The 57,671-nt window shown below is 35.7% G+C and carries 43 protein-coding genes and 5 pseudogenes; 13 read left to right on the plus strand and 35 right to left on the minus strand.

Annotation, left to right across the window (positions count from 1 at the left end; genetic code table 11):
- The 14 genes and pseudogenes from J4P91_RS09395 to J4P91_RS09460 all read right to left on the minus strand — a co-directional run.
- A pseudogene (locus J4P91_RS09395) lies at nt 1-710 on the minus strand (hypothetical protein); the annotation flags it as partial.
- A gap of 196 nt (nt 711-906) precedes the next feature.
- Nucleotides 907-1,446, minus strand: coding sequence for a DUF3967 domain-containing protein (locus J4P91_RS09400; RefSeq protein WP_207993813.1), 540 nt, complete (start codon nt 1,444-1,446; stop codon nt 907-909).
- Between the two features lie 244 nt (nt 1,447-1,690).
- A complete protein-coding gene (locus J4P91_RS09405) occupies nt 1,691-2,071 on the minus strand; it encodes an OsmC family protein (RefSeq protein ID WP_207993814.1) in 381 nt (126 codons plus the stop codon).
- Nucleotides 2,049-3,473: an amino acid permease gene (locus J4P91_RS09410; protein WP_207993815.1), complete on the minus strand. Its 1,425-nt coding sequence runs from the start codon at nt 3,471-3,473 to the stop codon at nt 2,049-2,051. Before J4P91_RS09410 ends, J4P91_RS09405 begins: the two co-directional genes overlap by 23 nt.
- 233 nt (nt 3,474-3,706) lie before the next feature.
- On the minus strand, nt 3,707-4,351 hold the full coding sequence (locus J4P91_RS09415; protein WP_017149961.1) for an amino acid ABC transporter permease: 645 nt from the start codon (nt 4,349-4,351) through the stop codon (nt 3,707-3,709).
- Nucleotides 4,352-5,008: an amino acid ABC transporter permease gene (locus tag J4P91_RS09420; RefSeq protein ID WP_207993817.1), complete on the minus strand. Its 657-nt coding sequence runs from the start codon at nt 5,006-5,008 to the stop codon at nt 4,352-4,354. It lies immediately after the preceding gene.
- A gap of 66 nt (nt 5,009-5,074) precedes the next feature.
- Entirely contained in the window at nt 5,075-5,911 is an 837-nt protein-coding gene (locus J4P91_RS09425) for a glutamate ABC transporter substrate-binding protein (RefSeq protein WP_207993820.1), read from the minus strand.
- Nucleotides 5,912-5,923: 12 nt separating this feature from the next.
- Entirely contained in the window at nt 5,924-6,652 is a 729-nt protein-coding gene (locus tag J4P91_RS09430; RefSeq protein WP_207993822.1) for an amino acid ABC transporter ATP-binding protein, read from the minus strand.
- A 169-nt stretch (nt 6,653-6,821) separates the two neighbouring features.
- A complete protein-coding gene (locus tag J4P91_RS09435; RefSeq protein ID WP_207993824.1) occupies nt 6,822-8,282 on the minus strand; it encodes an alanine/glycine:cation symporter family protein in 1,461 nt (486 codons plus the stop codon).
- A 164-nt stretch (nt 8,283-8,446) separates the two neighbouring features.
- Complete coding sequence (locus J4P91_RS09440) at nt 8,447-9,418, minus strand: phosphotransferase enzyme family protein (RefSeq protein WP_207993826.1); 972 nt, start codon at nt 9,416-9,418, stop codon at nt 8,447-8,449.
- A 253-nt stretch (nt 9,419-9,671) separates the two neighbouring features.
- Entirely contained in the window at nt 9,672-10,271 is a 600-nt protein-coding gene (locus J4P91_RS09445; RefSeq protein ID WP_207993828.1) for a TasA family protein, read from the minus strand.
- Between the two features lie 283 nt (nt 10,272-10,554).
- On the minus strand, nt 10,555-14,796 hold the full coding sequence (locus J4P91_RS09450) for a S8 family serine peptidase (protein WP_207993831.1): 4,242 nt from the start codon (nt 14,794-14,796) through the stop codon (nt 10,555-10,557).
- A 394-nt stretch (nt 14,797-15,190) separates the two neighbouring features.
- Nucleotides 15,191-15,832, minus strand: a complete 642-nt coding sequence (locus J4P91_RS09455) for a response regulator (RefSeq protein WP_207993833.1) — start codon at nt 15,830-15,832, stop codon at nt 15,191-15,193.
- A gap of 1 nt (nt 15,833) precedes the next feature.
- Nucleotides 15,834-17,666, minus strand: a pseudogene (locus J4P91_RS09460) (GAF domain-containing sensor histidine kinase).
- A gap of 473 nt (nt 17,667-18,139) precedes the next feature.
- Here J4P91_RS09460 and gerKA point away from each other — a divergent pair.
- The 3 genes and pseudogenes from gerKA to J4P91_RS09475 all read left to right on the plus strand — a co-directional run bounded on the left by gerKA (nt 18,140) and on the right by J4P91_RS09475 (nt 21,841).
- Nucleotides 18,140-19,648 (plus strand): spore germination protein GerKA, encoded by a 1,509-nt coding sequence (gene gerKA / locus J4P91_RS09465; protein WP_207993835.1) that lies wholly within the window; start codon nt 18,140-18,142, stop codon nt 19,646-19,648.
- A pseudogene (locus tag J4P91_RS09470) lies at nt 19,629-20,732 on the plus strand (GerAB/ArcD/ProY family transporter). Before gerKA ends, J4P91_RS09470 begins: the two are co-directional and overlap by 20 nt.
- Complete coding sequence (locus J4P91_RS09475; RefSeq protein WP_207993836.1) at nt 20,717-21,841, plus strand: Ger(x)C family spore germination protein; 1,125 nt, start codon at nt 20,717-20,719, stop codon at nt 21,839-21,841. Before J4P91_RS09470 ends, J4P91_RS09475 begins: the two are co-directional and overlap by 16 nt.
- Before the next feature lie 37 nt (nt 21,842-21,878).
- Here the strand turns inward: J4P91_RS09475 and treC are convergent, their stop codons facing one another.
- The 3 genes from treC to treR all read right to left on the minus strand — a co-directional run bounded on the left by treC (nt 21,879) and on the right by treR (nt 25,840).
- On the minus strand, nt 21,879-23,540 hold the full coding sequence (gene treC / locus J4P91_RS09480; RefSeq protein ID WP_207993837.1) for an alpha,alpha-phosphotrehalase: 1,662 nt from the start codon (nt 23,538-23,540) through the stop codon (nt 21,879-21,881).
- Nucleotides 23,541-23,553: 13 nt separating this feature from the next.
- Entirely contained in the window at nt 23,554-24,981 is a 1,428-nt protein-coding gene (treP, locus tag J4P91_RS09485; RefSeq protein WP_207993840.1) for a PTS system trehalose-specific EIIBC component, read from the minus strand.
- Between the two features lie 148 nt (nt 24,982-25,129).
- Entirely contained in the window at nt 25,130-25,840 is a 711-nt protein-coding gene (gene treR / locus J4P91_RS09490; protein WP_207993842.1) for a trehalose operon repressor, read from the minus strand.
- 625 nt (nt 25,841-26,465) lie between these two features.
- On the opposite strand from treR, the gene J4P91_RS09495 reads away from it, so the two are divergent.
- Complete coding sequence (locus J4P91_RS09495) at nt 26,466-27,884, plus strand: amino acid permease (RefSeq protein ID WP_207993844.1); 1,419 nt, start codon at nt 26,466-26,468, stop codon at nt 27,882-27,884.
- Between the two features lie 70 nt (nt 27,885-27,954).
- On the opposite strand, the gene J4P91_RS09500 is transcribed toward J4P91_RS09495, so the two are convergent.
- Nucleotides 27,955-29,157, minus strand: a complete 1,203-nt coding sequence (locus J4P91_RS09500) for an MFS transporter (RefSeq protein ID WP_207993846.1) — start codon at nt 29,155-29,157, stop codon at nt 27,955-27,957.
- Between the two features lie 120 nt (nt 29,158-29,277).
- On the opposite strand from J4P91_RS09500, the gene J4P91_RS09505 reads away from it, so the two are divergent.
- Nucleotides 29,278-30,165, plus strand: a complete 888-nt coding sequence (locus J4P91_RS09505; protein ID WP_207993847.1) for a LysR family transcriptional regulator — start codon at nt 29,278-29,280, stop codon at nt 30,163-30,165.
- A gap of 17 nt (nt 30,166-30,182) precedes the next feature.
- On the opposite strand, the gene J4P91_RS09510 is transcribed toward J4P91_RS09505, so the two are convergent.
- Entirely contained in the window at nt 30,183-30,944 is a 762-nt protein-coding gene (locus tag J4P91_RS09510; protein ID WP_207993850.1) for a C39 family peptidase, read from the minus strand.
- A gap of 157 nt (nt 30,945-31,101) precedes the next feature.
- Nucleotides 31,102-31,395: a hypothetical protein gene (locus tag J4P91_RS09515; protein WP_207993852.1), complete on the minus strand. Its 294-nt coding sequence runs from the start codon at nt 31,393-31,395 to the stop codon at nt 31,102-31,104.
- A 278-nt stretch (nt 31,396-31,673) separates the two neighbouring features.
- Here J4P91_RS09515 and J4P91_RS09520 point away from each other — a divergent pair, with 278 nt between their 5' ends.
- The 3 genes from J4P91_RS09520 (at nt 31,674) to J4P91_RS09530 (ending at nt 36,146) form a co-directional block, all read left to right on the plus strand.
- Nucleotides 31,674-33,203 carry a cardiolipin synthase gene (locus J4P91_RS09520; protein WP_207993855.1) on the plus strand — a complete coding sequence of 510 codons (1,530 nt, stop codon included), beginning with the start codon at nt 31,674-31,676 and terminating at the stop codon, nt 33,201-33,203.
- Nucleotides 33,204-33,365: 162 nt separating this feature from the next.
- On the plus strand, nt 33,366-34,259 hold the full coding sequence (locus tag J4P91_RS09525; protein WP_017149939.1) for an ATP-binding protein: 894 nt from the start codon (nt 33,366-33,368) through the stop codon (nt 34,257-34,259).
- 3 nt (nt 34,260-34,262) lie between these two features.
- Nucleotides 34,263-36,146, plus strand: coding sequence for a vWA domain-containing protein (locus J4P91_RS09530; protein ID WP_207993857.1), 1,884 nt, complete (start codon nt 34,263-34,265; stop codon nt 36,144-36,146).
- Between the two features lie 109 nt (nt 36,147-36,255).
- Here the strand turns inward: J4P91_RS09530 and J4P91_RS09535 are convergent, their stop codons facing one another.
- Entirely contained in the window at nt 36,256-36,678 is a 423-nt protein-coding gene (locus J4P91_RS09535) for an NUDIX hydrolase (RefSeq protein ID WP_207993859.1), read from the minus strand.
- 207 nt (nt 36,679-36,885) lie between these two features.
- Here J4P91_RS09535 and J4P91_RS09540 point away from each other — a divergent pair, with 207 nt between their 5' ends.
- Nucleotides 36,886-37,164 (plus strand): hypothetical protein, encoded by a 279-nt coding sequence (locus tag J4P91_RS09540; protein ID WP_207993861.1) that lies wholly within the window; start codon nt 36,886-36,888, stop codon nt 37,162-37,164.
- A gap of 89 nt (nt 37,165-37,253) precedes the next feature.
- On the opposite strand, the gene J4P91_RS09545 is transcribed toward J4P91_RS09540, so the two are convergent.
- Together J4P91_RS09545 and J4P91_RS09550 are read right to left on the minus strand one after the other, a co-directional pair.
- Nucleotides 37,254-38,219 carry an L-threonine 3-dehydrogenase gene (locus tag J4P91_RS09545; RefSeq protein ID WP_207993862.1) on the minus strand — a complete coding sequence of 322 codons (966 nt, stop codon included), beginning with the start codon at nt 38,217-38,219 and terminating at the stop codon, nt 37,254-37,256.
- A 44-nt stretch (nt 38,220-38,263) separates the two neighbouring features.
- The gene (locus tag J4P91_RS09550) at nt 38,264-39,454 is read right to left on the minus strand and encodes a glycine C-acetyltransferase (protein ID WP_207993864.1); all 1,191 of its coding nucleotides are present in this window, start codon (nt 39,452-39,454) and stop codon (nt 38,264-38,266) included.
- 214 nt (nt 39,455-39,668) lie between these two features.
- Here J4P91_RS09550 and J4P91_RS09555 point away from each other — a divergent pair.
- Nucleotides 39,669-39,878, plus strand: a pseudogene (locus J4P91_RS09555) (SAM-dependent methyltransferase); the annotation flags it as partial.
- Nucleotides 39,879-40,210: 332 nt separating this feature from the next.
- Here the strand turns inward: J4P91_RS09555 and J4P91_RS09560 are convergent.
- From J4P91_RS09560 to J4P91_RS09570, 3 genes are read right to left on the minus strand one after another with little or no spacing between them, the layout of a single operon-like run.
- On the minus strand, nt 40,211-41,038 hold the full coding sequence (locus J4P91_RS09560; protein ID WP_207993865.1) for an ABC transporter ATP-binding protein: 828 nt from the start codon (nt 41,036-41,038) through the stop codon (nt 40,211-40,213).
- Between the two features lie 54 nt (nt 41,039-41,092).
- Nucleotides 41,093-42,151: a FecCD family ABC transporter permease gene (locus tag J4P91_RS09565; RefSeq protein ID WP_207993867.1), complete on the minus strand. Its 1,059-nt coding sequence runs from the start codon at nt 42,149-42,151 to the stop codon at nt 41,093-41,095.
- On the minus strand, nt 42,148-43,152 hold the full coding sequence (locus tag J4P91_RS09570; RefSeq protein ID WP_207993868.1) for a FecCD family ABC transporter permease: 1,005 nt from the start codon (nt 43,150-43,152) through the stop codon (nt 42,148-42,150). Before J4P91_RS09570 ends, J4P91_RS09565 begins: the two co-directional genes overlap by 4 nt.
- A gap of 195 nt (nt 43,153-43,347) precedes the next feature.
- Between J4P91_RS09570 and J4P91_RS09575 the strand changes: the two genes are divergently transcribed.
- Nucleotides 43,348-44,313, plus strand: a complete 966-nt coding sequence (locus tag J4P91_RS09575) for an ABC transporter substrate-binding protein (protein ID WP_207993869.1) — start codon at nt 43,348-43,350, stop codon at nt 44,311-44,313.
- Nucleotides 44,314-44,693: 380 nt separating this feature from the next.
- Entirely contained in the window at nt 44,694-46,085 is a 1,392-nt protein-coding gene (locus J4P91_RS09580) for a peptide MFS transporter (protein ID WP_207993870.1), read from the plus strand.
- 45 nt (nt 46,086-46,130) lie between these two features.
- Here the strand turns inward: J4P91_RS09580 and J4P91_RS09585 are convergent, their stop codons facing one another.
- From J4P91_RS09585 to J4P91_RS09610, 6 genes and pseudogenes are all read right to left on the minus strand, one after another.
- Nucleotides 46,131-46,997 carry a carbon-nitrogen hydrolase gene (locus tag J4P91_RS09585; RefSeq protein WP_207993871.1) on the minus strand — a complete coding sequence of 289 codons (867 nt, stop codon included), beginning with the start codon at nt 46,995-46,997 and terminating at the stop codon, nt 46,131-46,133.
- Between the two features lie 19 nt (nt 46,998-47,016).
- On the minus strand, nt 47,017-48,633 hold the full coding sequence (locus tag J4P91_RS09590) for an amidohydrolase (protein WP_207993873.1): 1,617 nt from the start codon (nt 48,631-48,633) through the stop codon (nt 47,017-47,019).
- Between the two features lie 10 nt (nt 48,634-48,643).
- Nucleotides 48,644-49,999 (minus strand): APC family permease, encoded by a 1,356-nt coding sequence (locus J4P91_RS09595; RefSeq protein ID WP_243763786.1) that lies wholly within the window; start codon nt 49,997-49,999, stop codon nt 48,644-48,646.
- Nucleotides 50,000-50,231: 232 nt separating this feature from the next.
- Nucleotides 50,232-50,411 (minus strand): acid-soluble spore protein H, encoded by a 180-nt coding sequence (locus J4P91_RS09600; RefSeq protein ID WP_207993877.1) that lies wholly within the window; start codon nt 50,409-50,411, stop codon nt 50,232-50,234.
- 116 nt (nt 50,412-50,527) lie between these two features.
- The gene (locus J4P91_RS09605) at nt 50,528-50,815 is read right to left on the minus strand and encodes an ArsR/SmtB family transcription factor (RefSeq protein ID WP_003195107.1); all 288 of its coding nucleotides are present in this window, start codon (nt 50,813-50,815) and stop codon (nt 50,528-50,530) included.
- A 629-nt stretch (nt 50,816-51,444) separates the two neighbouring features.
- Nucleotides 51,445-52,062, minus strand: a pseudogene (locus J4P91_RS09610) (IS200/IS605 family accessory protein TnpB-related protein); the annotation flags it as partial.
- 285 nt (nt 52,063-52,347) lie between these two features.
- On the opposite strand from J4P91_RS09610, the gene J4P91_RS09615 reads away from it, so the two are divergent.
- Complete coding sequence (locus tag J4P91_RS09615) at nt 52,348-53,970, plus strand: lactate permease LctP family transporter (protein WP_207993879.1); 1,623 nt, start codon at nt 52,348-52,350, stop codon at nt 53,968-53,970.
- Between the two features lie 115 nt (nt 53,971-54,085).
- Here J4P91_RS09615 and aspA read toward each other — a convergent pair whose 3' ends face one another.
- From aspA to gloA2, 3 genes are all read right to left on the minus strand, one after another.
- The gene (aspA, locus tag J4P91_RS09620; RefSeq protein WP_207993881.1) at nt 54,086-55,519 is read right to left on the minus strand and encodes an aspartate ammonia-lyase; all 1,434 of its coding nucleotides are present in this window, start codon (nt 55,517-55,519) and stop codon (nt 54,086-54,088) included.
- Between the two features lie 221 nt (nt 55,520-55,740).
- Nucleotides 55,741-57,036 (minus strand): hemolysin family protein, encoded by a 1,296-nt coding sequence (locus J4P91_RS09625; RefSeq protein ID WP_374192029.1) that lies wholly within the window; start codon nt 57,034-57,036, stop codon nt 55,741-55,743.
- A 182-nt stretch (nt 57,037-57,218) separates the two neighbouring features.
- Nucleotides 57,219-57,605 (minus strand): SMU1112c/YaeR family gloxylase I-like metalloprotein, encoded by a 387-nt coding sequence (gene gloA2 / locus J4P91_RS09630; RefSeq protein WP_207993882.1) that lies wholly within the window; start codon nt 57,603-57,605, stop codon nt 57,219-57,221.
- Nucleotides 57,606-57,671 lie beyond the last annotated feature (66 nt).

The following is a 57,671-nucleotide window of genomic DNA, read 5'->3' on the forward strand; positions in this document are numbered from 1 at the left end:
TCCTCTTGCTTTCTAGCTTCGGTCTGCTTTTCGGCTTCCTCTTGCTTTCTAGCTTCGGTCTGCTTTTCGGCTTCCTCTTGCTTTCTAGCTTCGGTCTGCTTTTCGGCTTCCTCTTGCTTTCTAGCTTCGGTCTGCTTTTCGGCTTCCTCTTGCTTTCTAGCTTCGGTCTGCTTTTCGGCTTCCTCCTGCTTTCTAGCTTCGGTCTGCTTTTCGGCTTCCTCTTGCTTTCTAGCTTCGGTCTGCTTTTCTTTTTCGTATGCCTCACTAACTTGTACTGGTTGTATTAAATTATTCATGTTGTTTAAAGTGTGATCATTGTCGCTGTCCTTTTTTCCTAACTTAACGAAAGTAGCTTCCTTGTGTACTTCGGTAGAAAAAATTTTTTCACTTGAATCTCTATAATTCTTATTTTGAGGTAAATCACTAGCGTGATCTATCTCAATTGATTGTTTCGAAATATTACCTTCATCTTCTGAATTCGAAAGCTTCTCTTTTAGTGATTGATCAGAAACATTATTTGTAACTTTTACGTTGGAAAAATCGCTCTTACTGGATTTTTCAGAATTTTTATCCTCACGTACATCCGCTACATGATTATTAGACTTATTCGAATTTGTTTTCTTGTTTTGAAAACTAACGCATATGAATACTGCAACCAGCACAACAGTTAGCAAGAATATTAAGCGTTTTTGTTGTTTATTTTCTGTCATAAACTACTCCCAACGCTCAAATTTGAGCTTTCCTTTTTGTGCACAATATTTACCTTAATAAAATCGTCAAAAAAAGTCTAGCATTTTCAAAAAGAAAGGAAACATACGTGATTCCACTAAAAATAAAGTGAAACTTTAATCAGTCGAGGTCTTACTGTCCGCGAATAGCGAGATAAATATGTATATAAATGTGATTTCAGTTCTTTTCAAAAAAGAAAGCTTTCCACCAAGGTTTCTTTTTTGATTTCGCTATTTCTCTTTTTACATTTTGCATCTCTCTAAGTAACTGTGTTAATGTACGATCTCTTTCTTCTATTGCGATACGCTCTTTTTGTTCTAAATGCTCATTTAATTTTTGATGTAGCTTACTTATCTCTTTACTTTGCTCCCGAATCATTTTCATAAGATTTTGATGAACATTATTTTCTTTTTCTAAATGTTTATGTATTCCTAATAATAGAGGGTCCTCATTACATGTACTCTCTTTGACTACCATCGCCGTGGAATTGCTACAAACTTTGTTCAAAATCTCTTTAATTTCTTCTTTATTCTTTCCTTGTTTATAGCATTGTCTAACCTCTTCTAGTGTAGAAATACATGTTTCATGAAATATATAAACGCCTTCTTCGTTACGCATATTTAAATATGACTGATAATCTTCTACATAGCGCTTTACCGTTTGAATAGGTATAGATGTATTTCGAGAAACTTCTCGAAGTGTAAACCATTTCCCCATGCCTTCTCACCTTTTCAATTAATTTATTACACTAAGATAAAAATAGATTATATCATTTATTCCTAATGTTAGTAATAAACTAATGAAGGTGTTGTAAAACTATATATACAAGTTAAAAAAACGTAAACGTCAAGTAACTCCAAAATATACAATAAAGGTTGATTTTAGAGTTACTTGACGTTTACTTCACTTTATACGATCTTATTCTCGATTTCTTCTGACTTTACATACCACTCACAAAAGTTCATTCACCCATTAACTCAACTGTTTCCGTAATTTTTATACTATCCTTCACAGATTGCGCAATCGTACAATTCTTCACGGCAAGTTCTAACGCTTTTTCTAACTGTACTTGCGTAATCCTCTCTGCCTTTATTTTATAGTGTAAATGAAGACTTTCTACCCGCCTCGGTAAAACTTCACTTCTTCCAATTTCAGTTTCAATTGTAAACGTATCATATGTAATACGCTTCTTTTCTAAAATTGTCCGAAATACAATTGCACTGCATCCTGCAATAGAAGAAACCAATAATTCTAACGGTGTATGTCCACTTTCTTTTCCAATAGACAATTGACCATTTGAAAATTCTGCTTTAATATCATCATGCTTGATTGTTAGTTTCATATGTTGATCCCATCTCCACTGTCGTAATTTGCTGCCGTTTCTTATTTATATAATAATACACGTAGCAGAAAATGATAAATGGAATGCCACAATATAGTGCCATACGCTGTTCCGGAATGAACGCTAAACTAATCACAACAATACTATTTGTAATTAACGCTAAAATTGGAACAATTGGATATAGCGGTGTTTTATATTTTAAGTCTTCTAATTTCCCGCCACCCTTTATATACTGGCTTCTAAAGCGAAGTTGTGACAATGCAATGATAATCCAACTTGAGACAGCTGATAAGCCAGCGATAGATAATAAGTACATATATACTGTATCTTCCGCCAAAAAGCTTGTTAGTAACGATAATGCCGCTACTGCAATTGTTACAATTAATGCTGTAATCGGAATACCACGTTTGTTTACCTTTTTGAAAGAAGCCGGTGCCATTCCTTCATTGGAAAGCGACCATAGTATACGTGTCGCTGCATATAATCCTGAATTTGCTACAGATAATAGCGCAGTAATAATAACGAAATTCATAATATCCGCTGCATATGGAATACCGATTTTATCAAATACAACAACGAATGGACTTTCAATAACTCCTGCGTCTTTCCAAGAAATTAAACCTACTAAAATCGTCATTGTTAAAATAAAGAACAACATGATACGCCATACTGTATTACGAATTGCACGTGGGATTGTTTTCTCCGGCTCTTGGCTCTCCCCCGCTGCAATCCCGATTAACTCTGTACCTTGGAATGAGAAGTTAACTGTAATCATTGTGAGAAGTACAGCAGCAAGTCCATTCGGGAACAAACCTCCATCGCTTACAAAATTAGAAAAAAGAGGTGCTGCTTCTTTTCCGTCATATGGTAAAAATCCTAATAACGCACTACCACCAAGAACAACAAATGCAATAATCGTAAGCACTTTAATACTAGAGAACCAAAACTCTAATTCTGCGTAACTCTTGACTGAGATAGCATTTGACATGTATAAAATAAAACCAAATACAAGACACCACACCCAAACATCAACAGATGGAAACCACCTTTTCATCATTAAACCGATAGACGTTAACTCTAAACCAACTGTAACTGCCCAGCCAAGCCAATACAGCCAGCCGATCATAAACCCTGTTCCAGGGCCAATAAACTTCGTCGCATATTTTTGGAAAGAACCCGAAACCGGCATCGCAACCGTTAGCTCACCAAGGCAAAGCATTGTTAAATACATAATAAATCCGCCCACTAAATAAGAAAGAATTGCTCCTCCTGGTCCCGCTTGGTTAATTGTATAGCCTGATCCAAGAAAAAATCCTGTTCCGATTACACCTCCAAGTGCAATCATAAATAAATGTCTACTCTTCATCGTACGATGTAATTTATCATTCGTTGTTTGCTGCATTGTAATCCTCCCCTATAAAAAACCCTCTATCTCTTTTTAAAATTTTCTGATAATAAAAATATACACGAAAGCGGTTACAATTTCTATATAAAATTAAAACTTTTCTGATAAAATATCATATTTTTTTATCCACCTTACAGTTACACTACTGAAAAGTAAATATCTTCAAAATCACATTTTCCATACTATGTAAAAAACATAAAAAAACTCTTACATCTTATTTTATGTAAGAGTTAACGGCTTTCTAATTTCCTAGACACAAGAGATAAACTATAGTTAACAACAAAATACATGCAAGCAACAAGTAGTAATGTAGGAATCATATAGTTTACATTTTGCCCATTAATAATTTGAGCGTTATGCATTAATTCTGGTAAGGAAATAACAACTGCTAGTGACGTATCTTTTAATAAAGAAATAAACTGGCTAACGAGCGGGGGTACCATGCGTCTCAATGCTTGCGGTAAAACAATATGCCAAAGTGTTTGTACGTATGATAATCCAGAAGCGCGTGCTGCTTCAATTTGTCCTTTTTCAATCGATAATAAACCACTGCGAACAATTTCTGATATCATTGCTGCTTCAAATATCGTTAAAGCAACAATGGCTGCTGTTGTAATTTCTAATTTCAGTCCGGCTTCTGGAAGTGCAAAATACGTAAAGAAAATAATTAAAAGTAGCGGTAAATTACGAATGATTTCAACGATAAAGGCTAGTAACTGTGATACGACTGGTATTTTTGTATATCGCAAAGTGCCGACTACACTACCAATAATAAAACTAAGCAAAATTGCTATAACGGCTATTTCTAACGTAACAAGTAGTCCTTTTAATAAAAATAAGATATGATCGCCTGTATAAGCACCTCGAAAATCCATTTACACCGCTCCTTTCGCTAAGCGTTTCTCAAAGTAACGCACAAGCATACTAAGCGGTACAGTTAAAAGTAAATAAAACATACCAACAAATATATACACATCAAATGTCACAAATGTTCTTGTTGAAATTAAATCCCCTTGATACATCAAATCTGCCCCAGCAATAATGCCAAGTATAGATGAGTTTTTTACTAAATTAAGAAATTGATTACCTAATGGTGGAATTACTATTTTAATAGCTTGTGGTAAAACGACATAATACATGGCTTGCACGTACGTTAAGCCAGAAGAACGCGCAGCTTCCATCTGTCCTTTCGGAACTGACAAAATTCCAGCTCGAATTGCTTCTGCAATAAATGCCGCTGTATAAACTGTAAGTGCAGCCGTACCAGCAACAAATCCATTTAATGTAACACCCATTACCGGAAAAGCAAAGTAAAATACAAATGCAATTAAAACGAGTGGAATATTCCTAACAAACTCTACATAAGCCGCGCCAAACCAATTCAAAACTCGAATGGGTGCAATTCGCATCACTGCCATAATAATGCCAAGAATGAAACTCCCAATCAGTGCGACAATACTGGACATCACTGTATATTTAAACCCTTCCAAATACAGATCAAGATTATTTGTAAGAATAGAAAAATCAGGCAAATGCTCCCCCCTCTTTCTTTACAAGAAGAGGATGAGTATCTCTCATCCTCTTACTCTTCCTATACTTTACTTCTCTGGTTTTTCACCAATCCATTTTTCATATAATTTATCGTACTCTCCATTTGCTTTCATTTCTTTTAATAAATCATTAATTGTCTTTGTTAAATCTGTTGCTCCTTTTTGAACGGCAATTCCATACGGCTCATCTGTAAAGATTTTTCCAACAACTTGATAATTTGCATCTTGTTTTGCCATCCCATATAAAATGGCATTATCTGTTGTAAGTACATCACCTTTTCCTGCTTTTAATGCTGTAAATGCTTCGCTATAATTTTCGAATTCTAGTACCGTTGCTTCTGGTGATTTTTTACGAACATTCTGTGTAGAAGTTGACCCTTTTACCGCCAATACTTTCACACCACTTTTCACATCATCAATACTCTTAATCTTGCTGCCTTTTTTCACAAGTAACGACTGCCCCGCTTTAAAATATACATCTGAAAAATCAACTTCTTTTTTACGCTCTTCTGTAATTGTCATCGTTGCGATAATCGCATCAATATCGCCGTTTTTCAACATTGGAATACGCGTTTTTGAAGTCACTTCTTTTAATTCTAATTTACTCTCATCACCTAGAATTTTTTTCGCAAGTGCTTTTGCTACATCAACATCAAATCCTTCTACCTTCCCTGTTGCAGGGTCTTTCAATCCAAATAAATTTGTATCATTCTTAACCCCAACCACTAGTTTTCCTCGTTTTTTAATTTGCTCTACTACATTTCCACCAGAAGATTCTTTAGATACTTCTTTAGACGTCTCCTTCTTACTTCCGCAACCTGCTATGATAAGAGTAAATAAACATGAAAATACAATTAAAACAAACAGTTTTTTCATTTTCAGCATGAAATCCCTCCTCTAATGATTTAACACTCGACTTAAGAACAATCGTGCTCTTTCTTGCTCTGGATTTGCAAAGAAGTCTACTGGCTTGGTATCTTCGAGAATTTGTCCTTCATCCATGAATATGATACGATCTGCTACTTCACGTGCAAATCCCATCTCATGGGTCACGACAACCATCGTCATTCCTTCTTTCGCTAAAGTTTTCATTACATCAAGCACTTCTCCTATCATTTCCGGATCAAGTGCAGAAGTTGGTTCATCAAATAGCATAATTTCTGGTTTCATTGCTAATCCCCTTGCAATTGCTACCCGTTGTTGTTGCCCTCCAGATAATTGCTGCGGATACACATTTGCTTTCTCTGGAATTCCTACTTTCTCTAAATAGTACCTTGCTGTTTTTTCCGCTTCTTCTTTTGAGACATTACTTACTTTTATCGGTGCAAGTGTAATATTTTGAAGTACTGTTTTATGTGGATATAAATAAAAATGTTGAAATACCATTCCAATATTCCGGCGCAACCTATTCATATCTGTTTTCGGATTATGTACTTCAACATCTTGTACTACTAATTCGCCTTCTGTAATTGTTTCCAATTGGTTAATGCAGCGAAGTAATGTACTTTTTCCAGATCCAGATGGTCCCACAATTACAACTACTTCTCCTTTTTGAACTTGTAAATTAATATTTTTTAAGACTTGAAAGCTACCATAAAACTTATTCACATTACGAAACGCAATCAATCCTTTTCCCCCTTTCTGCCTTATTTTCATCGTATTTTAACTTGGCCCAATTCTTAGTAAAGTGAATCTTCCCTGATTCAAATTTTATTCGGCCATGCAAATAGAAATACCCATTATTTGAACAATAACGGACAGATATACTGCCCGTTATTGTTTTACAAATACTCTATTATGACACTTCCTCTTTCTTATCTTTTCCGTATTCATGCTCCCAGAAATCAGCGTTTTTAATTCCTAGTTCCCGAGGATCGAATACAGGATCTTTTCCTTCTTTCTTCTGCTTTTCATAGTCTTTCAATGCAAGAAGTGCTGGTTTTTGTAATAATAAAATTGCAATGATATTAACCCATGCCATAATCCCTACACCGATATCACCAAGCGCCCAAGCAGTTGCTGCTGTTTTGACACAGCCGTAGAATACAACACCTAAGAAAACAATTTTTAAAACAAGTGACATCCATGGACGGTCTTTATCACGATTTAAATAGGCAATATTCGTTTCTGCAATGTAGTAATACGCCATAATCGTTGTAAAAGCAAAGAATAATAGGGAAATCGCAACGAAACCGTTTCCAAATCCAGGGAATACAGATTCTACCGCAGCTTGTGTATATCCAGGACCAGGTTCTGCACCATTCAGTTTATTCACAATGAAATTTTTTCCGCTTGCATCAAATACGTTATACATGCCTGTAATAATCATCATAAACGCTGTTGCAGAACAAACGAATAATGTATCAATGTAAACGGAAAATGCTTGCACAAGGCCTTGCTTTGCTGGATGCGATACTTCCGCAGCTGCCGCAGCATGTGCCCCAGTTCCTTGACCAGCTTCGTTCGAATAAATACCACGTTTTACTCCCCAAGAAATTGCTAAACCAATAATCCCTCCAAAAGCAGCTTCTAATGCAAATGCACTTTTTATAATTAACATAAATGCTTCTGGTAACTTTTCAATATTCATAAACACGATTATGCAAGCAACAAGTATATATCCAACCGCCATAAATGGCACAACAACTTGTGCTACGTTAACAATACGCTTAACCCCACCAAAAATAATAAGTGCTAATACAACAACTAATATTGCTCCTGAGACAGATGTATTAATACCAAAAGCTGTTTCCAAACTTAAGGCAATACTATTTGCTTGAACACCTGGTAGTAACATACCTGTCGCAAGGATTGTAGCAGCAACAAACACAAGTGCATACCACTTAACCCCTAAGCCTTTTTCAATGTAATACGCTGGGCCACCACGGAATTGTCCTTTGTGCTTCGTTTTATATATTTGAGCAAGTGTTGATTCTACATAAGCAGATCCCGCTCCTAAAAATGCCACAGCCCACATCCAAAAAACAGCTCCCGGTCCACCAAATGCAACCGCTGTTGCTACACCAGCGATATTCCCTGTTCCAACGCGTCCTGATAGAGAAAGTGCTAACGCTTGGAAAGAAGAAACACCCGCTTCTGACTTTTCCCCTTTAAATGTAAGCCTCACCATTTCACCTGCATGCCTAACTTGTAAAAACCTCGTTCGTATTGAAAAATATAGACCTACTCCTAAACATAAATAAACAAGTGCGGGGCTCCATACAATATTATTTAGCCAAGCAACGAAAGCCTCCAATCCATTCCCCCTCCTCTTTGATTTATAAAGAATATTCAGAATATATAAAAATTATAAATGTATCTATAGTCTATGACAATATTATTTTGATAAAACAAACATATTTTTGTATAAAAAAACAAAGTATATATTCGAAATATATACTTTGTTACGTTGCATGTGTATTATATATTCACAATGGCTTCCTGCTTTATAATCCTTTCATAAATTGTGTCCGCTAGTTTTTGAAAATATGCTGGCATTTCTTTCCCCTTAAATTTTTTCTGAATCGTGCCATACAAACCGACATCACGAAGTCTAAAAAATAACGGTAGCGATTCATACCAAATTTCTGCTAATTGGTGTTCAGATTCATATCCTTTTCTTAGCGCCTTTAATTGGTTACGAGCAAACAATGTTTTCTCTTCTTCTGTCCAATTTGTTGTAAGAACAGAATAATAGCTAACCATTGCTAAATCATGTATAAAATAATTATAAGTCGCATCATCAAAATCAAAAATCGTTAACTCTTTACCATCGTAATGAAAATTCCCTTGATGAATATCACCATGCATAAGACCAAACGTTGTCTTTTCCACAGGAAGAGTCTTTATCTCTTCCATTAATTTATAAGCAATACTTTGCACTTTTTCATCCTCTAACTCATCAATAATTGCTTTTTCTTCTACTTCCCATGTATCTCGATATTCCGTTTTTGGATAATCAATTGTAAGACGATGAAGCTGACCAATCGCTTTGCCCCATGCTTCAAAAAGACCGTCTCCCCAATATATTGATGTATCTCCTTTTACTCGTTCTCCTTTAGCATATACAAATAAAGAAGTGTAAAAGAAAGTTCCATCTACCGCTTGTATCCCTTCTACAAGTTTTCTAGATTTTGAATAATATGGTCCAGCAATCTTAGCTCCATGTTCTTTGAGATACTGTAAAAAATCTAACTCTGCTTCCACTTGTTTTTCAGACCGATGAGAAGAGTGAGTTAATCTTAATACGTAAGATGCTCCTTTTTCATCCTTTGCATGAAAAATATAGTTTTCAAAATCACCAAGCGGTGTTTTCTCCACTGTAACGTTAAATAAGTTTGCAGCTTCTTCTAAAATTTCATTTGTAAAAACTCGTTCTACAGCTATTTCCATATATACCCCTCCTTTATGTATCTCTTAATTAATTCGCTATGAATATGAAAAATACTGCTACGAATGTAAGTAAAACGTATAAATCCTATCCAATAATAAAAAAACAGATTGATTTATCAAATCAATCTGTACGATATTTAGAGAATTTATCAAAAAAGTGTTTACATAACAACTAAAGATATAGTTCTATCAAGAATAGCACCCTTCCAGTCTCTATCAACTTATTCTTGTATAAGAACAGTAATCTTTACATTTACTTATCCTCACCTTCTGTCTGCATTGAGTTGAAAGTCCAATTCAAATTCAATGCATCTCCTTGAAATACATTTTGATCTTCACCGTTATCTACAAATGTAAACATCACATAGAAAGTATCATCATCACCAGGAGCAAGTCCATTTTCTTCTTGAGCTATAATGCCTTTTTGTACAAGATCAGGAACGCTTCCATTTTGCGTGGCTTTTTTCAACTCAGACAATGTAGTAGACCAAATAGGCACTGAATTTTTATCCAAGTTCCACAAGAAATCGACACGGATGTGATCACCGAAATCAGCATTTCCATTATCTCCTTTAGCATCTGTTACAGTATAATCTGTAAGAAGTTTCACGTCTCCTATCGCTAAAGTGCCTTTGTTAACTAGTTGAAAACCACGCTCCATTTCGTCACCTGGCTTAAGATTATCTACATCAATAACAACTTTAGGATCAACACTCAAATCTAAAGTACCAGCTGCAAACGTGTTATTTGATACTTCTTTATCACTGAAATACGCATACGTTCCTCCCCCAATTAAAGATAAACCAAGAACCGCAGTCATAGCCCCCATACCAAGCTTTTTCTTAAGACCCATTTCAACAATCCCCCTATTTTAAAAATTCAAATTATAGATAACGTATCGATTCTACAAAATAATAAACAAGCTAGTAACTTATCTCACGTTAAAAGATAACCAATTTTAATTACTTAATGTGTAAATTCAATTACCAAAACACATTTCACTATTGAACTACTTAAAGAAAAACCGGTAACGTTACAATGAAGCATTACCGGTCCTCATTACTTATGGAAGCACATCCCTAATTGGTTTTATAGTAGTTGTTTAATAGCATACTGTACTCCAAAATTATACCTACTTATTTTTTCGGTTCCAATCCAATCGAGCGTAAGATTTTCTCTAACGTCACTGGTCCCACATTTTCTTTTGGTTTCTGATTTTCTTTAGCATCTGGACCCTTTTTCAAGAAGTTCTTCTCGATAAAGCGAATATCTGTTTCATTCACAACACCGTCTTGATTGATGTCACCATCTTTGACAGCCACTTTTCCTTTTTCATATGATAGAGCTGCGATTCTAGCATCTTGAATATCCACCATTTTATCGCCGTTTACATCACCTGCAAGGTTATCATCCATATAAGCTCTAAAATATTGCCCTACTAATTCCCCGTCCTGCATTTTACCTATTTTTGTTGTTAATTTGCTATTTAAATGACCCGGCATTTCTACAAAAATATCGTATTCTTTATCGCTTACAGGAACATTATGAATTTCAAATTGGCCGTTATCATCAACCGTTCCTGTGTATTTCTTTCCATCCTTGCCAACCGCGTACACTTTTGCTCCTAGTTTTGTGTAGTCGTTCTTATTTAGATATCCCTCTTCATTCAAGAATGCTTCCGGACCAATATATCCTGTAACCGTTGAATGCTTCGAAACAACAGAAAAGGCTTTCTCTTTAAAAATAGGAATCTCAACAGACTCTGATGCACCAGCTTTTGTATAAGAGAATTTATCTGCTCCAAATACAGTTAAATCATTAAAATATTCATCGCTCGTCATTTCGAATGTAACATCTAAAAATGGTGTGTCTCCATCTAATCCCTTAAATTCTGCTCCTTCTAAAGAAGCGCCAACTTTTACTTTATTTTCCCAATCTCCTTCTTCATTTATCGCCGGATCTTCTAACTTGATATTTAATCCATGTTGTTTTGCATATTCCGTAAGAGCTGGATTTGGTTTAACATCTGTAAATTTAAATAGCTGTTTACTATAAGGAATCTCAAATGTACCTGACATAAGTTGTTTCACATTATTGAGATTTAAAGTTAACGTAATTTTTTCTCCTAATTTTATTTTATCTTTATCATAGCTTGGAACGGCGTATTCTGTTCCTTCTTTAACAAAGGTGTAATCTTTAAATCCATTCCCCATATTCCCTGCAGTTGCGAGGTCATATCCAAATAACCTTAAATTAAGCGGTTCATTGATTTCCTCTGGAAGTACTCCAAATTTAAAATCACCATTGGCTTGAATTGTATTCAACCAACCTGACGGAAAAGCAGAGTTTTGGTAATATACAATTTCATTAGCCTTTTGGTCATACTGAAGGCCTTTTGCCTTTAATGCATCCACGGTAGAATCATAAATATTACCGTGTACCCATAATGCACGCTGACCATCTTCTTCTTTGAACATGGACTCATTTACCTCATGAACACCAGGTTGCACGTCAGCAAATTTCACTTCAGGTTTAACATTATCAATAATTGCGCTATCTCCTTTCGTATAAGATTCCCCTTCTTTATCGTATCCAACGAAGTCCAGTTGGTAATCTCCATCAGGCAACATAACCCGCTTGTCTCCAATTGGATGATTCGGATCTCCTGTAAATGGGAACACATATCCTCCCATACCATCGAACATCATATATTCAACATTCGGTGTTAGATTGCTGGCATTAAGTGTACCGACAATTCCTAACGCCTTTCCTGTTTTTCGATCCTTCACAACTGCATCAATGGTTTCAATTGGACTATTTAATTTAAATGTCAACGGTGAGCTCGGTCTTCCCATAAATGGATGGAAGTTAGATGCATCTGTCGCCATTGCATCTCTAAGCAAATCTACAGTTGCAATTCCTTTTTCTGTGAATTTAACTGCGAATGGCACTTGATATACTTCTTTTTCATTATTTTTATTTGCAATATGAATATACCCTTCATATCTACCGAATTCTGCATTTTCTGGAATGATAATTTCAGGACTAATTTCCCCTGATGTACCAGGAGCTACTTTAATAGAATCTTGTATATTCAATTTCACACCATTTTTCGCTGCATCCTGCACACCTACACTCGTTGGTGAAAACTCTACTTCTAATTTGAACTCTTTTTCTTCTATTTTATTATTGTTTTTAATGAGAACTTTTCGGTTATCTTTAATTGGCCCATTCGCCAATTGCGTTTTATAACCGAATGCAATAGAACCCGTTTTCTCTTCAATTTCTACTTCTTCATCGTTTATGATATTTGTTGTTTTATCAATAACTTCAATAAATGTATCCGCATGAACTGCACGATAAGCATCAATTCGTCCTGATCCTACTTCAAATACAGAACGCTCTTCTTTTAAATCAACTGCTGTATTCATAAGCGCCTCTTTTACTTCAAACGGACTATAGTTTGGATGTTCGTGTAAAATTAATGCTGCTACCCCCGCGGTATGAGGAGTTGCCATAGATGTACCCGACATACGCCCATACGCTACCGGATAATTTTCACCATCCTTTGGATCATTAATATATTCAGGAACAGTAGAGAAAATAGACACACCCGGCGCTACAATATCTGGTTTAATATCATCTGTTTTATTTGCAGGACCTCTTGAACTGAAATCAGCTAAGTGATCTCCCTCTGTCTTTGTGTTACTCAGTTCTCCAAAAGCTAAAGATATATCTCCTTGTGTAGCTTTTGCTTGTAATTTCTCACCATCTGCTTTTGTTAAGCGGAACGATGGAATAGATGACGTACTTTCTCCAAGATAACTTGTGATTTCACCATCCACATTGTTATACACAATGACAGCTTTTGCGCCTGCTTCTTTCGCATTTTTAATTTTTTCATCGAATGTAATCTCACCACGCTGGATAAGCGCTAACTTTCCTTTTACATCTTTCCCCATAAAATCACCTGATTTTCCAAGCCCTGCATATACAACAGATAAAGATTGACCTTTTAAGTCCTCAAGTTTATCAGTAAAGCTTTTTCCAAGCAGCATCATCTTATCCACATGTAAATCACCTGCATCAGCCGAAAATGTTGGAATGGTCATCGCAGCGTCGCTCGCTCCAACTGTAATCGGAAGTGCCGCCGCACTAGGTGATCCAAGAGTCCCTTCTTCTGGGCCACTATTTCCTGCCGCCACAACTGTGACAACACCAGCTAACATTGCATTGTTCACTGCCACAGAAGTAGGATATAAAGGATCATTAATAGATGCACCTAGTGATAAATTAATAACATCCATATCATCTTTCACTGCTTTATCAATCGCAGCAAGAATACCATTTACTTGTCCGCTTCCATATGGCCCTAATACACGATATGAATATAAATCGACATCAGGGGCAACTCCTTTAACCGCATAATCTACGTTATTTTTTTGGTCTGCAGCAATGGTTCCAGCTACATGAGTACCATGAGATGTATAATATGCACTTCCATCATAAATCTCCGGATAACCTCCGGAATTTTGCCAATCCTTATACGTTGTTTCCATCGGATCAGCATCGTTATTAACAAAGTCCCACCCTTTTATAGAGTTCGGATCTACTTTTGTTGGATCTTCCCCTTGTTTTGCACGATATCCTTTATATGCATCTTTTAAATCAGGGTGGTTATAATCGATACCTGTATCTAATACCCCCACCTTAATTCCTTTACCTGTTATTTTTTCCTCGTGAAGCTTGTCCACACCTATTTGTGGTACGCTATCTGCCATTTTTGGCTGGACAGCAGTCTTAGCTGTTTCTTTCGGCAAATCAATTTTGACCTCCTGATCTTCCCATACGCGCTTAACAATACCAGTACGAACTAAATCTTCAATCATATTCCCAGGTAAGGACATTGCCACACCATTAAAAGCATTCTTATATTCTCTTGTTATTTTGGCAGATTTGAAATTTTCCCCTTTATCTTTCTTTTTCCGAAGCTGTTCGAGCTCAGATTTAAATCCTTTATGAGATGCTTCCACCTTTTGTTCCGCAGTCGAAAGAGCTAGTTTTTTTCCTTTAGCTGCTTCTTTTAGTACCTCAATTTTAGCAGGAGCTTGCTTGAACTCTACAATTACATTCACATTATCAGGACTTGCTGTATTAATACCTGGTGAAATAACAAAACCCGGTTTTGCATCTAATGTTTTTAAAGCATTACGCTGTTCCTTTGTAAGTCCTTTCAATATAGAATTCGCATCATCAATTCCAGTTAAAGTAGATGTATTCACCTCTTCTGCCAATACGTTATATGGAATTCCTTGAGACAATAACATACCAGCAGTCAACGTTCCAATAAGAATCTTTCCAAATTTTCCTCTCTTCATATGGCATCCCCTTATCATTACAAAATTATTTTTTCTAAACGAATTAATTCTCAAAACCTTGTTCAGCATTGGCAATTCTATTAATCTTGAATCTTTATTTCATATGATTGAGAATATCCAGCACTGCTACCATCCGCTTATTTCCAATCTTTTTCTATAAAAGCCCCCTATAATTTATTTTCAGTAACAGATTTTCATAAAATGAATTATTAATAGGATTAAACTATAATTCTATTTTTATTATTCCACATTTTGATTTTTCTGAAAATTAAACAAAAGGAGTAATTTTTGTTCTAATGATTCTACACCTAAATAGTACAAAAGAACTATCTTGCTCTTTATTCCCTATAATATAGAATAAAGAAACATGATAGTTCTTTTAGACATCTCTTATTTAGTCCAGCGGAACCAGCTGATTTCGAACAGCATAAATTACCGCTTGCGAACGACTTTTTACATTCAGTTTTTTAAAAATTTTATTGATGTGAATTTTAACTGTCTTGTCACTAATATATAGAGCTTCAGCAATTTCTTTATTACTAAGCCCCTTGACCAATTCAAAGAGAATTTCCTTTTCACGCTCTGTCAGTTCATTTTCGTTTGGTTCTAATTTCATTTGTTGCTGATGATACGTAATTAGTTTTTTAGTCATGCGCGGATGAATAACTGAATCTCCTTGATATAACATTCGAATTGCTGCCACTACTTGCTCTGATGATGAATCCTTCAATAAATAGCCATCAGCACCTGCCTGAAGCGCATCCATTAAATACTCATCATGCTCATACATAGTAAAAGCAAGCACCCGGCAAGTTGGATACTGTTTTTTCACTAGTGCCGTAGCTTCAATTCCATTTTTTCCTGGAATATTGATATCCATCAAGATACAATCTGGACTGCATTCCTCAACTTTCTCTAATACCTCGTCCCCAGAGACCGCTTCTCCAACTACTCTTATATCAGATTCAACCTCTAATATGCTGCGAATTGCGTCTCGTAAAAAAGCATGATCATCCACTACTAATATTTTAATCATTTTACGCACCCCTTGTTTGTGAATCTGGAATTAACAATGTAATTTCTGTCCCTTTCCCTACAGAACTATCAATTTGTAAAGTAGCCCCCAGCTGTTCAGCTTGTTCATTCATATGTAATATACCATAATGTGGTTCACACTTCGTTTTCACCATAGACTCAAATAGAGAAAAACCCACTCCATTATCTTTCACCTTTAAAAGTACGTGTTCCCGCTGATAACTTAACAGAACATCAACCTTTTCCGCTTGTGCATGTTTAACAATGTTCTGTAAACTCTCTTGGAATGTATCAAAAATGACTCTTTCTTTAGAAAAACTGAGTGTACGAGAATGACCTCTTTCATGGTATCTAATATCTAGTTCATATTCTTGTTTTATAGATTTTATCTTACTTGCTATCGCTTGCTTGAGTCCTAATTGCTGCGTTGGGTACGGCTTTAAGGCATAAATAGAATAGCGAACTTCCCCTAAGCTTCCCCTTAATTTCCTAATACTTTTCTCCACTACTTGCTGCATCTCAATTGGTTTATCACGATATTTTTTCTGGGCGGATTCTAGTTGAAATATCACTCCAGCTAACGCTTGCGCAATACCATCATGAATTTCGCGAGCAATTCTATTTCTTTCTTCTAAAATCATCCTTTTTTCTTGTTCGGAAATCAATATTCTCGTTTTAACTATATTAGCTAATTGATTAGAAAAAGTTTCTAATAACTGCACATCTTCTGGAAAAAAGCCAAAATTTCTACTTTTTCCTGCAACAAACATCCCAATCAACTCATTATTTACAATGAGAGGAAAATAAACAAGGGAGCGTATAACATCCTCAAACACACCATCTCCCGGTGCTGTACCAACTTTTCAATTATTAAACACTACATTTTTAGATATCTCCTCAAACTTTTTGGCATCATCAGAATAATCAGACATACATTCTTTCAACTTTCCATCCTTTAACTGAATATTCCATTCTCCCTCGTCTTTTGTCCATAATACATATGCTTGTATTCCTAAAAATCCTTTAAGTGATTTTTTTATATGTTGTAGATTTCCACTAGATAATCCACGGCTTAATTCTGTCGTAATGAGAAAAAATTCATATAATCTTTCTTTTTCCATCCGTATTCTTGCAGAAAATGAACTAATAATTGAGATTGCTACAAGTGGAAAGAAGAAGAAAAAAACTACAATTTCATTCATCTCTAAACGATATTGCGTACCTAATATATGTATAAGTGCAGCATAGAATAAACAAAAACTTTCGCAAAGAAATACTGATATGTTTTTTTGATTCCACCGACGTACCGAATATGGCTGAGGAAGAAGTACTATTAATAAATCATAGAAAAGGTTGTTGAAAAAACAAAAAAATATGCTAAACAATAGCAAAAATATTAATTTCTCATATAAAACTGTCACATTCATTCCGCTAATCAACCACAGCATACAATTGCTAGAAAACCATTCTGCTAGTATAAGGCTAAGAGCATGCTGAGTACTATTAAAAAGCATCCTTTCTACCGGCGAACGGCGAAGCAGATGAATAATTAACGTAACAAATACAAGAGAGAGTACAGTTATATGCGTTTCAAACAACAAAAGCATCGAATAAATAATTGGAAAGCTGAGTGAGCTGACTCCCCTCCAAAATCGCACAGGAAAGTACTCAGTAATCCCCATAAAAAGTAATAACAATACTAATATTGTTGGATGAGAAGGGATTTTAATTTCAAGTAAAGATATAGTTATAATAATCAAACCAAAAAAAGAAACAAAATAAAGATAAAAACTAGCAAATTTTTCTCTCATAGAAATAGAATCTACATCTTTCAAAACAGTCCCTTCTTTCTTTGTAAAAATATATTTTCTTTATTATCCAACAAAAAACCGGCACTGGCAAAATGGAAAAACTTCCACTAGCCAATCACCGGCTGTGTACTATACCTAAAAAGGCAAGACACAATATTAGTATAAATTGCTTTTCATCTATTTCCTATTCATCAAATGATGTAATTGTACATACCATTGGACGTAATCTTTATAGTACAAAAGATATATATTAACATCGTTAATCTAGTATAGATATAATTTGCTTGTAAATTTATATCTAAATTCAAAGCAAGAAACTGTTGATGTTATACATCATCCCCATAAAACCCTTAATACCAATAGACAAATACTATCTATACACATTGTATTTCCAATTGTTTGCGATTCTACAGATTCCCACCAACAAATATAAGCATAAATTTTTCATAATAAGCAAAAATTAACAACATGATTTTATTCTATAAGAGGTGGAAATTATGACACAAGTAAAACAAAACGCTAAGCAATCTGGAAATAAAGAAAAGCATATGTTTCCATCCCTTGCAGAAAATATCAACTACCTTAAAAACAAACTATTTCATTCCGATGATTTAAAAAAACTTGAACTTCCTTTTCAAAATAAAAAAGGCACTCTATTATATATTGAATCTTTAGCAGATCCTAATTTAATTCATCAATTTGCCCTCGAACCTTTATTAACACGAACTGAATTATCACTTAATGAAGCCTTTTCTACATTAAACATGAAAAGCGAAACAAACTTACTGTATGGAATACAACTTTTATTACAAGGAAAATCCTTGTATTTTCACGAAAAGGCACAGAGTTTTTGCATTTTCGAAACAGCATTATCTCTAAAAAGAGATATAAAAGAACCTGATAACGAAGGAATTGTCCGCGGACCACATACTGGTTTTGTAGAAGATTTAGCTACTAATTTAACTTCCATTCGCAAGCTCATTAAAAATCCAAATTTAGTGGTGAAATATTTTACTCTTGGAGAAGAAATGAACACGAAAGTTGCTATCGTCTATATGCAAGATTTAGCGAACGATGAACTTGTAACAGAGGTAAAAAGAAGATTACAAACTATTAAAACTGATTCATTAATGCCACCAGGATATATACAGGAATTTATTGAAGATACATCTTTTTCACCATTTCCACAACAGCTAAACACAGAGCGTCCAGATCGGACAGTAGCGAATCTTATGGAAGGTAGAGTTGCTATTTTAGCAGATGGAGATCCAACAGCTCTTATTGTTCCTGTAACATTATTTGCTTTCTATCAATCACCAGACGATTATAACAATCGCTGGATTGTTGGCTCTTTCATTCGACTGCTTCGCATTGTAAGTTTTTTAATCGCTTTTCTCTTACCTGCTTTTTATATCGCAACCGTTGCTTTTCATCCTGACGTTTTACCGCTCGAATTAGTTTATACGATTAAATCTTCATTAGAGCTTGTACCGTTTCCTCCTATCATTGAAGCTTTATTACTGGAGTTAATCTTTGAACTATTACGGGAAGCTGGGATTCGTTTACCAAGCCGTGTTGGCCAAACGATCGGTATTGTAGGCGGTTTAGTAATTGGCGATGCCATTGTAAAAGCGGGGCTTGTTTCTTATACGATGACGATTGTAGTTGCTTTAACAGCGATTTCATCATTTCTCGTTCCATCAAATGATATGAGTTCTGCTGTTCGTATACTTCGATTTCCATTAATGATTTTAGCTGCCCTATTCGGCTATGTTGGTATTTCATTTGGGCTAATTATTACATTTGTTCATTTATGTCAACTTCATTCGTTTCATACACCATATCTTTCTCCAATCGCTCCAATGCGAATAAAAGATATGAAAGATGCGTTTGTAAGGCTCCCGATTTGGTCTTTTAGGAACCGCCCTCATGATCCAAAACCTAAAAAAATGTTAAGGCAGCCAATCAATAGAGAGGATGATAGGGATGATCAGCAATCAAAGTAAAATTACACTTGGGCAACTTACCGTTTTTATTATTCAATGTCAAATTGGTGTAGGTATCCTCTCTCTTCCCAATCGCCTTCACTCTATTTCAAAAGGTGGTGGATGGATTTCCACACTAATAGCAGGACTTGTCATTCAAATCATTATTTTGCTCATGTGGTTATTAATGAAACGATTTCCGGGAGCTACACTCTATGAAATTGTTTCAAAGATGTTCGGAAACGTATTTGGAAAAATACTTGGTGTTTCTTATATTTTCTACTTTATGCTTATTGGTATGACAATTACGTTAAATGCTTGCAGCGTCATTAAAATATAGATTTTACAAGCAACTCCTTGGTCTATTGTTCTCATATTATTTACGGTCGCTTGTTCATTTGTAGCTTATAACACGTTCAAAGTCATTGTACGATTTTACGTTATGATATCTATCCTTATTGTTCCAATGGCTTTTTTAATTGGGCTCGGTCTTATCAATGCTGAATTTTCATATATTTTCCCAATTACAGAAGCAGGTTGGTGGAACATTATTCGAGCATCGAAAGAAACGATAACTGCGATGTATGGGTTTGAAATTATGCTCATCGCCTATCCGTTTGCACACGGAAGCCCTACAGCAAGGTTAAAAGCTATTTCAGTTGCCAATGGATTTGTAACGATATTCTATACGTTTATAGTATGGATTTGCTTTATTGCCTTTAGCCCAAGGCAAATTGAGTTAATCCCTCAACCAGTCGTCTATTTATTAAGATCTCTTCATCTCGGTATTATAGATCGTGCGGATCTCATTTTCATTCCTATATGGATGACCACTGTTGTAGCATCTATTGCCAGCTATTTCTGTGCATCATCAACTGGAATAGGATATATTTTCAAACTAGAGAAGCATCAAAAAGCTGTTCCCATTATAGGTCTTATTACTTTTGGCATCGCCTGTTTTTTGAATACTCCTGAAGAACTAGAAAAGATTGCCAAATTCTCAGATCACACCACCTATATTTTCATTGACATTCTTCCTTTCTTATTTTTACTTTACGCCCTACTGCGAAATAAACAAGGAGAAGAAACATGCTACAAAGAATAATAAATTTATGTATCATGATATGTACTGTACTATTTCTTTCCGGATGTTGGGATCAAGAACCATTAAGAGACGCGCACCTAGCATATAGTATTGCATATGACGCAATATCTGAAAATCGGTTAATGCAAACCGTCGAACTTATCAAAAGCTCAGGTGGAGAACAATCCTCTGTTTTAAATGAAATTCACTCAGCGACCGGTCATACTGCACGAGATACGAGTGATTCATTAAGAAAAAATGTAACAGGTAATACTCGTTATTTTAAATATAACGTACAGTTAACAGGAAAAGCTCTTGAAAAAAAGGGAATATTCCCACTACTAGATGTCGGTCTCCGTGATCCCGGTAATCCAACTGCACCTGTAAAACTCATTTCAGTAGATGGTAAAGCCTCTAAAGTTCTTGAGAAGAAAAAAGCAGGAAATTTATTAATAGGTGAATTTTTAAAGAAAAAAGTACGAAGTTTAGAAGACATGAGTGTTTTTCCAAACGAAACATTAGAAGGAGTATTTCGCAAAATAGCAGACCCTGGAGAAGATTTTACTCTTCCTTCTATAAAAGTAAAAGGGAAAGAAATCATTGCAAATGGCCTAGCATTATTTCACAATGATAAATTAACAGGACACCTTCCTCTTAATCAATCGGTACTTTTCGTATTGCTATCTGAAGAAATGGGGAAAAATGCTCGCATAACACAGAAACTGTCAGGAAAAGATTCATCCAAACCAGCTAATTATGTCACCATTGAAGTAAATAAGCAAAAGGTAAAAAGAAAAATAAAAGTGACAACAGACAAAAAGGGAAATATTCATGTAAATATTAAACTTCAATTACGAGTCATTGTCGTCGAATATCCGAGAGATCATTTGCATAAAGCAAAAGAGCGTAAAAAATTAAATAAACAATTATCCGAACAGCTTACAAAAGAATCAAAAAAGATTATTAAAACTTTCCAAAAAGCTCATTGTGATGCCTTTGGTGTTGGACGACATCTTATCGCCTATCATCCAGATTTATGGAAGAAAAAGAACTGGAAAAAAGATTATCAAAAGGTAAAGTTTACTCCTGAAGTAGAAGTCAAAATGTTATATGGCGGCGTTTTAAATTAATAAAAGGTTGTATGCTCATAACATACAACCTCTCCAATTATTTAGTAAATCGATACACAATGGATTCATACGGTCTAAGTGTAAGGTTTCTAATATCTTCACCTGAATCATGATAGTTTGAGAGTAATATTTCTTGCTTCATTCCATTTATTTTAACTTCTTCTGGTACAGAATAAGTTATTGCTTTCTCATAAAAATTATTCACAACAAGTAGTACTTCATTATTTAACGTTCGTGTATACACCCAAATCTTTTGGTGATTCATATCTATGATTTCATATTTACCATCTGTAATTACATCATATTTTTTTCTAAGGTCAATTAATTTTTTATAGTGGTAAAAAACAGACTCTTTATCTTTTAGCGCTTTTTCTACATTAACCTCTTTATAATTCTCTGCAACTGAAATCCAAGGTGTACTTGTTGTAAAGCCAGCATTCGCTTCTCCATCCCACTGCATAGGAGTGCGCGAATTATCACGAGATTTTTGCTGCAAAATACCAATTATTTCTTCGTTTGACATTCCTTCTTCTTGTTTTATTTTATAAATATTTAAAGATTCTACATCACGATACAAATCAATATTACCGAATTCTGGATTCGTCATGCCAATTTCTTCACCTTGATAAATATAAGGTGTTCCTTGCAACATATGCATCGCCGTTGCTAGCGTTTTTGCAGATTCATTTCGATACCGCTTATCATCACCAAAGCGAGATACAATGCGCGGTTGATCATGGTTACACCAGAACAGAGCATTCCATCCCCCGCCTTCTTGCATCTCAATTTGCCACTTCGACATGATTTCTTTTAGTTTCACAAAATCAAAATCGGCTTTTGTCCACTTGTCACCATTTGGATAATCTACTTTTAAATGATGAAAGCTAAATGTCATACTTAATTCCTTACGCTCTGGATTCGAATACTTAATACAATTATCAATTGTTGTAGATGACATTTCTCCAACCGTGATTACATCTTTTCCTTCAAATACTTCACTGTTCATCTCTTGTAAATATTCATGAACACGCGGTCCATCTGTATAGTATTTACGCCCATCGCTTGTCGCTGCAATTCCTTCATCATTTAAAAATCTTTGATCTTTAGAAATTAAGTTAATTACATCAAGCCTAAATCCTTTAACCCCTTTTTCAAGCCAAAAGCGCATCATTTTGTATACTTCTTCTCGAAGTTTTTCATTTTCCCAATTTAAATCAGCTTGGGTTTTATCAAATAGATGCAAATAATATTGCCCCGTTTTCTCATCATATTCCCAAGCGGAGCCACCAAACTTAGACTGCCAATTATTCTTTTCATCACGCCAAATATAAAAATCACGATACGGGCTGTTTTTATCATGGCGCGCTTCCTGAAACCACTTATGCTCCGTCGAACTATGGTTCACAACAATATCAAGCATAATATCAATTTCACGTTTCTTTGCTTCTGCTAGTAATTCTTCAAATTCCTCCATCGTTCCATAAGACGGATCTATAGAATAATAATCGCTGACATCATACCCATTATCATTTTGCGGTGAACGATAGATTGGCGTAAGCCAAATATAATCAACACCAAGTTCTTGTAAATAGTCTAATTTCTCTGTTACACCTTTTATATCGCCTGTCTCTTTATTATAATAGCTATTAAAGCTTTTCGGATAAATTTGATAGACAACACTTTTATGCCAATCTTTCATGCTAAAATGCCTCCTACTTCTGTTTTACTCGTCTTGCAAATAACCACGTTAACACAAACGGTACTACTACTGCGATTATCATCCCAACCACAAACATTGGAATCGATTTTGGAATGATAGAAATAAATGCTGGTAACCCGCCAATTCCAATTGCCGGAGCTAATACACCGTTTAACGTAATAAATACTGCTGCAAATGCCGATCCCGTAATAGCTGCATAAAACGGAAATTTATTTCTTAAATTCACACCGAACATCGCTGGCTCGGTAATACCGAAGTATGCTGAAATCGCTGATGTTGACGCCATACTTTTATCATTTTGATTTTTTGAAATCCAAAACATTGCTAGTGCTGCGCTACCTTGTGCGAGATTAGAAAGTGCAATCATCGGCCAAATGAATGTACCGCCATTTTGCGCGATTAACTGTAAATCAATCGCAATAAACATATGATGCATACCTGTAATTACGAGTGGTGCATATAACGCGCCAAATAATAATGCTCCAAGTGCAGGAACTGTTTCGTATACACCAACTAGACCAGCTGTTAATAAATCACCAATATGACGTGTAACTGGACCAATAACTCCTAACGCTAATACACCAGTTACAACAATTGTGGTAATCGGAACAACTAATAATTGAATCGCATTTGGTACACGTTGCTTAAGGAAAATTTCCACTTTACTTAATACAAATGCTGCTACTAAAATCGGTAAAATCTGTCCTTGATATCCTACTTTTTCAATTTGGAACAGCCCTAAAATATCAAAGTATTCAATCTTTTGTCCATCTAGACCTGCTGCTGCTTTCCCGTAATTCCATGCATTTAATAAATCAGGATGTACAAGCATTAACCCCATCACAATACCAAGTATCGGACTGCCACCAAAACGCTTCGTTGCTGACCAACCAACAAGTGCTGGTAAGAATACGAATGCTGTATTGGCCATCATATTAATTAAATCCCAAAGTCCGCCTAAGTTTGGATATACTTCTAATAGATTTTTCCCTTCAAAAAATAAGTCCTTTGCTCCTAATAAATTATTAATTCCCATCAATAAACCAGCTGTAACAATTGCTGGTAAAATCGGCATAAATACATCAGAAAATATTTTGACAAACTTTTGCATTGGATTTAATCTCTGATTCCCTGAGTCCTTTACATCCGCTACTGTCGATTCTTTCATACCTGCGAGCGTTATCAATTCTGTATATACACGATCCACATCTCCTGGACCAATAACAATTTGAAATACGCCAGCGTTATGAAACGCTCCTTTTACTAAGGAAACCGCTTGCAGTTTATCGCTATCTATTTTACTTTCATCCTTTAGAGCGATGCGAAGTCTTGTTACACAGTGCGCTGCTTGTTCAATATTATCTTTACCACCAATATATTGCAGCACTTCTTCTGCTGTTTTACGATAGTCTTTCCCCATATCCCGTCCCTCTTTTCTTTTTTTGATACCGTTTACAATTACATATTAACTCGTATGTATAAGTTAGTCAATACTCGTATATACGAGTTGGTGAATTTTTTTATCAAAATACACAAAAAGAGATGAAACATGGCACTGTTTCATCTCTTTATTTTCTCCGCGCCACATCAGAAAAATGAAAAATATCCAAACGGTGACGTGATTCTGTATATTCAAATTGACTACCATCATAAAGATGCGTAAAGTTTTTTACAACAACAACATAATCTGTTCCATTCAAATCTAAATACTTACGATCATAATCTGTACCTGGTTGTACCTCGATAACACGCTGTGAATAACTAATATGTAATCCTAATTCTTTCTCAATGTATTTATAAATCGATTTCTCAGCAATTTCTTTTGTTAATCCAGGAATATATTCAGATACAAAATAGTTTACATCTAAAATTACATTTTCCCCATCAATATTTCGAACACGTTTAATATGATCTATCTTCGTTTTCGTCTTTACATTTAATAATTTAGCTATTTCTTTCGTTGCTGACAATTGCTCCATCTCTACGACATTTGTTATACAGTGGCGCCCTAATCGTTCGTTTTCCTCTTGAAAACTCACAATACCTCCAAAATTAAATTCAATGTTTTTTCGTTTTAAAACAAAAACACCTTTACCGTGAATTTTTTGCACGTATCCACGTTCCTGCAATAAATCTACAGCTTTTCTTACCGTCCCACGGCTCGCTTCATACTGCTTCATCAATTCTGTTTCAGATGGAATTTTACACCCCTCTTTTAACTTACGATTATCAATTGAATCACTTATCTCCATATAAATCTGTTCATACTTACTCATCATTTTGAATAACCCCTTGTCACCTTCTTTTTCTACTTGTATTATAGCATGACAAAAAATCATGCCAATCTCTCATCTAAAGAAGGGAGGAATATAAAACCATTTTGATTTTCCAACATATAAATCACGGCTATGGAAACGAAGGCAGACCTCCACTTGTTGTCTCCTTATGTTTTTATATAGCATGGGGCTGAAAAAGGATCTGACCGCTTCTATGCATGGTCGGATGCTCTCTCCCACCTAAAAAGAAAGGGCTTTATACCCTTTTTAAAATACACATAAATATTTAGTCACCAATACGAATTTTTATAAATTTTTTCATATTTCTCTTTTCATTCTAAAAAACATGTAGTATACTAACTTCAAAATCAGAGGAGAAAGGGAGCAAAGAACTATGCTTACGAATACAACTGTAGTTACATTTGCACAAAAACATCATCATCATACGTAAACCCTTGAAACCTAGCGGAAAAAATTACGCGTAGGTACAAGGGTTATTCCCGTTGTACCTACGTTAGGCAAAGAGCCATGTAGGTATTTTTTATCTACATGGCTCTTTTTTATTTTAAAAAAACGCTAGTAAGAAAATGATGCATGAAGAAAACTACTACAAAGGAGTTATACAATTATGGAAACGAAAAAATGGGGTTTATGGATTTTAACAGCATTTGTTGTTGGAAATATGGTTGGTGGCGGTGTATTTATGCTTCCGGCAAATTTAGCACACGTATCAGGGCCAATGGGATCTACACTTGCCTGGAGTATTACAGGACTTGGTGTATTTATGATTGCACTTGTATTCGGGAATCTTGCAGTGCGTAAACCGGAGTTAAAAGCTGGTCCACAAAGTTATGCCCAAGCAATGTTTACTTCTCAAAAAGCAGGTAAAGTTGCTGGATATAGTATGGCATGGGGATACTGGGCTGCAAACTGGGCTGCTACTGCTTCTGTTATTATTTCATTTGCAGGATACCTATCTACATTCTTCCCAGTTTTACAAAGTAAGCAAGTTCTTTTTTCACTAAATGGATTTTCATTAGAACTTGGAAAAGGATTAACATTTGCTGTATGTAGCATCATGCTATGGGGCATTCAATATATTCTTTCTCAAAATATTGATCGTGCAGGTAACATGAACCTACTTGCAACGATCGCAAAGATTATCGGATTTACAATGTTCATCGTCATTACATTATTTATTTTTAACGCTTCTAATTTTGGTGATGGTCAAACATTTATGAATGAAGCTGGAAAATCGATTCCATTAGGAGGACAGATAAATGCTGCTGCCATTGCAACTCTTTGGGCATTTATAGGAATTGAATCAGCAGTTATGTTGTCTAATCGCGCAAAATCACAGCGTGATGTAAAAAAAGCAACGATTTTCGGATTAATTATTGCACTTATTATTTACATGGCAATTACTCTACTCACAATGGGTGCTCTTCCGCAAGATGCTTTAAAAGAATCTCAAAAACCATTGGTGGATGCATTAAACCTAGCAATTGGTAATAAAGGTGCTTACATCATGGCACTGCTTGCACTTGTATCTTTATTTGGATCTACTGTAGGTTGGATTGTAGTTAGTTCAGAGGTTCCATATCAAGCAGCAAAAAATGGACTTTTCCCAAAATTCTTTGGAAAGACCAATCAAAAAGGAAGTCCTTCAAAATCGTTGTTTGTTACTAATGTTATGACTCAAATTTTCTTATTTTCAACAATATCTGGAACTGTCTCAGAAGCGTATAATTTCGCAATTGTTGTCGCGACGTTAGCTTATTTAATTCCATATCTTGTTTCTACCCTATACCAATTAAAGCTTGTTATAACAGGAGAAACATACGATATAACACCAGGCTCTCGAGTAAAAGATGGAATCATTACCTTACTTGCACTCCTATACTCTATTTGGGTAATTAAAACTGGAACAGCCGACTTAAAAACATTTTTCTTAGGAATCGGATTATTTGTATTAGGGCTTATCCTCTATCCAATTTTGATGAAGAATTCATCTACTCCCGTTTCAGAACAACCAAATAAAAAATAAGCTAATACAAAAGAAGCTGCCAGCACCATCCAAATACAATAAATGGTTCGCTCGCAGCTTCTTTTTTCTATTAATTACTTTTATGTTGTTCCACATGAAACTCTTTTTGGACTAATAAAACAAGAGAAAGTCCGCCCATTAATAACATAATAATTAAAGAAATGACACCTATCCAATGGAGGTGTTCCCAAAAGTAACCGCTAAATGAACCAACAAAACTTGAACCTAAATAGTAGAATAATAAATATAATGCAGCAGCTTGAGCCTTATTAGTTTCTGCATATTTTTCAATTGATGCACTGGCAATGGAATGACTTCCAAAAAAGCCAAATGTAAAAATAGATAATCCAATTATTTTTATAATAAGATTGGGAACAAGTGTTATCATAGCACCTACCATCATAATGGTAATGGAAATCGTAAGGGTAAAAGTTCTTCCATGCTGATCTGCTTGTTTCCCCATAAATACAGAACTAAATGTTCCCATAATATAGACAATAAATAAAAATCCAATTAATGTTTGGCTTAACGAATAAGGAGGTTCCTCTAATAAAAACCCAATATAATTGTACAGTGTGACAAAACTACCCATTAATGTAAACCCAAGTAAAATAGTCGCTACTAATTGTTTATTTTTAAAATGTATTGTATAAGCATTCCACATAGATTGAAAGTTAACCGTTTGTTTCTTAGAATTCATAGGATTTGGTAATGTACGCCAAAATAGGATACTGCAAATGACCGTAATAACACCAAGCAGTCCTAATGCAATTCTCCATGATGATAGATCCGTTACAATTCCAATAAAAATACGACCAGTCATTCCTCCTATTCCATTACCACAAATATAGAGCCCCATAACTTTTCCTAATCCACTTGGTTCAAATTCTTCCCCAATATAAGTCATCGCAATGGAAGGTAGGCCAGCTATACAAACTCCAAGCAATCCTCTTAATAAAACAAGCATAATAAAATTAGGACTAAATGCTGTCAGTACTCCAATCATAGAGGTAAAGAACATCGATAAGATCATAATCCGTTTCCGACCAATTATGTCTGACATTGATGCTGCAACAAGCATCATAATCGCCATCGTCCCCGTTGTAATAGATAATGTTATACTCGCTGCCGTTGCGGAAACATGAAACTCTTTTGCCAGTATCGGTAATAGTGGTTGCGTTGCATACAGCGTAGCAAATGTAACAAATCCGCCAAGAAACAATGCTATGCTAGCATTTGTATATGTCTTTGTTCCTTTTTGGATATAACTCATTGTAATCTCCCCTTTGTCTGTTAAAACTATACTCTTTATGCTACGCTTCCTTTATCTATGTGTCTAATTTATAATTTGCATCATATCGATAACAAAAACGCATGATAGGGAGATAGATATATGGAATGGTATCAAATTGAAAATTTTATCGCTGTAGCAAAGCACAAACATTTCACAAAAGCTGCAAAAGAACAGTTAATTTCGCAGCCAGCCCTTAGCCGTTCAATCTTAAAATTGGAAGAAGAACTTGGTGTCCCATTATTTATAAGAGAGGGCAAAATAGTCTACTTAACAAGGTATGGAGAAATGTTTCTAAAACGAGCCAAGCAAGCACAAAGCGCATTACATACTGGCGTAGCAGAAATTCAAGAGAAAATTTCTCCTGATAGCGGAGAAATCTCAATTGCTTTTTTACATACATTAGGTACTCGGCCAATACCTGAGATAATTGCTGACTATAAGAAACTCTATCCAAACGTTACATTTCAAATGTACCAAGGAGCAAACATTCATCTTTTAGAAAAAGTAAAAGAAGGATTGGCAGACATGTGCCTAACTTCACCACCAATCTTACATGAACAAGTTGAATGGACAACGTTAAAAATAGAACCATTGTATCTCACTGTCTCAAAAACTCACCCATTGGCTCATCGAAAACATATATCATTTCAAGAATTAGCAAATGAAGAGTTTATTTGTTTTAAGGATGGGTATGGCCTTCGCTATATATTTAATCAAATGTGCCAAACGCTTCAGGTTCATCCAAAAATTACTTTTATGGGGGAAGAAATTGCGACTATTTTAGGCTTTGTAGCTGCTGGTTTAGGTATAGCAATATTGCCCAAAGTAAAAGAGTTCGATCAATCCCACCTACATTTTCTAGAAATTACTGATTATCCATGTGAACGAACGATTGCATTAGCTACTGCTCGCAATCATTACCTATCTCCTGCTGCGAAAACTTTTAAAGAATTTATTATTCAACATTTTCAAGAATATAATCATTAAAAAAAGAGCTTGATTACTCAAGCACCTTTTTTATAGCTAATCGCTTGCTTACCCATTTGCTCCCAAGCTGCTTGAAATTCATTTTTCGGAACAGCTATATGTGGCTCTTTTCCAAGAGGATTATGAATATACACTTTTTCTTTATCATATCCAGTCACGAGAACACTATGCTCGTAGTATGTAATACGAACCATTCCTTGCGGCGTTTCCCAATTACGAAACTGATTATCGGAAAGAGATCGAAAAGTAGAATTTGTAACTACTAACACAGGTATCCCTGAACGAATCTGTGTATAGATGCTCTCCATATCTTGTCCAGTCAAATCAATTGCTCGGTCTCCTAAATATTGCTGTGCCAATTTGTAAATTGGCTTATGATACGCACCATATCCAGGAGAAGAGTACGTATAAATATTTCCAACAAACCCCTCATTTGGATGCCCATGCTTCTTTCCAATCCAAAATGGAACTTTGTGTATTTCCTTTGCTAGCTTCATTTTATCTACTTGAATATTTGCTGACTGAAGTAACATCGCCAAGCTCGTTACTTCACACCCCCTTTTTAATTCAGGAAGCTGCCTGATAAATGGAACATGTGATAGTACAATTTTCTCAGGTAAAGGTTTTGGCGTTTCTTGTTTTACTTGCTGAAGCTTATATTGATTCGATTTCTGATCTGTTTTTACTGGCTGCAAAGGCTTCTTAGTAGCAGGAGAGCATCCCCCAAGTAATATCGTAAAAACAAAAAGGACCTTATACAACTGCACATATTTTTGCATATATATGACTCTAACTCCATTTCATATTAAAATGATTCCTTCCTATTTTGTACTATTACAGATAAAATCTCGTTGTTATTTTTTCCCGAATCATATATAGTTCTTTAGCCACTAAAAAAACAGACCGGAACATTCAAGGTCTGCTTTTTGTTACTTATTAATAACTACCATATGGATTTTGAATTGGATATGGTTCTGGGTACGTTGTTGGATATGTCACTGGGTATGGTTCTGGGTATGCTACTGGATACGGTGCTGGATAATAGCCTCCACCGCTCGACAATGCTCCAGCTGTTAGTCCTCCTAACATCCCACCTACAAAACTTCCAACTGGGAAAAATGAGCCTCCTCCCCAACCACTGCCATGAGTGTATCCGTGATGGTGCCCATGGTGATGGTGTCCGTGGTGATTGTGTCCATGGTGGCCACCATGATTCCGCATATCGTTCATTTTCCCATCTCCTTTATCACTTATTTATCCCTATCTTATGCAGGACAAATGTGGAGAGCATGGGTATTTTATCTATATTTATGCAGAAGAAAACAAAATGTCTTATAATAAGGATATTATAATAAGGCTTTTAGTAAATATATCTTACATTTTGTCCTTCCTTACTGGGCAGTGAGTACGCAAGAATGATTCTCAGTAGAAATGAAAAAATCTCATTGAAAAAAGTTTTATTTTATTGTTGAGGGATATATAAGAAAGAATAGGTGAAGTTCATACATATGAAAAATCGTATTGTTCAATTACTACTTGTTTTTACAATTACAGCAATTGTTCTCATGCTCTTAAATAGGTCCCTCATATCGTTATACACTATTTTCGGTACACTATGGCCCATCACTGTTATAGGGATTTCCTTCGTTATTTTTATTGAAAATCGTTCACCCCAAAGTACATTGGCGTGGCTTTTAGTATTAGCCCTCCTTCCAGTTATAGGTGTACTATTGTACTTACTTTTTGGAAGAAGTCGCTGGAGACGAGAGAAGCATTTACATCGTGCAGAGGAACAGCGAAATGTCTTCCGTCAGATTTTAGAAGGCAAGCGTTTAGATGTAGCACTTCCTTCCTCATTAAGTGAGCGGTCCACCTATTTAACAACGATTGTACAAAAATTCGGCGGTGGCCCTGTCGCAGATGAAACAACAACAAAGCTATTAACAAATGGAGAAGAAACATTTACTGAAATCATACAAGCTATCGAAAACGCACAGCATCACATTCATATTCAATACTATATTTATCGTTCAGATGACATCGGTACGAAAATTCGAGATGCATTAATAAAAAAAGCAAAATCCGGTGTCATCGTACGTTTTCTGTACGATGGACTTGGAAGTAATACACTACGAAATCGCTTCTTACGACCTATGAAAGAAGCTGGAATTGAAATTATGGAATTTGATTCCATTCTTTCACCGTGGCTACTTGAAACAGTAAATTATCGTAATCATCGTAAGATTGTTATTGTAGATGGCGTCATTGGTTTTACAGGTGGACTTAACGTTGGTGATGAATATCTTGGCCATTCGAAAAAGTTTCCTATTTGGCGCGATAGTCATTTAAAAATAGAAGGAAAAGCATTATATAAACTACAGGCTATTTTTCTAGAAGATTGGCTCTATGCCTCTAGTGGTTTAAATACTTACTCTTGGGATCCATTTATGAACAGAGGATATTTTCCAGGGAAAGGAGTCCCTCAAGCACAAGGCGGCGTCCAAATCGTCGCAAGCGGTCCAAGCTCGGATGATACAAATATTCGTAACGCTCTGTTAGCGGTTATGGGATCTGCAAAAAAGTCAATTTGGATTGCAACGCCGTACTTCATTCCAGATCAAGAAACATTAACATTACTACGTTTAAGTGCAACTGCTGGAATTGATGTACGCATTCTGTATCCAGGAAAAAGTGACAGTATTATTAGTGACCAAGCATCTCAATCCTACTTTACCCCACTCTTAAAAGCAGGGGCATCCATTTACCACTATAAAGATGGATTTATGCACGCCAAAATTGTACTTGTTGATGATAAAATTGCTACAATTGGTACAGCAAATATGGATATTCGTAGCTTTGAACTTAATTATGAGCTCATCGCAATGCTATATGAATCTAAAACAGTGTTAGATATAAAGCATGATTTCGAGCAAGATTTTAAAGATTCCATAGAAATTAGATGGGATTCATTCAAAAAACGAAATATCGGAAAGCGAATACTCGAATCGCTTATGCGACTCATTTCACCTTTACTGTAAATTTCTAAAAAGTAATCAAAACAAATTTGATTACTTTTTCTTTTATAATAACGTACTTTTCTCACCTCTGTCTTCCTCTTCTTTTCTTTGCATACCATATTAAAACAAGTTATCATAAGATGTATTGTTTACTTTACGAAAATAATGTTAGGTGGGAAATACATGTTAGAACAATTTCATATACATGCTGATTTAAAACAGCAATTAGCAACGATTCACGACAAAAATAAGCAAGCAGCTGGTGAAAATACACATTTAATCGGAACAAAAATGTATAAAGCATCAGATAATAGCATTATTGAAGATGCGATTACAGCACTTCTCCTTGGAAAGAACATCTTACTAAAAGGACCAACGGGAAGCGGAAAAACCGTCCTTGCAGAAACGCTTTCTTCCTTGTTTCAAAAACCAATGCACAGTATTAACTGTTCAGTTGATTTAGATGTGGAAGGTATTTTAGGATACAATACTTTAAAAACAAAAGATGGAGCATCTGAAGTTTCCTTCGTTGACGGTCCTCTTATGAAAGCAATGAAAAATGGTCATTTCCTATATATCGATGAAATCAATATGGCAAAACCTGAAACGCTCCCTCTTCTTCACGGTGCATTAGATTACCGTAAAATGATCACAAACCCATTTACACAACAAGTTGTATATGGTGATGAAGAGTACCGTGTAATTGCCGCTATTAACGAAGGTTACGTTGGAACGAGTGAACTAAATGAAGCATTAAAGAACCGCTTCGTTATTATCGAAGTTCCTTATATTCAAGGTGATACATTAAAACAACTATTATTATCTGAATCAAAATTAAAAGACGTTGCAACGATCGAAAAATTTGTCGCATTTGCAAGTGACCTAATGCCACTTGCTCGTGATGGCCGCGTAAGTGAAGAAGCAGCGAGTATTCGCGGTATTATTGACGCATGTGATTTAGGCGTATACATTCCTGTTATGCGTGCAATTGAGCGAAGCATTATCGCAAAATTAAATGATGAAACAGAACAAATGACTGTCCGTGAATTAGCAGAAAGCTATTTCTTTGAGGGATAATTCATGAGACAAATTTTTAGTGACAAAAAAATTGATGCGTCGCTGTTTCTTCAAATGGAAAATTTAATGTATGCTCTTCTAAAAGAAGCTGATGCTTACTTAGAGTATGGCTATAAAGCATATTACGACGAAATCGAAAAGAAAGTTGTCATCAGTCACTTTTGGGACGACCGAAAAGAAGAGGATACAGTAATCGGATTAAAAAGCGAGGTGTTTTTAAAAGCACTTGGCAATAAACATTACTCGGACATGGCATTAATTCGTTCTTATGCAATCGAATTACAAGAATCGCCTCTTAAAAAGTTTTTAACACAATTATTTGTTCTGTTAGAAGATTTACGGGTTGAGGAGATTGTGAAAAGCTTACGTCCTGGTACAAAACATATTTTTAGAAGACGTAAAGAAATGTATCGCAATTATTTTAGCTCACAAAATGAAATCAACCGCGTTCGTAACTATCATGGTGATCGTCTATTTTGCCTATGCTATCTTTCATTAACGAGTGATAAATATGAAATGTTTAACAATGAACATTTTGAACAAATTGAAACGATTTTACATGAAGCATTCCAAGCTCGTAATACAGAAGACACAATGTATATTGTTGAAAAAGTCCGTTATCGCTTAGAAGGATTTCTTGAAAATGATATGATTAACAACTACTTTGGACACGCACCTCTCTATCTATCTGTTATTGCTGATGAGAAGGATGGGCGTCCTGAAGATTTAGCAAATGATGACGTCCAAATCGTAGATGACGATGAGAATAAAAGCAAAATCAATGAGAGTTTCTCTACATGGCATCGTGAAAATAAAAATAATGAAAATGAAAACTTCTTACGCTTTGAATTAGAAAGTGGTACAAAAACAAATATGATGGGCGACACAGCTCGTGAGTCTGAAGATGGTGATCAAGCACTTGGTTCAGTACAAGGTACTTCGCAAAAAAGTACACAGTCGAACTTTGATGGGGCCAGTGCGGAAGATGCAAGAGCTTCCCATGCTTCGAGTCAAAATGAAGGCATATACGGTAAGTATAACGTTGGTGCCTCTCATACATTTAAAGAAGCTCGCAAGCCAAACCCTGATGAAAAGAAAGATTATCAAGCTGTTAAATCTGTCATCAATAAAGATGTAAAAGAATTAAAGAAAATTATTGAAAAAACGATTGAAAATAAAACAAACGCAAATAGTGATAAATATTACGGAAGACTCCGTAAAAAGTTCCTCCGTATTTATACAGAAAAACAACCGCGTATGTTTTATAAAAAAGGGCAAGAATCACAAGAGCTTGATGTTGCCTTTCAGTTATTAGTGGACTGTTCTGGCTCTATGTATAACAAAATGGAAGAAACGAAAAAGAGTGTTGTTCTCTTCCATGAAGCATTAAAGTCATTAAAAATCCCACATGCGATTAGTGGATTTTGGGAAGATGCTTCTAGTGCGACACCAGAAGATAAACCAAACGTAATTCATGAAGTTGTAACGTACAAAAATTCAACGCTTCCAAACGTTGGTCCAGAAATTATGCAACTTCGTGAAGAAGAAGATAATCGCGACGGTTACATTATTCGCATCGTTTCTGAAAAGCTTGCAAAAAGGCCAGAGAAGCACAAATTCTTACTTGTCTTTACAGATGGTGAACCATCCGCTTTAGACTATCAACAAGACGGTATTTTAGATACACACGAAGCTGTTAAACTTGCTCGTAAAAGCGGTATGGAAGTTATCGGGATTTTCATTGAAGAAGGCGAAGCAAAAGAAGCGACATATCAATTGATGAAAAATATTTATAACCATCACTTCTTAGTTGCGAATCATGCTGAGGACCTACGCCTAAAAATTAAGCCGTTATTGAAGAAGTTATTACTGAAGACGATTGAATAGAAAACAGGAGCCGATTCGGCTCCTGTTTTTAGCTGAAATTTGTCGAACGGTCGATATCTCATGTCAAAGCGCTGATATATTTTAATTTGCGCCGATAAAATTTCATTTACTATTTCGTTTCCCTTTGAAATTTGTATGGGATGGATGCCTTTAATAACAATTCAAGCCCTCCATCATAATATGGAAAACGCTCGTTTGCCGTTTTCATATCGACCCATTCTATTGTCGAAATTTCATCTGCATCCTGCACAGCAATATCACCATCTATCACATTGGCGTGAAAAGTAATCAGTAATGCGTGGTTGCCTAGCTCAGTAAAAAACTTTTCATTTATTGCAGCAATCCCCTGTATCTCTACAGTTAATCCCGTTTCTTCTTTTACCTCTCTTACAGCTGCAGCTTCTAATGTTTCTCCTTTTTCCACTGCTCCTCCTGGCAATGACCAAGCATCTTGTTCAACATTATGTACCATTAATACTTGGTCCTTTTCCTGATTATAAATTAATGCATATACAACATCGACTCTTTTCATATGTATTTCCTCCTATTGTATTTTTTACGTATCTAATCCTAGTTCAATTTTCGATAAAGTGAAACTTTAATCAACCTGCCCCAATCGGGTTTTACGGGCAGCCCACCTCCACCTATCTTCCTTATTTCTCTCTGAATAATAAAAATTTTTTAGAAATCTTTTTGGATATATTAAGGAAGAAGTTTTCTATCAAATATATTTGAAAGGATGTTTCATTTGTCCCCAAAAAAGGATGAACAATATACGGATGTTACAGCTGCTGAGGCAAGACATGAATACGTCATTCCAGAAGAGTTTCCTGAGGGGCCTTACGGTTCTTCCACTAACAGAAAGTTAGGAAAATCGACTCCTTGGGAGAAAGATCAAAAAACACATAAAGCATTTAGCTACGAATACGAAAAACAATATGAAGAAACAAAGCAACAATACCCTGAAGCTAGCACCGAACCGAGAAGGGTAGATACGAGTAAGGTAAAATCTATATAACGAGAAAACTTATTTCTTCCCTAGACTAAGTTTAAGTATACCGACAAAAAGAGCCGATTCAAAGGAAAATTGAATCGGCTCTTTTTTCATTAACTAAGCACTAACTCAGCTGTTAACTTTTTTTTTAACTTTGCCAGCATATCAACTGTCATTTTATCTAAATCATAATCTACTTTAAAACCCCACTCTTCTTTTGCTGCTGTTGCATCGATTGAGTTTGGCCAGCTGTTTGCAATTGTTTGACGAGCAGGGTCCACAGCGTAATCCATTGTAAACGTAGGAATGTGCTTACGAATCGCTGCTGCAATTTGCTCTGGCTCGAAACTCATTGCGGTAATATTAAAAGCATTACGATGTATTAACTTACTTGGATCTGCCTCCATTAATGAAACAATTGCTTGCAGTGCATCTGGCATATACATCATATCCATGTACGTACCTTCTGCAATGTAAGAGGTGTAAGCACCTTTTTTAATTGCTTCATAGTAAATTTCAACTGCATAGTCCGTTGTACCGCCTCCTGGAGGAGCTACATAAGAAATTAAACCTGGGAAACGTACACCACGTGTATCAACGCCAAATTTTTGATAATAGTAATCACATAACAATTCTCCTGCTACTTTGTTTACCCCATACATTGTAGTAGGTCGCTGAATCGTATCTTGCGGTGTATTGTCTTTTGGCGTTGTTGGACCAAATGCACCGATAGAACTTGGTGTGAAAAATTTACAGTCAAGTTCACGTGCTGCTTCTAATGCATTTACAAGCCCACCCATATTTAAATTCCACGCAAATAACGGATTTTTTTCTGCGGTTGCTGAAAGTAAAGCTGCTAAATGAATAATTGTATCCACTTCATTACGTTTCGCAATATCATGCAGTTTCTGACCATCTGTTACATCTAATGTTTCAAATGGACCAGACTTTACTACATCACTATCTGTTTCACGAATATCTGTTGCAATAACGTTTGATGCACCGTATACATCACGAAGTTTCATTACAAGTTCAGAACCAATTTGCCCTAAAGAACCGGTTACTAGAATTTTTTTCATTTTCCCCACTCCTCATTTGCAAGCTTTCAAAAGATGTAAATGTGTTAAATGATTCCCATTTCTTTTCCCACTTTTTCATACGTACGAATCGCTTCATCCAGCATTTCTTTCGTATGTGCTGCTGTTGGCATATTGCGAACACGACCTGTTCCTTTTGCTACAGTTGGGAATACAATTGATTTTGCGTATACACCTTCTTCAATTAGACGTTTGCTAAACTCTTGTGTTAATACTTCATCACCAATAATACAAGGTGTAATTGGTGTTTCACTTTCTCCGATGTTAAATCCAAGCTCTTTTAAACCTTGTTTTAAATAACGACCATTTTCCCATAAGCGATCATGTAATTCTGTGCTTTCCATTAGAATTTCAATCGATCTCATACAAGCTGCAGCATCTGCTGGTGTTAAAGCTGTTGAGAATAAGAATGGACGTGAACGAACTTTTAGCCAATCAATTAAGTTTTGCTTTCCTGCTACATATCCACCGACTACCCCAATCGCTTTTGATAATGTACCAATTTGGAAATCTACTTTATCAGAAAGTCCGAAATGTTTTACAGTACCTGCACCTTTTCCAAGTACACCTGAACCATGTGCATCATCTACATATGTCATTAAATCTAACTCTTCTGCAATCTCAACGATTTCTGGTAGTTTCGCAACATCACCATCCATTGAGAACACGCCATCTGTAATAACCATCAATTTATTGTAAAGACCTGATTCCTTGGCCTCAGTTGCTTTTTTGCGTAAGTCTTCCATATCAGAATGTTTATAAACAATAATTTTTGCTTTTGATAAACGACTGCCGTCAATAATAGACGCATGGTTTAATTCATCAGAGAGAATTGCATCATTTTTATCCATAACAGCTGAAATCGCTGCCATATTACAGTTAAATCCTGATTGATATGCAATCGCTGCTTCTGTATGTTTAAACTTTGCAATTGTTTCTTCTAATTTGATATGCAAATCAAGAGTACCGTTAATTGTACGAACCGCTCCTGCACCAACGCCATACTTATGAATTGCACCAATTGCTGCTTCTTGCAGACGATTGTCTGTTGCTAAACCAAGATAGTTATTTGAAGATAAGTTAATATATTCTTTCCCGCCAATTGTAATGATTGGTCCATTTGGACTTTCTAGCGGATCAATTACGTTATAAAGCCCCTTTGCTTTTAAATCCTCTAAATTTTCTTCTAAAAAGTTTGCAAGTGTTTTACTAGACATCGTGAAGCCTCCCCATCGTTCATGTAAGCGAATTATTGTCTTAATAATTCCAATAATCCCTCTACTAGCTTAACACGTTTTCAAAATTTATTATAGAAAAATAGTTTAAAGAAAACGCTTACATTTTTTAATTATATAGTATTAAATACAAGAAATCTATGATTTACTTCAATTGTTTGATAGAATGAAAAAAATATTTTTAGGAGCTGAGAAAATGGCATTTACAGAATCTGAAGTATATAATAATGACTCTTTTTTTGAACAGTACATGAAGCGCAGATATCGAAAAGATAATCCAAATGAAGCAATTGAAAAGCCAGCTTTATTACAGCTCATCGGGGATATTAAAGGGAAAAACATTCTTGACTTAGGATGTGGTGATGCCAAATTTGGTGTGGAATTATTACAAAAAGGATGCCTCTCTGTCTTCTATTTTCTTGCAAAAAATAAAGTGAAAGTTTAATCAGTGGGGATTTTCTCCATCCTCCACTGATTATCAGCCCTCACCAATCGGGCTTTTACGGGCAGTAATACTCCCACCTAACTTCTTTAGAAAAGCGGAAGCGGCTCGCTCAGAATCGCAGGACGTTGGAGCACCCGACAGAGAGGCGCTTTTTGCCTCGTCCGAGGGGGCGAAACGACCGGAGATTCTAGCCGCTAGAGCTGGACAATGCTTTCGCCGAATTTTGAGGTGGGAGTATTACTGCCCTAGAATAGCGGGATAAACAAAAAAGCGATGAAATTTCATCGCTTTTGTCATTTCACTACCTGCGCTGCCTGTGGAATTAAACATCTTCCTCTTCCCTGCGGAATACAAAGCGGCGTTCCAAATAACGGATCTGTTGTAATTTGGCAATCCATACGGAAGACATCACGAACTAATTTACAATCAACAATTTCTTCCGGTTTCCCTTGTGCATAAATCTGTTTATCCTGAATAGCTACAATATTATCTGCATAGCGACATGCTAAGTTTAAATCATGTAGCACCATAACAATTGTTCGTTGTTCTGTTTCATTTAATTCGAATAACAAATCAAGTACTTCGATTTGATGAGTCATGTCTAAGTATGTTGTTGGCTCATCTAACAGTATAATATCTGTATCTTGCGCAAGTGTCATCGCAATCCAAGCACGCTGACGTTGTCCACCTGAAAGAGCATGAACATCACGCTCAGCAAATTCCGTCATACCCGTTGCCGCAAGCGCTTTTTGTACCATTTCTTCATCTTTTTCTGACCATTGTTTCAGCCATGTTTGGTATGGATAACGTCCTTGTTTCACAAGTTGTAGTACAGTTAGTCCTTCCGGAGCTTGAGGTCCCTGTGGTAAAATTGCCATTTGACGGGCAATTTGCTTTGTTTGCATATTTTGAATCACTTTATCATCTAATAAAATATCACCCGATGTCGGTTTTAATAAACGAGCAAGCGAGCGTAATAAAGTTGATTTTCCACAGCCGTTAGAACCGATAAAAATCGTAATTTTCCCTTTTGGGATCTCTAAATTTAATTCATCAATAATAATTGTTTCACCATAAGACAATGTTAACGATTTTGTCTCTAATGCTTTTTGCATGTTCATCTCCCTTTACTCCGTTTTTTAATAGATAGAAAACCATCTATGTACGCTTTACCTTTATGAATTTCGACTTTTATAAAGTAAATAAATAAAATACGGAGCACCGATTGCTGATGTAAATACACCTGCTGGGACTTCAAGCGGAGCAAAGACTGTGCGCCCAATTAAATCGGCAGCAAGTACTAAAATTGCACCAACAATAGCAGCAACTGGAAGCAGCGCACCATATAATGAACCGACTAATCTTCTTGAGATATGCGGTGCCATTAAACCAACAAATCCAATTCCACCTGCAAAAGCAACCGCTCCTCCAATTAACGCTGTACTAAGGAGCAATAGGAAAAATCTAGATTTCGTTAAGCGAATACCAAGTCCGGTAGCAATATCATCACCAAGTTCTTGTGCATTTAAATGCCTTGCAGCGACAAACGCAATCACCGTTAAAATAAGAACCCAAGGTGCTAACACCCCCACATTTTGCCACGAAGATCCGTAAACAGTACCAGTAATCCACACATTCGCTTGACTCGCTTGATAGATTGGCGCTAACAGCATGAATAATGTTGTCGCGGCTTTCGTTAGCGCCCAAAATCCAACGCCAATCAAAACAAGACTAATCGCTGATAATCCATCATTTCTCCATGCGAATAAATATACGAAAAATGCAACAATAGTTGCCCCAAGAAAAGCAGCCAGCGGCATATAATGAATGCTTACTGTTAAGGCATTGTTTTTATCACTAAATATAGCTAGGAATAATACAACCGCTACGCTAGCACCACCTGTAATCCCAATAATATCAGGAGACGCAAGTGGATTTCGAACAAGCCCTTGTAAAATACATCCTGCAACAGCAAGGGCTATTCCTACAAGAATTGCAATTAAAATACGAGGCATACGAAATTTATTGACAACCATGTTTGACATCGCATCACCATTCCCGGTAATTGCTTGCCATACATCATATGGAGCTACCTTCATCTCCCCCATACCTGCACTTGCAAAAAATAATCCTATTAAAACAATTAATAAACCTAACAAGACGAGCCAAGCTCGTTTATACATTAAAAACGAGAGGCCGTCTTTTCCTATACGAAACGGAATATACTTCTTCATTTGCTAAGCCCTCTCTTACGTGCAATATAAATAAAGAATGGTGCACCTATAAATGCTGTCATGACTCCGACTGGAACCTCTTGTGGCATGATAATATATCTCGCAGCAATATCTGCAAGCAACAGTAATATTGCACCTAATAGTCCACTATACGGCACCCTCCAGCGATGATCTACACCAACAAGTGCTCTTGCGAAATGAGGTGTAATAATTCCAACAAATCCAATTGGACCTGCGACAGCAACAGCTCCACCTGACAACAATACAATAACGAGCAAAACAACTGCCTTCATCACTACTGTTCTTTGTCCTAGCCCTTTTGCTACATCTTCTCCCATCATGAGCGTATTTACTTTCCCGGCCATCATAAGAGAAGCAATCCATCCAACTAATAAATATGGAAATACAGATTCCAATACTTCAAGCTTTCTACCTTGTACGGAACCAGCAAGCCAAAATAATACTTCTTCGAATGCCTTCTCATTCAATACAAGAAGCCCTTGTGTTAAAGAAGAAAACAAGGCACTTATTGCTACTCCTGCTAGCGTTAACTTAAGAGGAGTTGTCCCTTCTTTTCCTAAAGAACTAGAAGCAAATACAAGTGCTGCAGCAACTGCCGCACCTAAAAATGCGATCCACGTAAATGCTGATAAAGATGAAACCGAAAAAACAACAATGGCTACAACAATGAAAAAGGCAGCACCTGAGTTTAACCCGATAAAATCCGGAGCAGCAAGTGGATTTTTTGTTAAAGTTTGCATAAAGCAACCAGCGATGGCTAAACTAGCACCGACACTAGCAGCAATAAGCGCACGAGGTAAACGTACGTTTTGAATAATAATATGTTCATTCGAACCATTAAAATGGAAAAAAGCATCCAATGCTAATTTCCCACTTGTATTTGTATATCCAAAAATAATACTTCCCCAAATACAAGCAATAACTGCAATGATTCCAACAAATAATCCAACCCATTTTGCCCGATTTGTTTTTAATAACATGCAGCGTTTCTCCTTCAATGTATAATGATACGTTGTTAGTGTATTGCAACTTAAATTACGTTGTCAATGATAGTAATAATTATTTGCAATTATGAGGATAATAATTGTAAATTATTACTATTGACAATCTATTTCTAAAGCCGTAACATCAATTTTGCTAATGAAAATTATTCTCAATATGTAGGGGGATACATAATGAATTTTATCAAACAAAAATCGTTTGCATTATTTGCATTCGTACTATCATTTTCACTCCTTTTAGGTGCATGTGGTAACACGGACAATAAAGCAGAAACAAAAAAAGAAGACAAAAAAGAAATGATTACTGTCGAACATGCAATGGGTAAAACGGAAGTTCCTGCTAATCCAAAACGTGTTGTTATTTTAACAAATGAAGGAGCAGAAGCTTTACTTACTCTTGGTGTTACACCAGTAGGTGCTGCCGAAGCACCTACTGGTAATCCATTTTATCCACACACAAAGGATAAAATGAAAGATGTAAAAACTGTCGGTACCGAGCTTCAACCCAATGTAGAAGCAATTGCTTCTTTAAAACCCGACTTAATCATTGGTAACAAACTGCGTCACGAAAAAATATACGAGCAATTAAAAGGTATCGCTCCTACTGTTTTCTCAGAAACACTACGTGGTGAATGGAAAGATAACTTTAAACTTTATGCAAAAGCAGTAAATAAAGAAAAAGAAGGTCAAAAGGTATTAGCTGATTACGACAAACGTATAAAAGACTTAAAAGGCAAACTTGGAGATCAAGTAAATCAAGAAATTTCTATGGTACGCTTTATGCCTGGCGATGTTCGTATTTATCACGGAGATACATTCTCTGGGGTTATTTTAAAAGAACTTGGTTTCAAACGCCCTGGTGATCAAAACAAAAATGACTTTGCAGAGCGTAACGTGTCTAAAGAACGCATTCCTGCAATGGATGGCGATATCATCTTCTACTTCACTTACAATCAAGGAAATGAGAAAAAAGGTTCTGAATTAGAGAAAGAATATATCAATGATCCTCTATTCAAAAACTTAAATGCTTCCAAGAATGGTAAAACATACAAAGTTGACGATGTAATTTGGAATACAGCTGGCGGTGTAATGGCTGCTAACTTAATGCTAGATGATATTGAAAAACGATTTGTAAAATAGTATTTTTTTAAAAACAGCTCCCCTTTTCGAGAGCTGTTTTTTTAATTTCACGGAAGTGTCACATTATTTCATTTTGTATTTTTATTCCCAATATGTTATATTATAAAAGTAAATAAAATATATTTTCTTTATATCAGAATAGTTTTTTAAATCTAAATTTTCTGATTAGTCATTATTTTATTTTCTTTCGAACTTCAAATACTATATTTGAAAACGCTTATTATCTAATTTTCAGGGAAAAATACAGTAACGGTTAAGATTCAATAGATTATTTAAGAAATTTTCTTTCTATTCTTGTATAATTCTATTGACTTCTAAATATTTTGTAAATTAAAATGATTACATAAATATCCGTTATACAGGATTAGGGGGAAGCAAAAATGGATGCAGCTTTAAAATTAAAAAAAGCTGAAGAGCAACAATCACCAAAGAAACATCCACCTGGATTATATTTGTTGTTCTTAACAGAAATGTGGGAAAGATTTAGTTACTACGGAATGCGTGGACTTTTAGTCCTCTATTTAACAACAACTGTTGTAAGCGGAGGTCTTGGATTTGATAAGGCTTTTGCAGTGCAATTATACGGAATTTTCACAGCTTTAGTATATTTCACACCGATTATTGGTGGATGGTTAACTGACCACTTTATTACAAGACGTCATGCAATTACCCTTGGTGGTATTATTATGGCACTTGGTAACTTTGTTCTATTTTCAATGAATACAAAAACTGGTCTCTTTTTAGGATTAGGATTGTTAGTTATTGGTAATGGATTCTTCAAACCAAATATTTCTACCCTTTTAGGTGAACTATATGGTGAAAATGATTCACGCCGTGACAGTGCCTTCACAATCTTTTACATGGGTATCAACGTAGGGGCTTTCTTTGCACCACTTATTTGTGGTTTCCTAGCAGAAGATTTCTTTAAAACAAGCGTTGATGGCGTTATGGTTATGGGTTATAAATACGGGTTCCTTGCAGCTTGTATCGGTATGATTATTGGACAAATTTTCTTTAACCTATTAGCTCCTCGTTACCTTGGTAAAGCAGGAACAACAGTTGTAGGCAAAAAATCAAAAGACAAAAATGCAACAGTAATTGAGAAAAAACCTTTAACAAAACAAGAAAAGAACCGTACTTGGGCAATCATTATTTTAACTTGCTTCGTAGTTTTCTTCTGGGCAGGTTTTGAACAAGCTGGTAGCTCTTTAACACTATATACAAACACATTTGTTGATCGCACAATTTTCGGATGGGAAATTCCAACATCTTGGTTCCAATCGGTTAACCCAGCATTTATCGTACTATTAGCACCATTTGTATCTATGTTATGGATTAAACTTTCTAAATCAAAACGCGGAGATTTAAAAGTTCCAACAAAAATGGCACTTGGTATGATTTTGTTAGGTGTAGGTTACCTTGTTTTAACTTTAGCTGTTCTGAAAACTGGGAGCGACGAAGCAAATATTGCTACTAAAGCAAACTTATTATTCATCGTCTTCACATATATGTTCCATACAATTGGTGAATTATTCTTATCACCAATCGGTCTATCAATGGTAAGTGCGATAGCTCCTGTAAAATTAGCATCTCTATTAATGGGAGTATGGTTAGCAGGTTCTGGTATGGCAAACTACCTTGCTGGTGCATTAGCTGCCTTCACACAATCTTTAGGATATTTAGAAGTGTTTGCAAGCATCGGCATTATCGTAATTGTACTTGGCTTAGTACTTCTTATGTTCTCTAAAAAAATTGCACGTATGATGGAATAAGAAAATCAATAAAAAGAGACTCTGCTATAAGAGTCTCTTTTTATTTTATAATTCCACTGATTTTAGCGCTTCTTTTTCTAACAATGGCAAATACGTATCAGTACGGCGATCTCTTAAAAATTGAAGAAGGTTACGAACATTTTCAATTTCCTTCGTATCAATTGTTTGAATTAACACTCCCTCTTCTTCTTCTAAAGAACAGATAATTTCTCCCATTGGATTACTAATAAAGCTACCTCCATAAAATGTCATATCCTTTTCTTGTCCTACACGGTTTACAGCAGCCACAAACACACCATTATGAATACCATGAGCTGAAATAGCTTTTGTCCAAGCTTGCTTTGTAGAAAGCTCTGGATAATCGGGCTCTGAACCGATCGCTGAAGGATAAAATAATATTTCTGCACCTTTTAATGTCAAAATTCTCGCTACTTCAGGAAACCACTCATCCCAACATATACCAACTCCTATCCTCCCATATGTCGTATCATATACTGGATAACCAGTATTCCCTGGTGTGAAATAATATTTTTCATGATAATTTGGACCATCCGGAATATGATTTTTACGTGTTGTTCCCAAATACTTACCATCAGCATCAAAAACTGCTGCACTATTAAAATAAATCCCCTTTGCTGCCCATTCATAAAAAGGAACGATTAAGACTACACACAATTCTTTCGCTAATTGTTGCATCATTTGTAATGCATCATGCTTAAAAGAAATAGCTAATTCATAATTATAAACAGAGACATTTTGAGCAAAGTACTCGGCATGATACAGCTCTTGTAAACAAATAATCTTAGCACCCTTATTCGCTGCTTCTCTTACTTTTTCAATCGTTTTTTCTATATTTATTTTGATATTCTCACTACATGCTAATTGAACTAACCCTATTGTAATCGTGCTCATTCTTTTTCCCCTCCAGCTGTTAATTTTTGACACTTTGCTTTTCAGCTTGGAATACAACATTCCCATCTACCATTGTGAAAGTAACTGCCGCTTCTTTAATTTCTGTCACAGGTACATCAAATAAGTTACGATCCAATACGACTATATCAGCTAACTTTCCTACTTCTATTGTTCCTAGTTCATCTTCACGAAATGAAGCATATGCAGGAGCATATGTATATGCCCGTATAGCTTCAGCTAAAGAAACTCTTTCCTGTAAATTCCACTCTACGCCTTCATCATCTAACCTTGTTACCGCCCTATAAATTTCCGGTAACGGATTTAATGTAACTACAGGATAATCACTTCCAAATGCAAGCATTGCTCCGGCATCCATTAATGTTTTCATCAAATAATTGTGCTCTATTCTTTCTGATCCAATTAACTTCTTATATACTTCTCTACTTGTAAGATTAATATGTTCAGGCTGAATAGACGCCAGTACACCTAACTTTTGAAACCTCTCAATATCGCTTGGGTGAATCATTTCAACATGCTCAATTGCATGCCTTGCATCCCTTTTACCATTTTGTATTTGTGCCTCTTCAAAAGCGTCTAGCGCTAAACGTACTGCCCCATCCCCAATCGCATGAAACCTTACACGAAACCCTTCTTTATCCGCGTCGACTGTCCATTTTTTTATTATTTTTGGAGGATAAGTTGTATAACCATTTGTCGCGCGAGTACAGTATGGTTCTAGTAAGTACGCTGTATAGCTTGTTGTAACACCATCTATAAATTGTTTAAACCCACAAAATTGAACCATATTAGAGCGATACCTTTCACTTAAACGTTTTGCTAATTTTAAATCACCATTCAGAGGAGCCACAAAATGGACCCTTGTTGTTAACTTACCTTCCTTCTCGAATTCATCATATAGCTCCGCTTCTTCTACACCCATTTCAGGTATTCTCAATAAATCATGTACAGAGGTTACGCCATATTTTGCAGCTTCCATTAAAAAACTCTGAAGCAATGCTCTATTCCGCTCAGGATTAAACTGTAATACATGTGTCGCTAATCCTACTGCATTTTCCTTTAAGATTCCTGTTGGCTCGCCATTCTGATCTTTCACAACTTCTCCATAGGGTGGATTTTTCGTTCCTCTATGAATCCCCGCCATTTCTAAGGCCTTACTGTTTAGCCACGCACAATGAAATTCAGCATGATATAAAAACACGGGCCTGTCTGCAATGAGTTCGTCTAATATATTTCGATGGGGTTCTTCCTGAGCTTCCCACAAATTCTGCTCCCAACTACTTCCAACCACACAAGGTGCATTTCTATTTGTATCAGCGTGTTTCTTTACAAGCCTTGCAACTTCTTTAGCTGAGCGTGCATGAATAAGTTGTACCCCTTCATTCACTAAGCTCCCTAGCATAAGGTGAATATGAAAGTCATGAAATCCAGGCATAATAAGCTGATTTCCAAAATCATATATCATTGTGTGAGAATCAACATAATCTTGAATTTTATCTTTTTGAACAAGAGCAATAATTTTATTATTTTTAACCACAACAGAAGCTGAGATAAAGGTTTCTTTCGTTCCTGTAAACACAGCATTACTACTTAAAATAACATCTGCTTTTTTCGTCATCATTCTCCTCCTAAATCGATAATTCTTGTCCATCTTCTTTCTGTGATTCATCAAAATTCATTTGTGGTGGTTGAACACGGAATAATTTCGTTATATAGAGTAAGTAAACAATCCCAACAAGGGCCCATATTCCTCCTAGTACCATAGACATCTTATCCAAATCGCTCCATAACTTGATCGTTATACTCGCACCAATTAACGGAATCACAAAATATAAAATTGTAGATTTTAAAGATCTCTGACGTCCTTTAACAAAGTAATGAGCAATAACTGAGATGTTTACAAATGTAAAGGCAATTAGTGCACCAAAGTTAATGAAAGAAGTGATTGTAACAAGATCAGTAAATAGTGCAGCTAGAGCAAAAATACTTACCAAAATAATATTTTTGACAGGTGTTTGAAAGCGTGGATGTATATAGGAAAAGAATGTTTTCGGCAATACCGAATCCCTTCCCATTGCATATAAAATACGTGAAACACTAGCATGAGAAGTCAAAGCTGAAGTAAAAGAAGTTACTATCATTCCTGCAAGAAATAAAGCATTAAATAAATTTCCACCTATCATTCTAGCGATTTCAGCAGCTGCTGTATCTAGACTTTTAAAAGATGAATAATCCGGATGAATTAAGTGTGCCAAATAAGAAACAAGAATATAACAACTACCAGAACAAGCAATTACAAAGAATATCGCTTTCGGAATTGTCTTTGTTGGCTGAATCGTTTCTTCTGCAAAGGTTGTTAAAGCATCGAATCCTAAAAAGGATAAACAAAGAACAGAAGCACCCGCAAATGCCGTCAAAATCGACGAATCAGAATTTATAAATGGTTTTAACGAAAATAAGGTCCCTTCTCCGTTTCCTTTAAGAAGAGATATAATACATAGAATACAAAACAAGATTAATACTATATACTGGAATCCTAAAAAAATCATATTCATTGTAATCGTTAATTTTGTCCCTACAATATTGATTACAGTAACAATTACAATCATGGCAACAATCCATATACTAGAAGGAATAGACGGGAAATATTCAGATAAATAAAGTGCTATTATGAGGAAGTTAATCATGGGAATAAACAAATAATCCATTAAAATTATCCAACCAACCATAAAACCCAGCCCTGGGCTCAAAGATTTTTGCGTATACGTATAAGCAGATCCAGAAATCGGATAGGCCTTTGTCATTTGTCCGTAACTATATGCCGTAAATAACATGGCACATAGTGCAAGTATATACGCCGTAGGTATTACACCTTTTGATAAAGATTCTACAACTCCAAATGTAGTAAATACGGTTAATGGCGCCATGTAAGCTAAACCTAGTAATACTAACTGAAAAAAATTCAACGAACGCTTTAGCTTCATTTCATTCTTCACTTTTCAACCCCCTTCTTATTGTTACTTACTCTATGCAAATCATGTTCCAATTTGTCGTTACATAGAAAAAACTGGTTTTTTCAAGCTTTTCGATGAAAAAACAAAAAGGTGGTATCTACAAAAATATACCAATATGCATAAACTATGAATTATTGCATATTTCCTTCTATTTTTATAAATAAAAAGCGAAAGTTAGCTCCTGCAAGCTAACTTTCGCTTTTTATTGCTCTTCTAACGCTGTAACTTCTACTTGCACTGTTTCATGTGGTGTTTTCACATCATGTACATTTGCGATTCCACTTCCCTCATCACAACTTTCAATCCATACTGGCACACCATGATAAGTTACATCGATTCTACTCGAAGATGACAAAATTTGTTTCACACGCTTTACATCCATTCAGTATCTCTCCTTCTACTTATTACACTCCTTTTTATCTTTTCATATCTTTATGGAATATATTCCATAAAAAAAGACGTATATTTCTATACGTCTTTTTCCATAATATTCAAATTTTACGAAAATAATGTCTTTACAACTTCACTTACTTTCTCATTATGCACTTGATAATATACTTCTAAGCCACGTCTTTCAAAACGAACAACTTTATTCTGCTTTAACTTCGTTAAATGCTGTGAAACAGTAGATTGCGGAATTTCTAATACTTCTTGCAATTGTGTTACGTTACAAGTTCCGCGTCCCATAAGCTCCATTACAAGGCGAAGGCGGAGTGGGTGAGCTAACGCTCGTAGCATTTGTACATCCTCTTCTGAAATACGACAATCAAATTGATTTTGATTCATAAAGTTCCCCTCATTTTTTCGTTTTTATTTTCTTTTTATTTATTTATATATTTGTTTTTATATTTCCTGTTACGACACAACTTTATCAACCTAAAATAAAAAAATTATTTCCTCCTTTTATCAACATACAATTAAGGGCAAAAATCCCTGCTGATTTTGAATATTATACTACACGGCTTAGTGAAAAAGCAAAACATACAGATGGGAATACTTTGCTTCTAAATGCTGTTTTCTCAACCTTTTTGTTATATTTTTTTACTTACACTACTCCTTGTAATGATATTGTAAAATACTGTTCTGAAATGATATGCAAATGTAATCTTTTTAAGTTATTTGACCATTGAACTACCCCCACCTACCTCTATATGAGCTTGAGATGGGGGATTATACTGTTTCCGCCCTAACAAAAACACTTCCTCTCGTTCAACAAAGAGGATACAACGATATAGAAATTCGGTAGTGTCCTTAGGCAAGACGACCTCTTTCTATCTCCCGAGGAAAGCAGAAAAGGTACAGCTACTTTCTTCCTATATCGAGGCGAAGAACACCATGCCATGCATCCAGTTCCTAGACCTGTTATCTGCTCTGGTGACAAGCGTAAGAGACTGGGACAAGGGAATCTTTTTTCATTATGCAAACAGTTTTTCCAGTTTTTTCTTTTCGCTCTCAAATAAGTCTAATCGCTCGATTTGTAATGCCTCTTTCGGCTGATTTACATGATATAACTGATAGAAATGATACGTACGAATATCCAATCGATTGTTTAATTGATGCCAATGGCTCCAGTGATGTGCATCTTTCTTTGGAATATAAGACTGAAGCACCTGAGGCACTTTCTCTTTGTATCCTAATCCACGAAGACCAATTGTAAAGGCCGCTGATTGATGGATTGAAACCCCAAGTTTCCGCATATATTTCATCTTCCCTGAGATAGAAGTGTAAGCTGGATTGACTTGAAAGACAGCCACGCCCCTTTTATCCGCACGACCCAGACTCGCATTTGTCATCTTCTGATAAACGAACAGACTCTTCATTCGATTCACTCGCTTATTTCCGTACCGATCACCTGCCTTCGATTGCGTGGTATCTAACTTCTCGATTACAATCGGCTTGTTATACCGCTCTGCTAAGTTAACTAATCGAATCACTTCCGCTTCGATTATCTTTGTGATTTGTCCAGCAGATTTACCTATAACTGAAAAACGGAAGGAACCACTCCCTTTATAATTTCCATCCAAAGTGTAATTCATTTTAAACATGTAGGGCCTATGACATATGAAAATATGAAGTAATACATGGATAACGTATAAAAACCCGTATACTTTACAGCATACGGGTTTTTATTTTTTGTCTAGTTTATGAACAAAATGTAGCGGAATTTTTACAGTTAGCACTATTATAGAATAATTATACTTTTCTACGTTGACAATAGTGTTGAACAGGAATATACTTAGCAATGTAAGTTGATTGTGAATTGTTTCACAAATTAATGTGAATATCTTCACATACTATAGATAGGAGTTGTCATTATTATGAGTACTTGGACACAAATTTATGATCCGTTAAACAACATTTGGTTATCAGCACTTGTTGCCGCTCTTCCAATTTTATTCTTCGTTCTTTGTTTAACAGTATTTAAAGTTAAAGGATATTTATCAGGGCTTTATAGCGTAATTTTAGCAATCATTCTTTCCATATTTGTTTACAAAATGCCTGCAACTATGGCAGTATCATCCGCTGCATTTGGAGTAGCAGCCGGGTTTTATCCAATTTGTACAATCGTTATTGCAGCAATTTTTCTTTATAAATTAACAGTAAAAACTGAACAATTTAATGTTATTCGTGATAGTATTTCTAGTATTACAAGCGACCGTCGTCTTCAAGTCTTGTTAATCGCTTATTCTTTCGGTGCTTTCTTAGAAGGTGCAGCTGGTTTTGGTGTACCGGTTGCAATTACAGCAGCATTACTTGTAGGTATGGGCTTTAATCCATTAAAAGCAGCAGGTATTTGCTTAGTTGCAAATATTGCTGGTGGAGCAATGGGAGCAATGGGTATTCCAGTTACAGTACCTGCTCAATTAACACAGATGGATGCATTAATTGTTGGTCGTCAAACTGTAACATTATTACCTTTCATTAGCTTTGTATTGCCATTCTTACTTGTTGCAATGGTAGACGGTTTTAAAGGGATTAAAGAAACTTGGCAAGGTATCCTTGTAAGTGGTGGTTCATTTGCCATTACACAATTTGTTGTAACATATTTCCTTGGGGCTGAATTAACTGATATTTTCGCAGCTGTTGTCAGCATGGTTGCATTAGCTTTATTCTTACGTGTATGGCAACCAAAATCTTCAGCTCAATCTACAGATCAACAAGTGGAAAAACATGGTTACACAATGAAACAAATTCTATATGCTTGGTCACCATTTGCTTTTCTAACTGCATTTGTAACAATTTTTAATTTAAAAGTGATCAAAGGCTTATTTGCTCCAGACGGTGCATTAGGAAGCTTAGTGTGGAACATCCAAATTCCTGGTTTACACAATCAAGTAATTAAAACAACACCTATTGTAAATGCGGACACACCATTTGCAGCGCTCTTCAAGCTAGATGTATTTTCATCTACAACTACTGCGATTGTGCTAGCAATTATCGTATCTTTACTTGTATATCGTGCAAAAGGGCAATTAGTTAAAGAACTAACTATTGAAACATTAAAAGAATTGAAAGCACCAATTTATACAATTTGTAGTGTAATTGCATTAGCATATGTAACAAACTATTCTGGTATGTCTTCTACTCTTGGACTAGCTTTATCATCTACTGGTGATGCTTTCCCAATCTTATCTCCAATCCTAGGTTGGATCGGCGTATTCTTAACTGGTTCAGTAGTATCAAGTGGTTCTTTATTCGCACCGCTTCAAGCAGTAACTGCAGCTCAATTAGATATCGTTCCATCTACACTGGTTGCATTAAACGTAGTCGGCGGTACAATGGCAAAAATGGTTTCACCACAATCAGTAGCAGTTGCTTGTGCAGCCGTTGGACTAGTTGGTAAAGAATCTGCTCTATTTAAAACAGCAATGAAATATAGCTTAATTTTCTTAGCAATAATTAGCCTACTTCAATTAACTTCTATATTTAATATCTTTTAAAAGCTGAAAACGATCCCTTCTATAAGGAATCGTTTTCAGCTTTTTTCTCTTTTTCAATGAAAGTTTTCCTTTTATTCATTACGAATAAAAGGAAAACAATCCTGATATACATGTATCAGGATTGTTTATTTTTTAATAACCATGCTCCAGCTATTTCAGGATGCGTCATTTCATATGGATCCAAAATAATATCGAGCTCTTCTTCTGTTAACACACCATGCTCTAAGCAAAGCTCACGAACAGATTTACCTGTCGCAATTGCTTCACGAGCAATTCGAGATGCCGTCTCATATCCAATATGAGGATTCACTGCCGTAATAATCCCAACGCTTTTCTCAACATATTGTTTTAACAACGCTTCATTTGCAGTAATATCCTTAATACAATACTCACGAAATACACGGAATGCATTATTCATAATACTAATGGATTGAATTAAATTAAATACTAACACCGGCTCCATTACATTTAGTTCTAATTGTCCTGCTTCTGATGCTAAACATATAGTATGGTCATTTCCAATAACTTGGAAGGCAACTTGGTTAATCACTTCTGCCATAACTGGATTTACTTTTCCTGGCATAATAGATGATCCTGGTTGACGAGCTGGTAATTGAATTTCAGCTAATCCGACACGTGGACCAGATGCCATAATACGCAAGTCATTTGCAATTTTAGACATATTCATCATACATACTTTTAGTGCTGCTGATACTTCTGTATACGCATCTGTATTTTGCGTTGCATCCACTAAATGTTCCGCGCCAACTAGTGGAAATCCACTAATACTGCGTAAATACTTAACAACCTGCTCGATATAAGTCGGATTTGCATTTAATCCTGTTCCAACAGCCGTTGCACCCATATTCACTTCATACAAATGTTGACGAGACTGCCTAATGCGTTTTATATCGCGCCCAAGCACACGACTGTACGCTTCAAATTCTTGACCAAGTCGAATTGGAACTGCATCCTGCAAATGCGTACGCCCCATTTTTATCACATGATCAAATTCTTTTGCTTTATCAATAAATGCACCATGAAGTGCATCCATTGTAATAAGAAGTTTTTCTAACATCATAAGCACCGCAATATGAATTCCTGTCGGAAACGCATCATTTGTTGATTGCGCCATGTTCACATGTGTATTTGGACTAATCGTTGCATAGCTTCCTTTTTCATAACCCATTCTCTCAAGGGCACGGTTTGCAATAACCTCATTTGTATTCATATTAATAGACGTTCCTGCCCCGCCTTGAATTGGATCAACAATAAACTGCTCATGAAACTTTCCATCAATAATTTCCTGAGCCGATTTTACAATTTCTTCGCCAATACTTGCTTGCAAATAACCTGTCTCCATATTGGCAAGTGCTGCAGCTTTTTTGACCATTGCCATTGCTGTAATTAATGAGGTATGAATACGATATCCTGTAATCGGAAAATTTTCTACAGCTCGTAATGTTTGAACGCCGTAGTAAGCTGTATTTGGTACTTCCTTTTCTCCTAGAAAGTCTTTTTCAATACGTATATCTTTGGTTGCTATCATTTTTTCATCACCTGTACTTTTCATTCTAATCGATGACCTAAAAACATTTTCTATGAAAATATGATTTTTGTCAGAGATATATTCCCATATCTTCCTTCACTATAGCACCTTTTTTGAAAGCGCAAATAATACTGTTTTTCTGCAAAATTAATTCCTCAATCATACATCTACATTGAAAATTTAATCAGTGGGAATTCCCCCTTCCCACTGATTTATAAAGATCAAGCAATTGCTGTATCTTCCGCCTCAAATTTCTTTATTTCTACTCGCTTAATTTGATGCATATCTTTTTCAAGAACTTTAAAAATCCAGCCATTTGTCTCAATGACATCGCCTTCAGTAATTGTCTGTTTTTGCATCATGATCCAGCCACCAATTGTATCTACATCGTCAGCAAATAGATGCACACCAAGCAAATCATTTACTTCACTAATGAGTACTTTTCCATCTACAATTTTATATGTTTCGCTTACATGTTCGATAGGCGGATGTTCATCTTCATCATATTCATCCCGGATTTCACCAACAATTTCCTCCAAAATATCTTCAAGTGTCACAATCCCTGCTGTTCCTCCATATTCATCATATAAAACAGCAAGAGGAATTCGTCTTTTTTGCATTTGCAGTAACAAATCATGAATTGGAATATTTTCTAATACTTCAATAACAGGTCTTGTATATGGTTTGATAGAGCATTCTTCATTTCGTCCACCATCCATATAGCGAATAAATAAGTCTTTTACATTAACCATTCCAATAATCTCATCTTTATCCTCTCCAAATACAGGATACCTTGTATACTTTTCTTGTCCAATCACTTTAATATGTGTCTCGAACGGTTCATCTTCATATAAACCGACTATTTCAGTACGCGGGACCATAATTTCTTTTGCTAACCGATTATCAAATTCAAAAATATTATTTACATATTTAAATTCCGCCTGATTAATTTCCCCACTTTCATAACTCTCCGATAAAATAAGTCTTAATTCCTCTTCTGAATGTGCAACTTCATGCTCAGAAGCGGGGTGTAATCCAAATATACCAGTCACGAGGCGAGCCGATCCATTTAGAGCCCAAATAAATGGATACATAATACGGTAAAAATAAATGAGCGGCCGAGATAGTAACAAACTTACTTGCTCCGCTTTTTGAATGGCAAGTGTTTTTGGTGCCAATTCCCCAATTACAACATGCAAAAATGTAATAACGGCAAATGCAATAATAAAAGAGACCGTACTTGCAACCGCCGGTGAAAGTGCTAGCCTTAAAAATAACGGCTCTAATACATGTTTTATAGTTGGCTCACCTAGCCAACCTAGTCCTAGAGCTGTAATTGTAATCCCAAGCTGACATGCTGATAAGTATTCGTCTAAATTTGAAATTACTTTCCTAGCTGCCAATGCCTCTCTTTTTCCTTCCCCTACAAGCTGATCAATACGACTGCTACGCACTTTTATAATTGCAAATTCAACTGCCACAAAAAAACCTGTTAACGCAATAAGAAGAGCCACCATCATTAATTTAACAAATTCCAAAGAACACCTTTAGCTTTTCTTAGCTAAAGTTACACCTCCTTTTCAAAAGAAGTTTTTTCCAAAATACAAAAACTGATTTAGAAAAAGACTAATGGAAGTTTCACTTTGTTCTTATTCTCTTCATTTGTCAAAAAGCAAACCTATATAAAATTCCCCAATTTTTAACCTTCATATAACTCTAACGGTAAACAATCGGGATCTTGGAAAAATACAAACTGTTTTCCCGTTATTTCATCAACACGTATTGATTCTGTCTCTACTCCGCATTGATTTAGATGCCTAACTGCCTCCTGTATATCTGTAACTGCAAATGCTAAATGTCTAAGGCCAGCTGCTTCAGGGAAACTTGGCCGATCTGGAGGATTTGGAAACGAAAATAACTCAATTTGATACTGTCCTCCTACACATAAATCTAATTTATAGGAATCCCTCTCTTCTCTGTACACTTCATTTAATACTTTAAAACCTAAAATTCTTGTATAAAAATCTCTGGATATTTTATAATCAGAACAAATAATTGCAATATGATGAATTCTAAATATATCCATTCCCTACTTCATTCCTCTCTTTACTAAACGTGCATATTCTTCTTTGAAATGAAAAACCTATGTAAT

This window comes from Bacillus sp. XF8 (assembly GCF_017498755.1).
In the GTDB taxonomy this organism is placed as follows: Bacteria; Bacillota; Bacilli; order Bacillales; family Bacillaceae_G; genus Bacillus_A; species Bacillus_A bingmayongensis.

What these genes read in the sequence shown, in the direction of transcription:
- J4P91_RS09400 (WP_207993813.1), bottom strand. Translation starts at nt 1,446, where the DNA reads ATGGGGAAATGGTTTACACTTCGAGAAGTTTCTCGAAATACATCTATA.
- J4P91_RS09405 (WP_207993814.1), bottom strand. Translation starts at nt 2,071, where the DNA reads ATGAAACTAACAATCAAGCATGATGATATTAAAGCAGAATTTTCAAAT.
- J4P91_RS09410 (WP_207993815.1), bottom strand. Translation starts at nt 3,473, where the DNA reads ATGCAGCAAACAACGAATGATAAATTACATCGTACGATGAAGAGTAGA.
- J4P91_RS09415 (WP_017149961.1), bottom strand. Translation starts at nt 4,351, where the DNA reads ATGGATTTTCGAGGTGCTTATACAGGCGATCATATCTTATTTTTATTA.
- J4P91_RS09425 (WP_207993820.1), bottom strand. Translation starts at nt 5,911, where the DNA reads ATGCTGAAAATGAAAAAACTGTTTGTTTTAATTGTATTTTCATGTTTA.
- J4P91_RS09440 (WP_207993826.1), bottom strand. Translation starts at nt 9,418, where the DNA reads ATGGAAATAGCTGTAGAACGAGTTTTTACAAATGAAATTTTAGAAGAA.
- J4P91_RS09445 (WP_207993828.1), bottom strand. Translation starts at nt 10,271, where the DNA reads ATGGGTCTTAAGAAAAAGCTTGGTATGGGGGCTATGACTGCGGTTCTT.
- J4P91_RS09450 (WP_207993831.1), bottom strand. Translation starts at nt 14,796, where the DNA reads ATGAAGAGAGGAAAATTTGGAAAGATTCTTATTGGAACGTTGACTGCT.
- J4P91_RS09455 (WP_207993833.1), bottom strand. Translation starts at nt 15,832, where the DNA reads ATGATTAAAATATTAGTAGTGGATGATCATGCTTTTTTACGAGACGCA.
- gerKA (WP_207993835.1), top strand. Translation starts at nt 18,140, where the DNA reads ATGACACAAGTAAAACAAAACGCTAAGCAATCTGGAAATAAAGAAAAG.
- J4P91_RS09475 (WP_207993836.1), top strand. Translation starts at nt 20,717, where the DNA reads ATGCTACAAAGAATAATAAATTTATGTATCATGATATGTACTGTACTA.
- treC (WP_207993837.1), bottom strand. Translation starts at nt 23,540, where the DNA reads ATGAAAGATTGGCATAAAAGTGTTGTCTATCAAATTTATCCGAAAAGC.
- treP (WP_207993840.1), bottom strand. Translation starts at nt 24,981, where the DNA reads ATGGGGAAAGACTATCGTAAAACAGCAGAAGAAGTGCTGCAATATATT.
- treR (WP_207993842.1), bottom strand. Translation starts at nt 25,840, where the DNA reads ATGATGAGTAAGTATGAACAGATTTATATGGAGATAAGTGATTCAATT.
- J4P91_RS09495 (WP_207993844.1), top strand. Translation starts at nt 26,466, where the DNA reads ATGGAAACGAAAAAATGGGGTTTATGGATTTTAACAGCATTTGTTGTT.
- J4P91_RS09500 (WP_207993846.1), bottom strand. Translation starts at nt 29,157, where the DNA reads ATGAGTTATATCCAAAAAGGAACAAAGACATATACAAATGCTAGCATA.
- J4P91_RS09505 (WP_207993847.1), top strand. Translation starts at nt 29,278, where the DNA reads ATGGAATGGTATCAAATTGAAAATTTTATCGCTGTAGCAAAGCACAAA.
- J4P91_RS09510 (WP_207993850.1), bottom strand. Translation starts at nt 30,944, where the DNA reads ATGCAAAAATATGTGCAGTTGTATAAGGTCCTTTTTGTTTTTACGATA.
- J4P91_RS09515 (WP_207993852.1), bottom strand. Translation starts at nt 31,395, where the DNA reads ATGAACGATATGCGGAATCATGGTGGCCACCATGGACACAATCACCAC.
- J4P91_RS09520 (WP_207993855.1), top strand. Translation starts at nt 31,674, where the DNA reads ATGAAAAATCGTATTGTTCAATTACTACTTGTTTTTACAATTACAGCA.
- J4P91_RS09525 (WP_017149939.1), top strand. Translation starts at nt 33,366, where the DNA reads ATGTTAGAACAATTTCATATACATGCTGATTTAAAACAGCAATTAGCA.
- J4P91_RS09530 (WP_207993857.1), top strand. Translation starts at nt 34,263, where the DNA reads ATGAGACAAATTTTTAGTGACAAAAAAATTGATGCGTCGCTGTTTCTT.
- J4P91_RS09535 (WP_207993859.1), bottom strand. Translation starts at nt 36,678, where the DNA reads ATGAAAAGAGTCGATGTTGTATATGCATTAATTTATAATCAGGAAAAG.
- J4P91_RS09540 (WP_207993861.1), top strand. Translation starts at nt 36,886, where the DNA reads ATGTTTCATTTGTCCCCAAAAAAGGATGAACAATATACGGATGTTACA.
- J4P91_RS09545 (WP_207993862.1), bottom strand. Translation starts at nt 38,219, where the DNA reads ATGAAAAAAATTCTAGTAACCGGTTCTTTAGGGCAAATTGGTTCTGAA.
- J4P91_RS09550 (WP_207993864.1), bottom strand. Translation starts at nt 39,454, where the DNA reads ATGTCTAGTAAAACACTTGCAAACTTTTTAGAAGAAAATTTAGAGGAT.
- J4P91_RS09560 (WP_207993865.1), bottom strand. Translation starts at nt 41,038, where the DNA reads ATGAACATGCAAAAAGCATTAGAGACAAAATCGTTAACATTGTCTTAT.
- J4P91_RS09565 (WP_207993867.1), bottom strand. Translation starts at nt 42,151, where the DNA reads ATGAAGAAGTATATTCCGTTTCGTATAGGAAAAGACGGCCTCTCGTTT.
- J4P91_RS09570 (WP_207993868.1), bottom strand. Translation starts at nt 43,152, where the DNA reads ATGTTATTAAAAACAAATCGGGCAAAATGGGTTGGATTATTTGTTGGA.
- J4P91_RS09575 (WP_207993869.1), top strand. Translation starts at nt 43,348, where the DNA reads ATGAATTTTATCAAACAAAAATCGTTTGCATTATTTGCATTCGTACTA.
- J4P91_RS09580 (WP_207993870.1), top strand. Translation starts at nt 44,694, where the DNA reads ATGGATGCAGCTTTAAAATTAAAAAAAGCTGAAGAGCAACAATCACCA.
- J4P91_RS09585 (WP_207993871.1), bottom strand. Translation starts at nt 46,997, where the DNA reads ATGAGCACGATTACAATAGGGTTAGTTCAATTAGCATGTAGTGAGAAT.
- J4P91_RS09590 (WP_207993873.1), bottom strand. Translation starts at nt 48,633, where the DNA reads ATGACGAAAAAAGCAGATGTTATTTTAAGTAGTAATGCTGTGTTTACA.
- J4P91_RS09595 (WP_243763786.1), bottom strand. Translation starts at nt 49,999, where the DNA reads ATGAAGCTAAAGCGTTCGTTGAATTTTTTTCAGTTAGTATTACTAGGT.
- J4P91_RS09600 (WP_207993877.1), bottom strand. Translation starts at nt 50,411, where the DNA reads ATGGATGTAAAGCGTGTGAAACAAATTTTGTCATCTTCGAGTAGAATC.
- J4P91_RS09605 (WP_003195107.1), bottom strand. Translation starts at nt 50,815, where the DNA reads ATGAATCAAAATCAATTTGATTGTCGTATTTCAGAAGAGGATGTACAA.
- J4P91_RS09615 (WP_207993879.1), top strand. Translation starts at nt 52,348, where the DNA reads ATGAGTACTTGGACACAAATTTATGATCCGTTAAACAACATTTGGTTA.
- aspA (WP_207993881.1), bottom strand. Translation starts at nt 55,519, where the DNA reads ATGATAGCAACCAAAGATATACGTATTGAAAAAGACTTTCTAGGAGAA.
- J4P91_RS09625 (WP_374192029.1), bottom strand. Translation starts at nt 57,036, where the DNA reads ATGGTGGCTCTTCTTATTGCGTTAACAGGTTTTTTTGTGGCAGTTGAA.
- gloA2 (WP_207993882.1), bottom strand. Translation starts at nt 57,605, where the DNA reads ATGGATATATTTAGAATTCATCATATTGCAATTATTTGTTCTGATTAT.